This window comes from Paenibacillus profundus (genome assembly GCF_021369635.1).
Taxonomy (GTDB): Bacteria; Bacillota; Bacilli; order Paenibacillales; family Paenibacillaceae; genus Paenibacillus_B; species Paenibacillus_B profundus.
The window spans coordinates 54,636-112,306 of record NZ_JAJNBZ010000013.1; the positions used below are offsets into that span (position 1 = coordinate 54,636).

Annotated in this window: 48 protein-coding genes (1 of these 48 only partly in view); 14 read left to right on the forward strand and 34 right to left on the reverse strand. The window is 51.6% G+C overall.

Annotated elements, in window-relative coordinates; genetic code table 11:
- Nucleotides 1-115 precede the first annotated feature (115 nt).
- Nucleotides 116-1,483: a polysaccharide deacetylase gene (locus LQV63_RS16265; RefSeq protein ID WP_233697519.1), complete on the reverse strand. Its 1,368-nt coding sequence runs from the start codon at nucleotides 1,481-1,483 to the stop codon at nucleotides 116-118.
- 243 nt (nucleotides 1,484-1,726) lie between these two features.
- Nucleotides 1,727-2,680: a helix-turn-helix transcriptional regulator gene (locus tag LQV63_RS16270; protein ID WP_233697520.1), complete on the reverse strand. Its 954-nt coding sequence runs from the start codon at nucleotides 2,678-2,680 to the stop codon at nucleotides 1,727-1,729.
- A gap of 327 nt (nucleotides 2,681-3,007) precedes the next feature.
- Between LQV63_RS16270 and modA the strand changes: the two genes are divergently transcribed.
- From modA to LQV63_RS16295, 5 genes are all read left to right on the forward strand, one after another.
- Entirely contained in the window at nucleotides 3,008-3,856 is an 849-nt protein-coding gene (gene modA / locus LQV63_RS16275) for a molybdate ABC transporter substrate-binding protein (RefSeq protein WP_233697521.1), read from the forward strand.
- Between the two features lie 26 nt (nucleotides 3,857-3,882).
- Entirely contained in the window at nucleotides 3,883-4,557 is a 675-nt protein-coding gene (gene modB / locus LQV63_RS16280; protein ID WP_233697522.1) for a molybdate ABC transporter permease subunit, read from the forward strand.
- Between the two features lie 190 nt (nucleotides 4,558-4,747).
- Nucleotides 4,748-5,524 carry an ABC transporter permease gene (locus LQV63_RS16285; protein WP_019421308.1) on the forward strand — a complete coding sequence of 259 codons (777 nt, stop codon included), beginning with the start codon at nucleotides 4,748-4,750 and terminating at the stop codon, nucleotides 5,522-5,524.
- The gene (locus LQV63_RS16290; protein WP_019421309.1) at nucleotides 5,521-6,312 is read left to right on the forward strand and encodes an ABC transporter permease; all 792 of its coding nucleotides are present in this window, start codon (nucleotides 5,521-5,523) and stop codon (nucleotides 6,310-6,312) included. Before LQV63_RS16285 ends, LQV63_RS16290 begins: the two co-directional genes overlap by 4 nt.
- A gap of 85 nt (nucleotides 6,313-6,397) precedes the next feature.
- The gene (locus tag LQV63_RS16295; protein ID WP_233697523.1) at nucleotides 6,398-7,366 is read left to right on the forward strand and encodes an ABC transporter ATP-binding protein; all 969 of its coding nucleotides are present in this window, start codon (nucleotides 6,398-6,400) and stop codon (nucleotides 7,364-7,366) included.
- A 94-nt stretch (nucleotides 7,367-7,460) separates the two neighbouring features.
- Here LQV63_RS16295 and LQV63_RS16300 read toward each other — a convergent pair whose 3' ends face one another.
- From LQV63_RS16300 to LQV63_RS16360, 13 genes are all read right to left on the reverse strand, one after another.
- Entirely contained in the window at nucleotides 7,461-8,762 is a 1,302-nt protein-coding gene (locus LQV63_RS16300; RefSeq protein WP_233697524.1) for a pyrimidine-nucleoside phosphorylase, read from the reverse strand.
- 112 nt (nucleotides 8,763-8,874) lie between these two features.
- Nucleotides 8,875-9,582: a purine-nucleoside phosphorylase gene (gene deoD / locus LQV63_RS16305; RefSeq protein WP_233697525.1), complete on the reverse strand. Its 708-nt coding sequence runs from the start codon at nucleotides 9,580-9,582 to the stop codon at nucleotides 8,875-8,877.
- A 21-nt stretch (nucleotides 9,583-9,603) separates the two neighbouring features.
- Nucleotides 9,604-10,785, reverse strand: coding sequence for a phosphopentomutase (deoB, locus tag LQV63_RS16310; protein ID WP_233697526.1), 1,182 nt, complete (start codon nucleotides 10,783-10,785; stop codon nucleotides 9,604-9,606).
- Between the two features lie 26 nt (nucleotides 10,786-10,811).
- Complete coding sequence (locus LQV63_RS16315; protein WP_019421314.1) at nucleotides 10,812-11,990, reverse strand: NupC/NupG family nucleoside CNT transporter; 1,179 nt, start codon at nucleotides 11,988-11,990, stop codon at nucleotides 10,812-10,814.
- A gap of 116 nt (nucleotides 11,991-12,106) precedes the next feature.
- Entirely contained in the window at nucleotides 12,107-12,502 is a 396-nt protein-coding gene (locus LQV63_RS16320; protein WP_233697527.1) for a cytidine deaminase, read from the reverse strand.
- A 72-nt stretch (nucleotides 12,503-12,574) separates the two neighbouring features.
- Nucleotides 12,575-13,240 (reverse strand): deoxyribose-phosphate aldolase, encoded by a 666-nt coding sequence (gene deoC, locus LQV63_RS16325; RefSeq protein WP_233697528.1) that lies wholly within the window; start codon nucleotides 13,238-13,240, stop codon nucleotides 12,575-12,577.
- Between the two features lie 453 nt (nucleotides 13,241-13,693).
- Nucleotides 13,694-14,629, reverse strand: coding sequence for a sugar-binding transcriptional regulator (locus LQV63_RS16330; protein WP_233697529.1), 936 nt, complete (start codon nucleotides 14,627-14,629; stop codon nucleotides 13,694-13,696).
- Between the two features lie 191 nt (nucleotides 14,630-14,820).
- On the reverse strand, nucleotides 14,821-17,379 hold the full coding sequence (locus LQV63_RS16335; protein WP_233697530.1) for a LuxR C-terminal-related transcriptional regulator: 2,559 nt from the start codon (nucleotides 17,377-17,379) through the stop codon (nucleotides 14,821-14,823).
- 542 nt (nucleotides 17,380-17,921) lie between these two features.
- A complete protein-coding gene (locus LQV63_RS16340) occupies nucleotides 17,922-19,100 on the reverse strand; it encodes an ABC transporter permease (protein WP_407672930.1) in 1,179 nt (392 codons plus the stop codon).
- Entirely contained in the window at nucleotides 19,042-19,812 is a 771-nt protein-coding gene (locus LQV63_RS16345; protein WP_019421320.1) for an ABC transporter ATP-binding protein, read from the reverse strand. Before LQV63_RS16345 ends, LQV63_RS16340 begins: the two co-directional genes overlap by 59 nt.
- Nucleotides 19,809-21,296, reverse strand: coding sequence for an efflux RND transporter periplasmic adaptor subunit (locus LQV63_RS16350; protein ID WP_233697531.1), 1,488 nt, complete (start codon nucleotides 21,294-21,296; stop codon nucleotides 19,809-19,811). The genes LQV63_RS16345 and LQV63_RS16350 overlap by 4 nt, the downstream gene beginning before the upstream one ends.
- Nucleotides 21,297-21,644: 348 nt before the next feature.
- Nucleotides 21,645-22,208 (reverse strand): hypothetical protein, encoded by a 564-nt coding sequence (locus LQV63_RS16355; RefSeq protein ID WP_233697532.1) that lies wholly within the window; start codon nucleotides 22,206-22,208, stop codon nucleotides 21,645-21,647.
- Between the two features lie 619 nt (nucleotides 22,209-22,827).
- Entirely contained in the window at nucleotides 22,828-23,322 is a 495-nt protein-coding gene (locus LQV63_RS16360; RefSeq protein ID WP_233697533.1) for a hypothetical protein, read from the reverse strand.
- 87 nt (nucleotides 23,323-23,409) lie between these two features.
- Between LQV63_RS16360 and LQV63_RS16365 the strand changes: the two genes are divergently transcribed.
- On the forward strand, nucleotides 23,410-23,763 hold the full coding sequence (locus tag LQV63_RS16365; protein ID WP_233697534.1) for a hypothetical protein: 354 nt from the start codon (nucleotides 23,410-23,412) through the stop codon (nucleotides 23,761-23,763).
- 97 nt (nucleotides 23,764-23,860) lie between these two features.
- On the opposite strand, the gene LQV63_RS16370 is transcribed toward LQV63_RS16365, so the two are convergent.
- From LQV63_RS16370 to LQV63_RS16395, 6 genes are all read right to left on the reverse strand, one after another.
- Nucleotides 23,861-25,789, reverse strand: a complete 1,929-nt coding sequence (locus LQV63_RS16370; RefSeq protein WP_233697535.1) for an AraC family transcriptional regulator — start codon at nucleotides 25,787-25,789, stop codon at nucleotides 23,861-23,863.
- 186 nt (nucleotides 25,790-25,975) lie between these two features.
- Nucleotides 25,976-26,455, reverse strand: coding sequence for a thioredoxin-dependent thiol peroxidase (bcp, locus tag LQV63_RS16375; RefSeq protein WP_019421326.1), 480 nt, complete (start codon nucleotides 26,453-26,455; stop codon nucleotides 25,976-25,978).
- A 102-nt stretch (nucleotides 26,456-26,557) separates the two neighbouring features.
- A complete protein-coding gene (locus LQV63_RS16380) occupies nucleotides 26,558-28,954 on the reverse strand; it encodes a S8 family serine peptidase (RefSeq protein WP_233697579.1) in 2,397 nt (798 codons plus the stop codon).
- Between the two features lie 279 nt (nucleotides 28,955-29,233).
- Complete coding sequence (locus tag LQV63_RS16385) at nucleotides 29,234-30,019, reverse strand: ABC transporter permease (protein ID WP_233697536.1); 786 nt, start codon at nucleotides 30,017-30,019, stop codon at nucleotides 29,234-29,236.
- A 9-nt stretch (nucleotides 30,020-30,028) separates the two neighbouring features.
- The gene (locus LQV63_RS16390) at nucleotides 30,029-30,823 is read right to left on the reverse strand and encodes an ABC transporter permease (protein ID WP_019421329.1); all 795 of its coding nucleotides are present in this window, start codon (nucleotides 30,821-30,823) and stop codon (nucleotides 30,029-30,031) included.
- Complete coding sequence (locus LQV63_RS16395; RefSeq protein WP_233697537.1) at nucleotides 30,816-31,907, reverse strand: ABC transporter ATP-binding protein; 1,092 nt, start codon at nucleotides 31,905-31,907, stop codon at nucleotides 30,816-30,818. Before LQV63_RS16395 ends, LQV63_RS16390 begins: the two co-directional genes overlap by 8 nt.
- A gap of 232 nt (nucleotides 31,908-32,139) precedes the next feature.
- On the opposite strand from LQV63_RS16395, the gene LQV63_RS16400 reads away from it, so the two are divergent.
- Nucleotides 32,140-33,141 (forward strand): LCP family protein, encoded by a 1,002-nt coding sequence (locus tag LQV63_RS16400; RefSeq protein ID WP_019421331.1) that lies wholly within the window; start codon nucleotides 32,140-32,142, stop codon nucleotides 33,139-33,141.
- Entirely contained in the window at nucleotides 33,138-34,457 is a 1,320-nt protein-coding gene (locus LQV63_RS16405) for a glutamate-1-semialdehyde 2,1-aminomutase (RefSeq protein WP_019421332.1), read from the forward strand. The genes LQV63_RS16400 and LQV63_RS16405 overlap by 4 nt, the downstream gene beginning before the upstream one ends.
- 148 nt (nucleotides 34,458-34,605) lie before the next feature.
- Here the strand turns inward: LQV63_RS16405 and LQV63_RS16410 are convergent, their stop codons facing one another.
- On the reverse strand, nucleotides 34,606-37,389 hold the full coding sequence (locus tag LQV63_RS16410; RefSeq protein WP_233697538.1) for an endo-beta-N-acetylglucosaminidase: 2,784 nt from the start codon (nucleotides 37,387-37,389) through the stop codon (nucleotides 34,606-34,608).
- 1,028 nt (nucleotides 37,390-38,417) lie between these two features.
- Here LQV63_RS16410 and LQV63_RS16415 point away from each other — a divergent pair.
- The gene (locus LQV63_RS16415) at nucleotides 38,418-38,942 is read left to right on the forward strand and encodes a ferritin-like domain-containing protein (RefSeq protein ID WP_233697539.1); all 525 of its coding nucleotides are present in this window, start codon (nucleotides 38,418-38,420) and stop codon (nucleotides 38,940-38,942) included.
- Nucleotides 38,943-39,428: 486 nt separating this feature from the next.
- Here LQV63_RS16415 and LQV63_RS16420 read toward each other — a convergent pair whose 3' ends face one another.
- From LQV63_RS16420 to LQV63_RS16450, 7 genes are all read right to left on the reverse strand, one after another.
- A complete protein-coding gene (locus tag LQV63_RS16420; RefSeq protein ID WP_019421335.1) occupies nucleotides 39,429-40,880 on the reverse strand; it encodes a PTS transporter subunit EIIC in 1,452 nt (483 codons plus the stop codon).
- A 248-nt stretch (nucleotides 40,881-41,128) separates the two neighbouring features.
- A complete protein-coding gene (locus tag LQV63_RS16425) occupies nucleotides 41,129-41,983 on the reverse strand; it encodes a PRD domain-containing protein (RefSeq protein ID WP_019421336.1) in 855 nt (284 codons plus the stop codon).
- Between the two features lie 257 nt (nucleotides 41,984-42,240).
- A complete protein-coding gene (gene ptsP / locus LQV63_RS16430; RefSeq protein ID WP_233697540.1) occupies nucleotides 42,241-43,980 on the reverse strand; it encodes a phosphoenolpyruvate--protein phosphotransferase in 1,740 nt (579 codons plus the stop codon).
- Nucleotides 43,981-44,075: 95 nt separating this feature from the next.
- Complete coding sequence (locus LQV63_RS16435) at nucleotides 44,076-44,336, reverse strand: HPr family phosphocarrier protein (protein WP_019421338.1); 261 nt, start codon at nucleotides 44,334-44,336, stop codon at nucleotides 44,076-44,078.
- Nucleotides 44,337-44,403: 67 nt separating this feature from the next.
- The gene (locus LQV63_RS16440; RefSeq protein ID WP_233697541.1) at nucleotides 44,404-44,886 is read right to left on the reverse strand and encodes a PTS sugar transporter subunit IIA; all 483 of its coding nucleotides are present in this window, start codon (nucleotides 44,884-44,886) and stop codon (nucleotides 44,404-44,406) included.
- 538 nt (nucleotides 44,887-45,424) lie between these two features.
- Complete coding sequence (locus LQV63_RS16445; protein WP_233697542.1) at nucleotides 45,425-46,210, reverse strand: DeoR/GlpR family DNA-binding transcription regulator; 786 nt, start codon at nucleotides 46,208-46,210, stop codon at nucleotides 45,425-45,427.
- Nucleotides 46,211-46,403: 193 nt separating this feature from the next.
- On the reverse strand, nucleotides 46,404-47,459 hold the full coding sequence (locus LQV63_RS16450) for an SIS domain-containing protein (protein ID WP_233697543.1): 1,056 nt from the start codon (nucleotides 47,457-47,459) through the stop codon (nucleotides 46,404-46,406).
- Nucleotides 47,460-47,548: 89 nt separating this feature from the next.
- Between LQV63_RS16450 and LQV63_RS16455 the strand changes: the two genes are divergently transcribed.
- Nucleotides 47,549-48,418 (forward strand): class II fructose-bisphosphate aldolase, encoded by an 870-nt coding sequence (locus LQV63_RS16455; RefSeq protein ID WP_019421342.1) that lies wholly within the window; start codon nucleotides 47,549-47,551, stop codon nucleotides 48,416-48,418.
- 37 nt (nucleotides 48,419-48,455) lie between these two features.
- Entirely contained in the window at nucleotides 48,456-49,388 is a 933-nt protein-coding gene (gene pfkB, locus LQV63_RS16460) for a 1-phosphofructokinase (RefSeq protein WP_233697544.1), read from the forward strand.
- Between the two features lie 75 nt (nucleotides 49,389-49,463).
- Here the strand turns inward: pfkB and LQV63_RS16465 are convergent, their stop codons facing one another.
- The 5 genes from LQV63_RS16465 to bioD all read right to left on the reverse strand — a co-directional run bounded on the left by LQV63_RS16465 (nucleotide 49,464) and on the right by bioD (nucleotide 54,582).
- Complete coding sequence (locus tag LQV63_RS16465; protein ID WP_233697545.1) at nucleotides 49,464-50,501, reverse strand: methyltransferase; 1,038 nt, start codon at nucleotides 50,499-50,501, stop codon at nucleotides 49,464-49,466.
- Nucleotides 50,440-51,396, reverse strand: a complete 957-nt coding sequence (locus tag LQV63_RS16470) for an alpha/beta fold hydrolase (protein ID WP_233697546.1) — start codon at nucleotides 51,394-51,396, stop codon at nucleotides 50,440-50,442. The genes LQV63_RS16465 and LQV63_RS16470 overlap by 62 nt, the downstream gene beginning before the upstream one ends.
- A gap of 154 nt (nucleotides 51,397-51,550) precedes the next feature.
- The gene (locus tag LQV63_RS16475) at nucleotides 51,551-52,744 is read right to left on the reverse strand and encodes an aminotransferase class I/II-fold pyridoxal phosphate-dependent enzyme (protein ID WP_233697547.1); all 1,194 of its coding nucleotides are present in this window, start codon (nucleotides 52,742-52,744) and stop codon (nucleotides 51,551-51,553) included.
- Between the two features lie 35 nt (nucleotides 52,745-52,779).
- Nucleotides 52,780-53,784: a biotin synthase BioB gene (gene bioB, locus LQV63_RS16480; RefSeq protein WP_325175891.1), complete on the reverse strand. Its 1,005-nt coding sequence runs from the start codon at nucleotides 53,782-53,784 to the stop codon at nucleotides 52,780-52,782.
- Between the two features lie 24 nt (nucleotides 53,785-53,808).
- Nucleotides 53,809-54,582 carry a dethiobiotin synthase gene (bioD, locus tag LQV63_RS16485; protein WP_233697548.1) on the reverse strand — a complete coding sequence of 258 codons (774 nt, stop codon included), beginning with the start codon at nucleotides 54,580-54,582 and terminating at the stop codon, nucleotides 53,809-53,811.
- Nucleotides 54,583-54,908: 326 nt separating this feature from the next.
- Between bioD and LQV63_RS16490 the strand changes: the two genes are divergently transcribed.
- From LQV63_RS16490 to LQV63_RS16500, 3 genes are all read left to right on the forward strand, one after another.
- Nucleotides 54,909-56,447, forward strand: a complete 1,539-nt coding sequence (locus LQV63_RS16490) for a multicopper oxidase family protein (protein ID WP_233697549.1) — start codon at nucleotides 54,909-54,911, stop codon at nucleotides 56,445-56,447.
- Nucleotides 56,448-56,937: 490 nt separating this feature from the next.
- Entirely contained in the window at nucleotides 56,938-57,516 is a 579-nt protein-coding gene (locus LQV63_RS16495; RefSeq protein WP_019421350.1) for a TetR/AcrR family transcriptional regulator, read from the forward strand.
- A gap of 29 nt (nucleotides 57,517-57,545) precedes the next feature.
- Nucleotides 57,546-57,671, forward strand: partial view of an MFS transporter gene (locus LQV63_RS16500; RefSeq protein ID WP_233697550.1) — the start only. The gene runs 1,077 nt beyond the window's last position; only the first 126 of its 1,203 coding nucleotides appear in the window; the start codon lies at nucleotides 57,546-57,548; its stop codon lies off the right edge, out of view.

Sequence of the window (57,671 nt, forward strand, 5' to 3'; positions counted from 1 at the left end):
ATCTCGGCTTCGAAACTCGGACTCATGTGGAAACTCCGGTACTCACGTAGGTTTCCCATACGCTCCGTTCCTCCTTTCTCACTTTCATCCCATTTTCTCGGTTCTGAATAGATGCCTAAGCCGCGGCTGGCTTCTCGGGTTGAACCGGCTCCAGCTCATAATGAAACATTTTGACTTGGAATGCATCCAGCATCACCCGCAGCGGCACCCACGTCATTTTATTCTGCGAGACAAGATCAGCCTCATGTATTTGAATCGTCCCGTCTGGCATCGTCTGCGACAGCTGCCCCTGCTTCAAATCAAACTCAACGGCCGTCTGATTCCATTCGACGTTCACGCGGTCCGACTCCACATTCCAATTGACCGTCCCGTTCAGCTTCTCAACGAGCATGCGCAGCGGCACATACGTCTTATCTTCATAGCTCATGAACTGATCTGGCTCCAAGCGGATTTGACCTTGATCCGTCTCCACGGTGAACGTCATTGGATCCTTTGCCGCCACTAGAGTCTCGATAGGCTTAACGTTGTCTTGAATCCACGCAGTGCTCACCGGCGAACGCTTCCACCGCGCCGTGGAGCCAACGTGGAATTGAACTGGCTTCACTTCCGGCGACAGCACGTCGAAGGTGTAGCCTTTTGATTTGTAAAATGCAATGATGTCCGGCAGCGCCTTGACCGTCTCGTCATGCCCAACCCCATCATGCATCAGCACGACTGTCTCTGGCAGAAGCGCTCCCTTTTTGATTGCTTGCACGATTTCTCGGGCTGGTACGCCGCGGCGCTTCGAATCCGCACTGTCTACATGCCAATCGTAGACCAAGTACCCCGCTTTATCCATTAACTCAAAGTACTGCTTGTCGAAATTCATAATCGTGCCGCCCGGCGCTCGCACCAGTACCGGCTCGTAGCCTATGATTTTCTCTACGATTTGGCCTGTACGCTTGATTTGGTTCCAGAAATTGCGGAAATCGCTGTATAACGTCTTATACTCATGATTATAGCTATGATTGCCAATCGCATGCCCTTCCTTTACGATACGTTCCACCAGCTTGGGATTGCGCTCCGCCTGCTGTCCCAGCACGAAGAAGGTGCCCTTTATGTTTTCCTTGTCCAAAATATCGAGAACATCTGAGGTATGTATGCTCGGTCCGTCATCAAACGTCAAATAGATTACCTTTTCATGTTTCTTGGCCGGCGCTGCCGCTAGCGCTGTTTTACCGCCGCTCGGTAATACTGCAGCTTCTTCAGAAGGCTTGTCCGCCTTCGCCGTCCATTCCACGTTCACCGTTCCGGCGCTCTGTGCCGCGGTTTGCTTTATATCCGATGCCGCGCGTTCTTCCATCATCATTCGCTGTGAGGAAGCGTAAGCGACTTGTTCCATTTGGGATTTCCATCCAAAGGCTGTCCAGGTTCCTGCCAGGACGAGCAGCGCACATAGCGCCGCCAAAATGCGAAGCTCCATCTTACGATTGCGTTCGTTCATGTTCTTGCTCCTCCTCTTTTTCCATTCACACTATAATAATGGTATGATAATTGCTTCATTCAATCCAATGATGAGAGACTTCAGAGCTTAGTTCATAAGCCGTATTGCTAGATTATATGAACGGTACCCGAAAAAATGACTGGCAACTCATAGATTATGCCAGATAACGCATTCACACGCAGAAGACCCGATCGGATTCCGCCGGGTCTATCGTATTTTGGAGAGAACATCTCCATCCCTATTCTATGCTTCCATGCGGATCTCTCCGGTCCGGCTTGTATCATAGCCTCGAATCGCCATCAATTCTTCCCGATATGCAGCAGAACGGAGCACTTGCAGCAGAATGTCGATCCACGGCATATGCTCGGGCTGCTTCAGAACGACGAGATCAACCTGTTCCTGCATGAGTGGCACAAAATCAATACCGACTGCATAGGCAACCTTCTCAATGCCAACCCCGACATCCGCTTGTCCGCTCCCGACCTGTCCTGCGACCGCTAAATGCGTCGTCTCCTCGTTTCCATATCCGTGCAGTACTTCTCTCTTCAAGCCGTTGATCCGCAGCTGCTCATCCAGCAGCACGCGCGCGCCGGATCCCCGCTCCCGGTTCACCAGCATAATGTCTGGCTTGGCCACATCGGTCCATGAAGCAATCCCCTTCGGATTGCCGGGTTGGACATATAATCCCGCCGAACGTGCGGCCACATGAATGACCATATAGGGAAGACCGACTAATAATTTGCGTATATAAGGAAGATTGTACTCCCCCGTATCGCCGTCGAACAGATGCGTACTCACGATATGAGCATCGCCGTGAAAGAGCGCGATCAAGCCTTCCATGCTGCCGACGAACGAACGCAGCGGGCGAATCGATTTATTCTCTCGCTCCAAATGTTTGGACAATAATTCAAGACATGCATCATGTCCGGTAATGACAAGTTGAGATGACGGCAAGGGAGCCGCCGCCCTATGGCTGATGAGCCGCGATTCTGACAGTGCTTCTCCGTAATAAGCCGTTGCTTCGTAACGTTGCCCGCGCTGCTTGTATGCTTCCAGCTCAACGCCGTCGACCCGCATTTGCTTGCCGACGCGGTATGCGCGAAGTTCGCCTTTTTTGATCAAATCATAAACGGTCAACTTGGATACTTTGAGCATTTGTGCGATCTCATGGACCGTATAGGACATGGAATGGGGCATTCCGAACCTCCTTGGTATGCGCTTTCTTCGATCATACGATCGGATCGGCCACTTGACAAGGCAGGCCGTGATCGCCTTGTCACAAAAATGTTAGACATCACCACTTATAACTTGTTATAACTATTTATAATGAAACATAAAGTTATGCTGCGTTTGGAAATGAATGATTGCACAACAAACTGGTTTCACCGATTTTGCACTTTGCTATTATAAACGAATATGTTTGCAGGCTGATTTAGGCAAAATAAAGGTGAGCTTATCCCATTCCTTAGACAGGGGAATTGTGTATTCATCCAACTGAACGGTACATACAGGGAGGAATTAACGATGTTGAAGAAGAAGCGCCTGCAACCATACCGAATGAAAACGCACCTTGGAATGATGCTCATCCTCATGCTGTCCCTCGTCGCTCTCTTGGGGGGCGGCTGCAGCGCCAACACAGGAGTTGGAGCCAATGGGAACACGGACACGCAACCGCCCGAGGTCCAATTGACCGTCTCCGCGGCCGCCAGTCTGCAGGATGCGCTGGCAGAACTGAAGCAATCCTATGAGAAAGACCATCCGAATGTAAAGGTCCTAATTAACTTCGGTGCTTCTGGCACACTGCAGAAGCAGATTGAACAGGGCGCACCGACAGATTTATTCATCTCCGCGGGCAAGAAGCAAATGGACGAGTTGCTGCAAAACGGCTTGATCGATGACAAGTGGCAGCGCCCCTTGCTGAAGAACGATCTCGTCGTCATCGTACCGAACAATCAAGTAGCGGAGTGGACGGGATTGGAGCCGCTCGGCACGGAGCAAGTAAAGCGGATCGCTATTGGAGCGCCAGAGAGCGTGCCCGCTGGAAGCTATGCGCAAGAAGTGCTGAAAAAAACGAAGTTATGGGAGCCGTTGGCCGACAAATTCGTCTTAACGAAGGATGTGCGCCAAGTGCTCTCCTACGTGGAAACGGGGAATGTCGATGCCGGGTTCGTCTATCGTACGGATGCGATTACCGCCAATAAAGCGCTCATCGCCTATACGGTCGACTCCTCTATGCATAAGCCGATCGTCTACCCGATGGGTATCGTAAAGGCTACATCTCATCCGACAGAAGCGCAGGAATGGTATCAATACTTGTCTGGCGAGGAAGCAAGTCACATTTTTGAGCGCTATGGCTTCCATCTTGCCGATTAGTTGTCCACACGAAAGGAGGAGGAAAGGTGTCGTTCTGGAGTCCAGTACTACTCTCTCTGCAAATTACGATCGTATCAAGCCTCATCGTAATGGGGCTTGGCATCACCGTTGCTTGGTTATTGAAAAACCGCAGCTTTCGCGGCAAGACGCTGCTCGAAACGGCCTTTATGCTTCCGCTCGTCCTCCCTCCTACCGTGGTGGGCTTCATCCTGCTCGTTCTTCTCGGCAGACGGAGCCGCTTAGGCGAATGGGCTGAGGCGTGGCTCGGCCACCCGCTCGTCTTTCACTGGTCGGGCGGTGTCATCGCAGCCGTCGTCGTCTCTTTCCCGCTCGTCTATCAATCGCTCAAGGTCGGCTTCGCCTCGGTCGATACCGAGCTGGAACAGGCGGGACGGGTAGAAGGAGCCGGCGAATGGCAAGTATTCCGCCATATCACGCTTCCACTCGCCTCGCGTTCCATCGTGACCGCCTACATCCTCGGCTTTGCGCGCGGGCTCGGTGAATTCGGCGCGACGCTGATGGTTGCCGGCAATATTCCGGGCGTCACGCAGACCGTGCCGACCGCCATTTATTTTGCCGTGGACGCTGGCAATACGACGCTCGCTTGGGCATGGTCCGGCTGTATGATCGCCATCTCCTTCCTCCTCCTCTTTGTCGCCAATCAAGGGCAGAGGGACGCCGGCACTCGCAGTACGCGGTGACGACAGTCGGCCATTGCTGTATATAACAGTTCCATATTCCTTAGTATTGTGTTTTTCTCATCCCGCAAAAAATAACTATTGCGTTTCCTGCTCAAAGTTTGGTATTATATTCCTCGCTCTCTCTACGCGCATTTCACCCTGCATCGAAGTGTCGGCTTGCCGCAATTCATGATGATGACGGAGGTGTTGAATGCTTTTTTTAACGTTGGCCCGCAAAATGTATCTCAGCAACTTGCAGTACCGCAGTGCACATCTCGTGCACAACATCGCAAGCGCTCTGTTCGGCCTCATTTACGTATCGGTCTGGACAGGCATCGGCGAAGGCCGTTCGCTTGGCGAATACGGATTGAATGGCATAATCAGCTATGTCGCGTTCAATCAGGCGAGCTTATGGATCGCCGCCTTTCTCAACAACGGACTCGGCATGGAGCAGTCCGTGCGAACCGGGCAGATTGCCCTCGATCTCGTCCGTCCCGTTCATCTGTTCTATCAGCTCATGAGCAAGGAATGGGGGCAGATTGCCTACCAGTTCGTGTACAAGTTTCTTCCGATTTACGCGCTTTATTTCTTCGTATTGCCGCTTCACGTCCCCTCATCCGTTATCACTTACGTGTGGACCGCTGTAGCTTTGACGCTTGCCGCGTACATTTCCATCTGCTTGAACTATATCATCGGGGCCGCCGCGCTGTGGACGACCGAATCCCGCTGGCTGTACTGGGTCAACTATGCGTTCAGCATGCTGTTGTCCGGCTTTCTCATCCCGATTGAATGGCTCCCGCCGTGGCTCGCCGCGATTAGCCGCGCGTCGTTCTATCCATTTCTGCATTATGTGCCGACTCGAATTTACTTGGGGATGGAATCTCCATCTGCGCTCGCCGGGTCGCTCTTTTGGTGCGCTCTATTCACTGTCGTATGTCTCGCCGTTACCGGGATGATGCGGCGCAAAGTGGAGGTGCAGGGCGGATGAAATGGATTCACATGTACGCTCTTCTCGTACGCGCAAGCATCCGCAGCCGGATGCAATATAAGTTCAACTTCTGGTTCTCGAGCATCATGGCTGCGATTATTAATGTCGTCGAATTTCTTATGCTGGCGGTCATACTGCTTAAGTTCGGCCATATCAAAGGCTGGAGCTTGGCGGAAGCCGGATATTTGTATGCCGTGCTGTCTTTGTCCAAGGCACTGTACCGGATGTTCGCCTCCGATGTGCATCATTTGGAAAAGTATCTGGTCACCGGCAGCCTGGACAGCCTGCTGCTGCGTCCCGTCCCGGTTCTGCTCGCGCTTATGTCGCAAAATTTCTCGATCAAGTTCGGCGAGCTCATTCAAGGCATCGCCATTCTTGCCTTTAGCATGGGAACCATGATGCAGACCGGCCAGATCACCTGGACCGCACTGCCCCTCACCGTCATCGTCATCCTGTCGGGATCGGTGCTGCTGTTCGCCATTGGCTTGCTTACGGCAACGGCTGGATTCTGGATTACCCGGATTGAAGAGCTGCAGAACATTACCGAAGATGCGGCACGGACGGCGGCGCAGTATCCGATGAGCATTTATCCGAAATGGCTGCAGGGATTGCTTATTAGCGTCATTCCGGTCGGGTTCGCCAATTATATGCCTTCGTTGTACATTCTGCGGCACGAAGCCGGGATCTGGCTGGTCGGCTTATCCATTCTGGTCGCGCTGGCGTTGTTCACAATCGCCTTGCGGGCATGGAAGATTGGACTCGCGCGATACCAGAGCACGGGCAGTTGACCGGTTGTTCGGCCAATGGAAACAAGATGACACACACACAACCAAGACGATGAGGGCCGCCAACGCGGCAGGAGGAGATACTTCCATGATTACTGTAACTGAATTGCATAAACAGTTCCGTCGAGCGGCGCCGAAGGAAGGGCCGTTCAAAGGGCTGCGTTCCCTGTTCTCCCGAGACTATCAGGTGAAGGAAGCAGTATGCGGCATCAGCTTCCAGATTGAACCCGGCGAATTCGTCGGTTACATCGGCCCGAACGGCGCCGGAAAATCGACGACGATCAAAATGCTGTCCGGCATTCTCCATCCAACCTCGGGGGAAGTGCGAATCTTCGACCGCAGTCCGCACCAGGAGCGCCGGCTGGTGACGAAGCGGCTTGGCGTCCTATTCGGACAGCGGACACAGCTGTGGTGGGATCTGCCGACCCGCGATTCCTACGACATTCTTGCCGCCATGTACGGGATGGATGCGGCGAAGAAGCGAACACGGCTCGGGCAGCTGCGGGAGCTGCTTGCTCTGGACGAATTCCTCGACACCCCTGTCCGGCAGTTGTCGCTCGGGCAACGGATGCGGGCCGACATCGCCGCAGCACTTCTGCACGATCCAGACATTCTATTCCTGGATGAGCCGACCATCGGGCTGGACGTCATTGCGAAGCGGAACATTCGCCAGTTTCTTAAAGATATCAACCTCAATCTGGGTAAAACGATTATGCTGACGACACACGATATGGACGACATCGAGCAGTTGTGCAGCCGGGTCATCGTCATTAACCACGGCCGCCTCGGCTTCGACGGCACGATTGACGATCTCCGCCGGAGGATTGGCCTCCCTACTATTATCCGCGTCACGTACAACAAGGCGGAAAGCATGGAGCATGAGGTTCCTGCTCCGCTTCGTTGCCACAGCCGTGCCGGACGCACGCTGACCGTCGAATGCAACCGCGAGCAATTAAGCGCCATGGAAGCGCTGCGGCTGTTGGAGCAATTCGGAGAGCTAGAGGACGTTCATATGGAGGAGCCTAATTTCGAGGATATTATTCATCGGGTGTATTGAGATAGAAAAAGAGCCGGGGAGAAGCAGGAAAACATGCCCTGACTCTCGCTCGGCTCCTTTATTAAAGCTTCGGCCTAAGCAACAACCGTTCCGTCTATTCCGTCACAATGTCATGTATCAGTACAGGCGTCTCCGCATGGCTGCCAATGCGGATGTTCGCGTAAATCTTCTCGATAACATCGTCCACGCTTTCCCGATTCGCATGAATGGTCACCAGTGACTCTCCGGCTTTGACCTTGTCTCCGATTTTCTTGTTCAGCATCAATCCTACAGCCAGATCGATTTCGGATTCCTTGGTAGCGCGTCCCGCTCCGAGAAGCATGGCTGCGGTTCCGATTTCATCTGCCACGATTTCGGCGACCATGCCGTCTTCCTTCGCAGGCACTTCTATGATATAGGCTGCTTTTGGCAATTTGTCCGGGTCATCTACTACGGAAGAATCTCCGCCCTGATTGGCAATAAACTCTTTGAATTTCTCCAGCGCTTTACCGTTATGGATGACTTCTTTCAGCTTTTCTTCGGCTTCTTCCAGTGAATCTGCTTTGCCGGCGAGATAGACCATCTGTCTTCCGAGCGCGAAGCACAGCTCCTCCAGATCCTTCGGCCCGTGACCTCGGAGCGTATCAATGGCCTCTTTCACTTCCAAGGAATTGCCGATCGCGCTGCCGAGCGGCTGACTCATGTCGGATATGACTGCCATCGTCTTGCGTCCGACTTTGTTGCCGATGCTGACCATGGCATGGGCCAGCTCTTTGGCATCTTCAGCGGTTTTCATGAACGCGCCTGCGCCGGTCTTCACATCCAGCACGATGGCATCGGATCCTGCCGCGATTTTTTTGCTCATGATCGAGCTCGCAATAAGTGTAATCGAATTTACGGTTGCCGTAACGTCGCGCAATGCATACAGCTTTTTGTCGGCTGGCGTGAGATTGCCAGTTTGTCCGATAACAGCGATTTTATGCTCATTTACCAAGTTCACGAATTCGTCTTTGCTGATCTCTACGTGGAATCCTTCAATGGCTTCCAATTTATCAATCGTCCCGCCGGTATGGCCGAGCCCGCGTCCGGACATCTTCGCCACCGGAATATCCAAAGCAGCTACAAGCGGAGCCAATACCAGAGTGGTCGTATCGCCTACGCCTCCGGTGGAGTGCTTATCTACCTTGATGCCTTGTATCGCCGACAGGTCGATAGTGTCTCCGGAATGAACCATGGCCATGGTCAAATCGGCCCGTTCACGCTCGTTCATATCCTGAAAATAGATGGCCATTGCCAAGGCGCTGACTTGATAATCCGGAATGTCGCCTTTTGTATATCCATCAATAATGAAATTGATTTCTTCAGTTGTCAGTTCCTTGCCGTCCCGCTTCTTCGCAATCAAATCCACCATTCTCATCGTCTTTTCTCCTCACTGTATGCATTGAAGTCATTTTGCAAAAGCATATTTTGCAAAATGCTGGTTGGACAAATCCCATCTTGGGATGCTTCGTGATCAAAAGGGGAACCTCTTAAAGGGAAATCGCGGTCTCAAGAGCTACCTCCATCATATCGCCAAAGGTTGTTTGTCGCTCCGCTGCCGTCGTTTCCTCCCCGGTAAGCAAATGATCGCTCACAGTCAAAATGGTCAACGCGTTTACACTGTATTTGGCGGCAAGCGTATACAAGGCAGTCGTTTCCATCTCTACACCAAGCACGCCGTAATCCATCAGCTTCTGTACGACGGACTTATCGTCGCGGTAGAACATATCCGAGCTGAAAATGTTGCCGACATGCAGCTTCAACCCTTTGGATATCCCGCGTTCATATGCCGCTAGCAGCAGCGGAAAGCTGGCAATCGGCGAGTAATCATACCCATTGAAAACATGGCGGTTCATGCTGGAATCCGTACAGGAAGCCTGGGCGAGAACCACATCACGCACCTGAACATGCTTCTGCATGGCGCCGCACGTTCCTACGCGAATCAAGTTTTTGACGCCGTATTCGTTAATCAGCTCATTCACGTAAATGCTTGTCGTGGGAATCCCCATCCCAGTACCTTGAACCGATACGCGCTTCCCTTGATATGTTCCCGTAAAACCGAGCATACCGCGAACGTCATTGTAGCAGGCAACCTCCTCCAAGTAAGTTTCAGCGATATACTTTGCCCGCAGCGGATCACCCGGCAGCAAAATCGTGTCGGCTATGTCGCCTTGCTTCGCTCCAATGTGCACACTCATGATCGATTCCTCCAAGTAGGTTTATTGCAAATTCGTCAAAAAGCTGGTGCCATGCTCTGGCATAGCGACCCCAAAATTGTCGGCTATCGTGGCGCCGATATCGGCGAACGTTCCACGAAGCGGCAGCTCTGTCCCCTCCGCCACAATGCGCGGGGAATAGGCTAACATCGGCACATATTCCCGAGTGTGGTCCGTGCCCTTATACGTCGGATCGTTGCCATGATCGGCGGTGATGATCAAGAGATCATGCTCCGTCATTTTGGCGTATACTTCCGGCAAACGCGCATCGAATTCCTCCAACGCTTGACCATACCCGTGCGCATCTCGCCGATGGCCATACAGCGCATCGAAGTCGACAAGATTCAGAAAGCTGAGACCGGTGAACGGCTCATCGAGCGCTTCAATCAGCTTATCCATCCCGTCCATATTGGAAACGGTTCTTACCGCTTTTGTAATCCCTTCGCCATCAAAAATATCGGAGATTTTCCCCAAAGCGATGACATCATAGCCTTTATCCTTCAGCTCATTCATTGTCGTGCGTCCAAACGGCTTAAGCGCATAATCATGGCGATTGGGCGTCCGGGTGAACTTTCCGGGTTCGCCTACAAATGGACGGGCAATAATCCGGCCGAGCATATAAGGATCATCCAGCGTTATTTCCCGGCAGAATGTACAGATATCATACAGCTCATTCAAGGACACGACCTGCTCGTGAGCCGCGATTTGCAGCACCGAATCGGCAGAAGTGTAGATGATAAGAGCACCGGTCCTCATATGCTCTTCCCCGAGCTCTTCGATGATTTCAGTGCCGCTGGCCGCCTTGTTGCCGATGACCTTGCGGCCTGTCTTCGCTTCTATCCGTTGAATGAGCTCATCCGGGAATCCGTCCGGGAACACACGGAACGGCGTATCGATATACAGCCCCATCATTTCCCAATGACCGGTCATGGTATCTTTTCCGCTGGAGGCTTCCTGCATTTTACAATAGTAAGCAAGCGGTTGGTCTGCTTCAGGCACGCCTTGGATGTTGCGGATGTTGGACAAGCCCAGTCTTGCCATATTCGGCATGTTCAGCCCCCCGCGTTCGCGCGCGATATGGCCAAGCGTGTCAGCGCCGATATCATCGAATTGGGCGGCATCCGGGGCCTCTCCAATGCCTACCGAGTCCATCACAATGAGGTGAATGCGTTTAAATGAATCCATGTCTTCTCCTCTCCTTCCTCATTTTATTATAGGAACAAACCGGCAATCGTTGCAGACAATACGCTGACCAGCGTGGCGCCATACAGCAATCTGAGACCGAAGCGGGCAACCACGTTGCCTTGCTTCTCATGCAATCCTTTCACGGCGCCGGAAATAATGCCAATGGACGAGAAGTTGGCGAACGAGACTAGGAAAACGGATACAATACCCGTCGCCCGCTCAGACAGAACGGCTTGCTTGGACAGATCCAGCATCGCCACGAATTCGTTGGCTACCATCTTCGTCGCCATAATGCTGCCTGCATCTACCGCTTCTTTCCAAGGCACGCCCATCAAAAACGCAAACGGCGCAAAAATATATCCCAGCAGTTGTTGGAATGTAATGCCGAACAATCCGTCAAACAGGCCGTTGACCAGCGCGATCAACGCTACAAAACCAATCAGCATCGCAGCCACCGTAATGGCTACCTTGAAGCCGTCCATAATGTATTCGCCAAGCATTTCGAAGAAGGACTGCTTGTGTTCCTCCTGAACCTCCAATATGTCTTCTTCTTTCGACACTTTGTAAGGGTTAAGGACGGAAGCAATGATGAACCCGCCGAACAGGTTCAGCACGAGCGCCGTGACGACATATTTGGGACTGATCATCAGCATGTACGCGCCGACGATCGACATCGACACGGTAGACATCGCAGAAGCGCACAAAGTATACAAACGATGCTCCGGCAGCAAGCCAATTTGCTTCTTCACGGAAATGAATACTTCAGATTGCCCCAAGATCGCGGATGCCACCGCATTGTACGATTCCAGCTTGCCCATGCCGTTCACCTTGCTCAACACTAGTCCAATATATTTAATGATAAACGGCAAAATCTTCGTGTATTGCAAAATGCCTATCAGCGCGGAAATGAATATGATCGGCAGCAGCACCATCAAGAAAAACGGAGCCTGCCCTTCGTTCGCGATACCGCCGAAGACAAAGTTCACTCCATCTGCCGCATAGGCGAGCAACGACTCAAACACGGAAGAAAACCCCTTGATTAGAAGCTCGCCCACACTCGTATTCAACAAAATGAATGCCAATATCACTTGCAGAATAACCATTTGCACCAGCGGACGATAGCGAATATTGCGTTTATCGTTGCTGGCGGCGTATGTGAGCCCGAAAACGATCAATACGCCCAAAATAGCGATTACATATTTCATTCGTACTTCCCCCCATGCTTGAGCATGTGCAGATTAAATTGACTTGCGAAAAACTTGCGCAGGCAACATATTAAACGCTTACATTTGAATTAAAAAAAGAAATCTTGTTGATTCTATTAATCAGTGTCCATATCTCCCGCCTGAAAAGCTCCCGGCAGCAAGCGCTCCATCGTCCATTCCTCGGTGTTGCCATGAAGATTGGTTAAATATATTTTCGTCTGACTATCGCAGAATTCGGCCAGCACCTGCCGGCAAGCGCCGCATGGAGATACCGGACCTTCCGTATCCGCCGCCACGGCAATGGCTTCAATCTTGCTCTCTCCCTCGGAGACGGCCTTGAAGATCGCGGTTCGTTCGGCACAATTGGTTAAGCCGTAGGACGCGTTCTCCACGTTGCAGCCACGGTACACTTTTCCTCCTGCCAGCACTGCGGCGCCGACCTGAAAGCGGGAATAAGGGGAATAGGCGTGCTTGCGCGCTTCAATCGCTTCTTGAATCAACTGTTCTTTCATGCGACATATCCTCCTCTTGTAGGGGTGTTTCAAAAGTCCCTAACGGACTTCTGAAACACGCTCTTATATAGATTAATAAGAAGATGACGACTGATCGCCCTCCATGATGTGAACGCCGGAACTGGCACCGATGCGCGTTGCTCCCGCTTCAATCATGCCGTTCATGTCTTCCAAGCTCCGGACTCCTCCGGAAGCTTTGACACCTGCACGTTGACCGACGGTGCGGCGCATCAAAGCAACATCTTCGCGAGTCGCTCCGCCTGTAGAGAAGCCGGTAGATGTCTTGACAAAGTCAGCGCCCGCTTTTACAGCTAATTCACAAGCGCGCACCTTCTCCTCATCGGTGAGCAGGCAAGCTTCAATAATGACTTTTACGAGCGCTTTGCCTGAAGCCGCTTCCACAATTGCCTTAATGTCCTTCTCAACCAGTTCGTAATCCTGTGCTTTCAAAGCGCCAATGTTAATAACCATGTCCACTTCGTCTGCCCCATTGGCAATCGCGTCTTTCGTCTCATAAGCCTTGACTGCGGTAGTGGCGGCACCCAGCGGAAAACCGATAACGGTACATACGTTGACCTGCGTGCCTGCTAGCTGCTCTGCCGAGTAAGCCACCCATGCCGGGTTGACACAGACCGAAGCGAACTGATATTGCTTCGCTTCTTCCGTAAGCTTGGCGATGTCCTCTTTCGTGGCGTCCGCCCGCAGAAGCGTATGATCAATAATTCCTGCTATGCTCATGCTCTACACTCCTTACCTACTCTATTTTCATACCTGTTTATGGTGCACTATATTGATTTCATGCACATCATAACACAGGTATTGAACATATGTAAATGGTAGTTTGAAATTTTGTTCAAGGTCGAATAAAGAGGAGATACTCACTCCATTCGGCGCTTCCGATCACTCTCCACTTCGGTCAGTAACAATGGTTCCCGCATTTCCATACGCTAGACTATTTTATCTAATTGGTGAATATTACTGCATTTTCTGAGAAGAACGGTTACGGAATGCATATCACCGACAGCCCACCTGCGGAGAGATGCCTTTCTGAATGAGAGGGAGAGTGGAGAGAAGCACATGGCAGCGTATCGTTATTTCTGGAAACAAAAAACCCCTTAGATATAGCTCGTCACTGAGAGGCTGATCTCAATGTCTATTCTAAGGGGTGCAATCCCTGCTGCGGCAGGGTGATTATTTTAACAACGCTTGCGCGGTGAATTGATCAGTCACTAATATATTGGCATATTTGCCGATCAGGGCGGCCCTGATCGATTCGATTTTCCGTTGCCCTCCGGCAACAAGAATCGATTTTTCCTTATCGCGCAGCTCCGCAAGGTCGATGCCTACCGTACGATTATTGATTTCTTCACTGCATATGTTCCCTTTCTCGTCAAAGAAACGGGAGCATATATCGCCTGCACCACTGCTTTGGAGCAGTTTTTGCTCTTCTTTGCTGAAGTAGCCGAGCCGGAACAGAAGGGCATCGTCTTTAACCGTTCCTACGGTGAAGACAGCAATATTCGCCTGTTTACCCAGTTGAATAATACGATGAATATGCCGGTCTTGCTCCACCATCTGTTTGAGAGCGATGCTGTCGAATATGACGGGCAGCGGCAAATAACGGGCAATGGTTTGGAACGCCGCGGCGAATAAATTCACCGTTTCAGCCGCGTACGTATTGACGTGGGAGTGACTTACGCCGCCCTTTAATTGAACGACCTCCACGCCTCGCACCTGCTTTTGCTGCAGCTGAAGCGCCACTGCATGCATCGTCCTCCCCCAGGTTACGCCGATAATATCCGCATCCTGAACCGTTTCATGCAAATAATCAGCCGCTTTCTTGCTGATATGCTTCTGAATTTCTTGATACTCGTTCAAAGGCGAATAGCACACAAGGACAGTATCCAAATTATACTTTTGCTTAACCTGCTCACCCAAAGCATCCAAATCTTCAAGTGGATCGACTATGTTGATACGCACATAGCCCTGTTCTTTGGCATGCTGCAATAATCGGGACACGGTCGGACGGGAGACACCGAGCCTTGTCGCAATTTCTAATTGACTATAATCAGAAAGGTAATAAAGTCTTGCCGCTTCAATGCTTAACCGCTGTTTCTCGTTATCCATGTTACAACCCACTTTTATTAGATGATTCATTCCATAAGTTCATGTTCAAAAAACAGTATGAAAAATGCATGTCTAATTATACACTATAGGTGACTTTTTACATAACGGCGTTGCAAATAAGTTCGACAGGCCGACTAAACAGAGGAATTTTCTCTCCATGGTTTATCCAATGAATTCTAAGGGGTGCATTGTCATAATAAGTGCAGTTCTTTTCCGCGATGCACCGCCTCGAAGCGGCTCTTCACATTCATCTTGCGGTAAATATTGTTAATATGGGTTTTGATCGTAGCCACACTCACGGTTAGCTCGGCGGCAATCTCTTTGTTCGTCAGTTCACTCTCGATCAGCTGCAGCACTTTCAATTCCTGACCTGTCAACAGGCTGCTCTTCAGCGTTTCGTCATCTCCATGCTCTTGCCGGAGGCACCCTATTAATTTTTTGACATATTCCAACCTGACACGGAACTTCTCTCCGCGCAAAAAACTTGTTTGCCGCATCCGCACGTACGCGGCCAGCAGCTCAAGCATCGGAGCCCCTTCATCCGTGAACGAGCGAATATAGCCTTCTTCTTCGGCAATTTCAAGCGCTTCCCCTAATTTATGCATCGCCGGCTGAACATTGCCTGCACAATAATATGCAACACTGTGCAGCGCCAACGTCCGCACTACATCACCTTGACGGCTGTGCTGTCTTGCCAGCTGATTCAGCTTCTCCAAGAGGAGAATGGCCTCTTCATATCGCCCCGACGCTACCCGCGTTTGTGCCAATACATAATATTCATAGATTTGGTTAAGGGAAAATTCATCTTCTAATTGATCTATCCCGCTTTCTTGAATCCATGCTTCCGCCTGCTTGATATCTCCTTGCGCCAAGGCGAGCCGCGCCAATTCGACCGATATTCGCTGAACTGCCTGCCCATGCTCCTGGACGGTATAACGGTTCTTAAGCTGCAGCATAATTTCCAACGCCTGCGGGGCAGCTTCTCTCACCTGCAGAATCCGCGCCATCGTAAAGGCGGCATAGAGAGCAACCGGCACCGATTCCGCTTTTGTCTTGAGCGCTAGCGCCGCCCAATGCTCTGCTTCGTCCAGACGGTTCCATTCATACAGCAGGTGACTGTAATTTTCATAGGATACGGCTGCAAAGGCGCTATGTTGCTTCTTCTCCCATACTTCAATAGAACGCAATATGATTTGTTCCGCCACACGCAAGCTTCCGATATGGGCAATCAAATTGTTATCTACTAAACCCAAGTCCAATTGATGAGTAATAAGATGCAGGATACCGCTGTTGCTCTCGGGAACCTCGTCGACACATTGCTCGAAATAGCGCAGCACCGCTGTAAAATCTCTTTGATGATGCGCCAGCATCATGCGAATTAACGATAGAGCGCTGCTTCTAAGCCGATGCTCTGCTTCGGATTCCACATTCCTGGCCTGCTGCAGAGAAGCCTCCATTACCTCGATTCGCTCTTCCGCTTCTGATAACCGGCCGTTGTACAACAGCAAGCATATGCAGAATAAATCGAGCTGTGGCGTCCGATTCAAAATTCGCGGCGGTATGGCAGAAAGCCACCGCAGCATCGTCTCCAGCTTCGATTGCGCAATCTGATCCCGAAGCCCCTCGATCATCCGCAAGGCATCTTCATACTGCTCGCCGAGCAAATAATGTTCTACTGCCTCCTCGGCCAGACCGTGCTCTTCCAGCCATTTCCCCGCTAGCGCATATAGCCTCGTTGCCTGTCCGGGAAATCGCTTCTTCAGCTGCGCCTGCAAAAAGTCTTGAAACAAATAATGATAGCGATACCACCCCCGTTCATCATCCAGCGGGATAACAAACAGGTGAGAGCGTTCCAGTTCCTCCAGCTCCGTCTGTCCTCCTGCTTGTCCGGTAATCGCTTCGCATAGCGGCCCGGACATCCGGCTGCATATCGATGTATACAGCAAAAACTTTTTCGTGCGCTCCGGCTGATTGTCCAACACCTCCATGAGCAAAAACTCAGCCACATCGCGGTGTTGTCCAGAAAAATGACGAATAAACTCCTTATATTCCCGTTTCTCCCTCAAGGAAAGGGCAGCGAGTTGCATGCAGCCGATCCATCCTTCCGTCCGGGCGACCAGCATGTCCGCCTCGCGTCGGGCCAGCGGCAAGCTTAAACAATGTTGAAAGAAAGCCGCTCCCTCATCACCGGTAAAGCGCAGCTCTTGCATGCCAACCTTGTGCAATTCTCCTCGCAATCGAAGCTGGGGCAGTCGTAAAGGCGGTTCGTTACGACTTCCGATGTAAATATGAATATATTCTGGTAAATGCCGCAATAGATACGACATCGAACGGTGGATCTGCTCATTTTCGATGACATGGTAATCATCAAGCACAATAACGAATGGGGCTGGCAGCTGAGTCAAAACGCGAATGACTTCTCCCATCCAGATGTGGGGATTGCGCGGATTGATCCGCGATGTCATTGCTTCCGCTTGGATACCGGACTCTTGATGCGCAGCGCCGACCGCCGCCATTATATATGACCAGAAACTTACCCAATCGTTCTCCTGCCGATCAAGCGTCACCCATGCCGCATGCTCATGACGGCTTGCCCAAGCGCCAAGCAGCGTCGATTTGCCGAACCCGGCCGGAGCCGTAACTACGGTCAATTTACAGTTCAAGCCCTCATCGAGAAGCTGCAGCAAGCGCTCACGCTCAACCAGCGGCAGCCTTGAACGCGGTGGATGTATTTTCGTGGATATCATCATCGTCGGTATCCCCTTTCCCATTTCCATTATCATTGTAGAGCAATAATGGAAAAAATTAAATAAATTTGGCGGGGGAATGCTGACAATGTCTCCTATTGGTTAGTCTGAGGTTGAGTCGAAGCAAGCATTTGCGGGGCTTCTAACCATGGCCCTGGTTAAGTCGGTGTAAGCGCCATTGGAAAATATACAGTCAAATGTACGGACTCAGCGGCTAAACGGCATGTAGACTGTAATTTGTCCAATGGATCGGGCTGTTTCTCAGCCATAGATGCGGATAGAGTGCCAAACCACTGGATGAAATCCAATGTAATCGACTTTAATGAGATGCACCCGGCTCATTGATTGGACGAAATCCAATGGATGAGACAAGTAGAGACACCCCAACCTTCCACGTTGACATGTATGGCACAAAAAGTTGCATCCATAAGTAAAAAAGACAGCCATGTCATCCATGTCGGATGAGCCGGCTGCCTTTTCATATGGGCCTGACAGATAGACCAACCATATAATGGCCAACAGCACAGCACTGCCAGTCCCTTTCTTCAATCGTGCCGCAAAGCGTCTACCGGCTTCAAGGAAGCGGCTTTGTTAGCCGGAAAAATACCGAACAAAATGCCGATTGCCGCCGAAAACACAAAAGAGTAACTAATAATGTTCGCCTTGATTTCAGTTGCCATTTCAAAATAATGAGTCATGGCATAACAAGCGGCATAAGCCAGACCGATTCCGGCCAATCCGCCCATTCCGCTAATAATGATCGCCTCGATCAGAAATTGAACTAATATGTCCCGTTTCTTGGCGCCCAGAGATTTGCGAATGCCGATTTCACGCGTGCGTTCGGTTACCGACACGAGCATGATGTTCATAATCCCGATTCCGCCGATGACAAGCGAAATACAGGCAACGCCCGCCATCATCATCGACATCGTCTTGGATATGGAGCTCATCGTATCCTTGACATCCTGTTGATTAAAAACGTTGAAGCTGTCCGTATTGCCGCGGAACAATTCCGCCAGCTTCGCTTCAATCTGGCTTACGACCGCAGCCATCTTATCCTCCTCGGCCACCTTAACGCTGATGGAACGGATGCCTGCCGATTGGAACAGCCGCTGCGCCGTCGTAATCGGAATCAGCACCTTATCGTCGTTCGAGCCGCCAAGCGAGCTTCCCTTCGGCTCCAGCAGTCCCACGACCTTGAACCGGACGCCGTTAAGCAGCACTGTCTTCCCCGTCGGGTCCTCGGAGCCGAACAAGTCGGCAGCCGTATTGACGCCTAGCAGCGCCACTCTGGAATAGTTCGACACATCCAGCGGGACGATATAGCGGCCGCTCTGATGCTTGAAATCTTTGACCGTCTCATAGTCCGGCGTAATTCCTTCAACAGACACCGAGGCGGATTCCGTCGTGCCGTATTTTACGGCTGCATTCCCGGAGACAATCGGAGCCACTCCTTCGATATCCTCGATTCCGTCGGCCAAGTGAACCGCATCATCCAAGGATAATGTCGTCACGCTTCCGCGGCCCATTATGTTTACCGACAACATATTCGTGCCCAAGCTCTGCAACGATTTCTCCACTTCATTGGAAGAGCCTTGTCCCATTGCCACAAGCGAGATTACCGTGGCGACTCCGATCAAAATCCCTAGCATGGAAAGGAAGGTTCTAAGCTTGTTGGCCAGAATGCTGTGCCATGACATTCTGAACCCTTGCGACAGCTTCACGCCCGTCCCCCCTTTCCTCGGTCAAGATGCCGTCATTCATGAATACGACTCTTTTGGCCCGCGCGGCTACTTCCAAGTCGTGGGTGATTAACACAATCGTATGCCCGGCGCTATTCAACTCCTCAATTAGTCCCAACACTTCCTTGCCGGTCCTCGTATCCAATGCGCCGGTCGGTTCATCCGCAAGCAGAATCGGCGGATGAGTGGCCAGTGCCCGAGCTATCGCAACCCGCTGCTGCTGTCCCCCTGAAAGCTCGCTCGGCCGATGGCCCATTCTGCCGTCCAAACCTACCTGCTGCAGCGCCTTGACTGCCGCTTCACGGCGCTCCTTGTTCGACAATCCCCGGTAAATGAGCGGCAGCTCCACATTTTCAATAGCGCTCAGCTTCGGAAGAAGGTGAAAGCTTTGAAAGATGAAGCCGATTTTCCGATTGCGAACTTCCGCCAGCTTGTTATCGCTTAATCCGCTCACTTCCATACCGTCCAGCGTATAGCTCCCAGAGCTCGGCGTATCCAGACAGCCGATGACATTCATCAGCGTCGACTTGCCTGAGCCGGACGGACCGATAATCGCCACAAAATCGCCTTGGCGAATCTCCAGATTGACCCCGCGAAGAATGGTCACTTCCTCTGAACCCATTCTGTATGCTTTCCTCACGTCCCGGATCGAGATCAGGACATCACCACTGCCGGATGCTGCATGCTCTCTCATCGGCGGCTGCCTCCGCCGCCATTAGGAAACCCGCCACCCGAGAAGCTGCCGCCGCCCATGACGCCGCCTCCCATGCCTCTTATCTGCTGTCTTTGCTCGGTCGACCCGCCTGCCTTTCCTTGCGGCGCGGCAAGGATTACAGAGTCGCCTTCACTCAGGCCGGAAATGATTTCGGCATAGGAGTCATTGCTGATGCCGACGGTCACTTCTCTCAGCGTTCCGCCAGAAGCCTGGCCCATTCGTCGGATCGCGCCGTCATTCTCCTGCCCGGCTGCAGCTCCATTGCCTGCGCTGCTTCCAGCCGCCCTATTGCTGGAATTGCCTCGGGTACCGCTTCTATTGCTGCTTCCTGTATTGCCTCCTGCTGCATCTCCACCTCCAGTCCCGGCGGCGGCACGGCCATCCATGCTGCCAGCGTCGCTTCCAGCGCCATCCGCCAGACCGCTTCCAGCCCTGCTGCCGCCTTCCCGCTCGGATTCTCTCCATGCCGGCTCGGCTTGAGCGCCATCCGGCGCATCGCCCGCTCGTTCCAACGGCAGCTCTCCGGCGTTAGGCGCTGCGGCGGATGCCCCTCCGCCGCCAGGCACTCGGACGAAATGCTTGCCGCCCATGGCGACGACCGCCTCTACCGGGACAAGAACAACGTCCTGCTTCGCATTCGTAACAATTTCCGCTTGGCCGGACATGCCGGAGAGAACGCCTGCGGCATTGGATAAGCCAATCTTTACCTCATAGGTCGCAACGCCGTTGGAGCTCTTGCCTTCATTGGCAATCGTATTGATTTTTCCTGTAAACACGTTGTCCGGGAATGCGTTCAGCGTCACTTCCGCCGTCTGTCCCGCCTTGACTTTCGGCACATCGAGTTCATCCGCCGACATGGTGAACTCCAGATTGGTATAATCGACGATAACCGCCACGACGGTGTTCTCGTTCACATCGCCTCCGACTTCAATCTCGCTCGCCGTGACCGTGCCCGCAACCGGGGCGGCAACGTCATGGTTCTCCGCTTCTTCCTTCCGCAAGCTGGCGATCGTTGATTCATTTTGTTCTATCTCTAGCGTTAACGATTCTATATTAATTCTAATAGAGTCCCTGCTTTCCTCCGCCGCTTCTTTATACTGCTTCTGAAGCTGCTCCATCTGCAATTGCTGTTTCTTTAGGGAGAGCTCGGTTTGCTTGATCTTCTCGGAATTGTCCGTTTTTTTGAACTCAACGATCGTCTGTCCTTTCTTCACCTTGTCTCCGACCTTGAAGTTAATTTTGCTGACTGTCCCTTTATAAGCCGCTTTCACATTGCTCTCTTGTGCAACTTCGACCATTCCAGAACCTGACACTTTCGTTTCTATGCTCCCTCTGGTCGCCTGTACCGTTCGAGTTGGCACGGGGTCCGCCGACGATTGCTCCGTCTGCTGCCGGGTAAAATAGAATCCTGCAGCCGCCCCTGCTGCAATGACGATTCCCAATATGTACATCCACTTCTTCATCGCGTCAAGTCCACCTTTACCGGTTCTACAGAACAGCCCGCGACATGTCTGAGCCGTTCATTGTCCCCATCATACTCATCCTAGCTGAATGGTTCCTTAAAGGTAACTGAGCGCAAACTGAGCGTTAGCTGAATAAATGCTGAAAACGTAAGGCCGTTCGGATACCGTTTGCTTTCCTTTGCACGATGGCATATCATATAAATAACTAATATAAGTGTCATTTAGGAGAAATAATTCTTATTTGGGGCTGAATCAATATAGAGGATCTAACGCGGGAATTGAATCATCCTGCCTAACATAGAAAAGTAATAGACCTCACCGCGTGAGGTCTATATGTACGAATCGATTTTATTCAAAGCAACTGGAATATACAGCCCCTACGCCGAAAATTCCTATTAGAGCGTCTACAACTTCCTTTCCGGCAGTTTTGGCGGCATCCTGCACACCCATTTTTATAGCCTCCATGGTGCCTATGCCCATTCCTTTGGCAACTTTGTAGGTTTCCAGCACTTTATTCACAAATTTCACAGTACCGCCGCCTACTTTAATAGCCTCTTTTATTTTCAAAAGTTTTGCCGGTGCAGCAATAAGCCCTATTAGAGCTAATCCTACTGCAGAAATGCAGCCTATAGCCCCACTTGTTTCAAACTCGGAGATTCGAAATTCAGTATTCGTATTCAACCATTCAATGATAGCATCAGGACCACTGTTAATAACACTGTCGGGCATTCTTTCAATTGCAGCGAGAACCCTTTCAGCTTGAACAAAGTTCGGATCGGCCAGCAAACTTTCTCCGCTGACAGGCGTACTTGCATGACTGGCAGTTGCACTTGCCACACTTCCTAAAGAAAAAACGGTGACAGCGATAGCGGTGACAAGTGACAGTGCCTTGACTCCAAAACGTTTGAACATTGTACCAGCATCCTTCCTATTAAGGAAATTTTATACACTTATAATGTTATCACGGTGTATAATATTGTCAACATTGGATTTTAGGGATAGGAGTGGTTTATGTTGAGAAAATCGCATATATCTTACACTATAATCGCCACCGTTGTGCTCGCTGTCATTCTAGCAGTTAATATTTTCATTCAAGTTTTTATCGATGATCAGATGCTTAAGAATATCGCCTTTTCATGTATAATTCTTTATTTCTGCATACTTGTATTCATATTAAAGTTAAGAGACGATAGAACGCAGAAAGACAGCGTGGAAAAAGTGACGAAAGTTCACATTGCACACGTTGTCATTTTAGGGATTAATTTTTTCATTCAAATTTTTGCCGGAGATAATACGATTAAGGATATTTCTATGGCGTGCACATTTTTCTATTTCTCCATATTTGCAATCCTTTATCTGGTTAAGAGGAAATAAGCAGCTTAAAAATGAAGACTAGCATAAAACGATCCAAAGATTACATTGAGAGTAGAATAGTTATAGAGTCGCTGAGACGGGGATTAATGAATTGATTCGGCCTGATGAGGAAAAAAAATAGACCTCACCGCGTGAGGTCTATATGTATGAGTCCATTTTATTCAAAGCAAGCGGAGTAGATAGCTCCCACACCGAAAAATCCTATTATAGCTTCTACAACTTCCTTTCCGGCAGTTTTGGCAGCATCCTGCACACCCATTTTTATAGCCTCCATGGTGCCTATGCCCATTCCTTTGGCAACTTTGTAGGTTTCCAGCACTTTATCTTTATTCACAAATTTCACAGTACCGCCGGCTGCTTTCATGGCATCTTTTATTTTCGCAAGCTTTGCAGGCGCATAAACGAGAGATGCCAAGGCTACTACTACTGCAGACACGCACCCAATAGCCCCACTTGTTTCAAACTCGGAGATTTGAAACTCCGTATTCGTATTCAACCACTCAATGATCGCATCAGGACCGCTGTTAATGACGCTGTCAGGCATTCTTTCAATTGCATCGAGAACTCTTTCCGCTTGAACAAAGTTCGGATCGGCCAGCGAACTTTCTCCGCCAACAGGCGTACTTACATGACTGGCAGCTGCACTTGCCACACTTCCTAATGAAAAAACGGTGACAGCAATTGCGGTGACAAGCGACAGTGTCTTGACTCCAAAACGTATTGATTTTCAGGAACAGGAGTGGTTTTGTTGAAAAAACTAACAATACATTACATCATCCTCGCCGTCATCGTAGCAATTGCTGTTTTTACTCATTTTTTTATTCCCAATCAGATCATTAAGGATATTGCTCTTTCGTGCGCAATTATATATTTCTGGATTTTGGTGCTCACATTAAAAATAATAGACGGGAGAAAGCAAACAGAGAGCGTAGAAAAATCAACAGAAGTTTACACTGGGTACGCAGTCGTTTTAGGATTTAATTTTTTCATTCAAATTTTTGCCGATGATAAGACAATGAAGAATACTTCTTTGGCGTTCGCATTTGTCTATTTCACCATATTTGCCATCATTTATTTAGTTAAAAGAAAATAAAAAGCAGAAAGGCGATGAATAGAACCTATTGGCGGCTCATTGGGAAATGTTCTTTATCACTCGCAGTGAAAATACCGGGAAGATTAACGGTCTGGAGCTACTCCCCGGCTAACCATGCGGCGAGCTCCTCCATTTGTGACAAAGTCGCAATCGGATCAAAATACCACGATTTCTCACTCTTCCAAATATATACACGATCGTTTTTGACCGCATCCAACGTTCCCCAGATCGGATCGGACTTCAAGTCCCCGTACGTATGCTTGTCTGAAGTGAAAATAATATAGTCGCCTACAAATTCATGAATGACTTCCATCGATACTTCCACCGACTGCTGCTCCATTATTTCCGCCGCGTGTTTGACGGGAAGCTTACGACCGAGAGCCTGGTAGACGGCTTGTCCGCCGCGGCCGAAGTTGTCGCCAAACACGCCTACCATTTTGCCCCAGTCTTCCATGATAGAAAATGTCGCCTCTGCCGGCACGACCTTGTCCAGCTTCGCCCGTGCGTCCGCAATCCGTTTGTCATAATCAGCCAGCCAAGCCTCCGCTTCCCGTTCTTTTCCCAGCACTTTGCCGAAGTAGGCTACTTCCTCATGCGCCGTTTTCAGATTGCCGAACGGAACGAGAATTGTCGGCGCGATTTTGCTGAATGAATCGTATGCCGGCTCATTGCCCGTAACGATCAGATCGGGCTGCAGCGCCACGATTTTCTCAAGCGAGATGGCTTCATATTCCCCGATATTTTCTACTCCTTCGAGCTTATTGGAATAATAGGGATTTTTTAAGTTTTTCTCCGGGGTGCCGATCGGCTTCACGTTTAATGCGATGAAGCTGCCAAGGTAGAGATCGACGACGATACGCTGAGGCTTGTCCGGAATCTTGATGTCTCCCTTTATCGTCGATATGGTCCTGGTCTTGTCCGCCGTTCCCGCCTGCGATTCCTGTCCCGGTGCTGCTTGAACGCCTCCCGTAACATTCCCGGAGGTTGTCGAAGCTCCCGAGCAAGCGCTCAAAAACAAGCTCAGACAGAACAGGATGGCGGCTAACATCTTTGTGCTTTTAAGCATGGGTATATCTCCCTCTCTGTAACATTGATAACGATTATTATTATCATTGTTACTATAATACCCCAGCTTTCTGCCGCCAATGGATGTTCTGCGCCATCTCAATGGACGATTTGCATTTTTATCGACCGTGCCAAGTCGGTTTCTGAATTGAATGGGCGATGTTCCCGTATGTTTTTTAAAAATCCGGCTGAAATAATACTTGTCCGGATACCCGACGCGTATAGCTATCTCTTCCAGAGTCGCATCCGAAGCAAGCAGCAGCTCCTTAGCTTCTTTTATTCTGATTTGCGTCAAATATTGGATCGGGCTGTAATTGATCTCGCTCTTGAATAACTTGCCCAAATGACCGACACTGCAATTGAGTTTGTCCGCCAAGGAGTCCAATGTAATGAGTTCTTCATAATGATCTTGCATATATCGTACGGCTTGAGATACAGGACCCGTTTCAACTATGTGCCCCCCTTCTCTCTGAAGCTGCTGCAGCAGCTCATACACACATTGATAAAACAGGGCTTTGACATGAAAATGCTCCAACTCGCCCGCCATTCGCCATTTTCGATCCATTTCTTCTATTTTTTCTAAAAAAGATAACGGGGAGTACGGCACAATTTTGTACTGAAGCTGAAACGGACGTATTCGGTTCATCAACTCCAGAATCTCTTGCCTGCAAGGAAGGGGAATAACAGCCTTGTACAAGATTAAATAATATTCAAACTCCTCTTTTGTTGTGTAAATGTCCAAACATGTACCTTTGCCGCCGTGCAGCAAATGAAATCGCTTGGTGTGATACGACACGCCGTCCAACTGCACGTGAGCGCCGCCGCGTGCCGCAAATAAAAAAAAGCTGGCCGGAAGGTTATAGAATTGCAGCTCCTCGCCGGCCTTCATGTTTGTGTGCCGGATATCCATCAGCCTGACCGAGGCGTGGTTCCAAAGCACAATATGTTCACTCAGGTTCATAACCTGCTCAACTCCTCATGGACCTTTGCGGTTGTCCGTTGCGCAGCCAAAAATATCGTTCCCGCCAGGCATTCGCTTTCCGCAAACCGATTGCCACTTATTATAAATGATAACCACTCTCAATACCACAGAAAAAGCGGCCCAAAGTCTCCAGACCTTGAGCCGCTCCACCTATTCATTATTCGGTTATCCCAGTATGCGCACAGCCTCAAGCACCTCTGTCGTGTGCTCTTTCACCTTTACGTTGCGCCATTCCTTGGCCAGCTTGCCCTCCTCATCGATAAGGAAGGTCGAACGCACGATACCGTAATATTCCCGGCCGTACAGCTTCTTCAGCTGCCATACGCCGAACAGTTCGGCCACCTTGTGCTCCGTATCGGAGAGCAGTGTGAACGGAAGGCTGTGCTTCTCAATGAATTTAGCATGAGATTTCAGATCGTCTGGGCTAATGCCGAGCACTACGGCGTTATGTGTTGCAAAATCCCCGTGGTAATCGCGGAAATCGCATGATTCCTGCGTGCAGCCCGGTGTCATATCCTTCGGGTAGAAGTAAAGGACGACTTTCTTGCCGCGGTAATCGCTTAAGCGGACGTCCTGCCCGCCGGAAGCCGGCAACGTAAAATCAGGTACGATTTGTCCGACTTGCGCTTGAACGGATTGCGTCATCAGTATACACCTCTTTCGGATGGCCATCGCCACCGCTTTGCTGCCTCTAGCTTATCATTTGCCGCATCCATTTTCAAAAAGGGACGTCCGCTGTCCATCAGCTTATTGCTGCACGCGGGACCACAATGCCGGCACGTTAGGCGGCTCCCAGCTTACCAACGATGTATGTGCTGTTATGCATTTGTATATGCTGCCTTGATATGACACCAGATCGTTCAACTTGTATGCGTATCTCGCCTCCCACGGCTCGAATTCGGCAGGCAGCTTCGCGGTCACCGATTGGCTCGGCGGAGACGCCTTACCCTGTTCGCTAACAGCCTTCACCGTAAACGTATAGGTCTGCTCAGGGATAAGTCCTGTCACGGTATAGTTCGTTGTTCCGCTAGTCCCGACCTTTTCCTCTTGGTTGTACACCTCGTACTTAATGCCTTGACCAGTCCCGTTCAGATCGGTCCATGACAGGCTGACCGTGTTGTAAGTCAGCGCCGTTACGGTCAATTGCTCAGGCGCCTTCAGCTCCACGGGCGCTGGTTCATCCGGACCTTCGCCGACTATCTTGGCTTCGTTCCCCGATACGACCAGAGCAAACGGCTGCGACGCTTGCGGCACGTTATACCCCTTGATCGTCACAGTATATTCACCGGTTGCCGCAGTGGACACATACACATTTTCGACATTATTCACATGGTCATAGTTGGAGCATGTAGAGCTTGCCGTGTTCTGTACAAAGCAGTTGCCTTTAAATACTTCGCCATTCGGAGTCTTTACTTCAAGATCGAGGTCATTAACCAGTTGCTTGCCGGCTTGAACAGCTCCTTGATAATCGCTCCAGACCAGAGAGATTTTCAACGGTTTGCCGGCTGAGGTTTTAACGCGATACGATGTGGAGTCACCTGTCTTCAAGCCCGTCTTGTTATCGACGAAGTCTCCTTGTCTGCCGTCCGTCGGAGAGAGCGAATTGACCAAGTTCACGCGGCCCCATCCCGTCTCTCTGCTCATCCAGCCGTAGCCTACATCATCCGCTCCGTTAATGAGCGTAGCTTTGATGAGTGCCGACGATGGAGTCACATTCTTCTTGTCGATATAAAATTGGCGGACGATGGCTGCCGATCCGGCAACGGCCGGAGTTGCCATGGAAGTGCCCGACAGGCTCGTGTAGTATTGGTTCGGATTAGGCTGTCTTGATGAAGCTGAGGAACGAGTCGAAATAATGTTGGAGCCGGTTACGACGAGATCCGGCTTTATCCGGCCGTCAATGGCATAACCTCTGCTGGAGGTAGGGGCGATTTGATTCGGATTGCTTTTCAGCAGATTGCCGACCGTAATCGTGTTTTTGGCATTGCCTGGCGATGAAACCGTGTTGTTCGAGCTTCCATCGTTCCCGGCTGCGAACAATACAGTAAAGTCCTTATTGCCAAACGTATATTCGTCAACGCGGGAGGAGTTGGCATTGTACGAATAGTTGAAGCGGGCTCCCCAGGAGTTCGTATGAATGGATGCGCCCTGCTGCTTCGCCGTGCCGAACAATTCCCGCACATCGCCAGGGCATATCGAGTCGCCGCCGCAACCGATGGCTTGGAAGAGCAGCTTCGCGCCGTGCGCGGTTCCTCTATACTTGCCGTCAGACATCGCTCCGTTGCCGAGAACCGTGCCGGCCACGTGAGTGCCATGCCCATTCGTGTCGGACCATGTCCCGGTCGACGGATTAGGGGCAGGCGTAGCATGCAGCTGACCTTCGAAATCTTTATGCAGCGTGCTTAGATTCCCTGAATCCAGACCACTGTCGGCCACGCTGACAACTTGACCTTTGCCGGTCAGCCCGCGGCTCCAAACGCCGGTTGGCGTAGACGCGCCGATTTGATTGGTTACGAAATCGTTGTATACCTCTTCTTTCGGCTTCGGTTCGACGAATGTCACGTCCGGATGTCGAAGCACTTGGGGAATCTGCTCATCGCTTAGCACGGCTTCGATGTAGCCTTCGTGCACGATGGCGGATTCAGCCGCTTGCTGTTGCAGCAATTCGGCCACGCTGGATTCGCTTCCTCTAAATACCGAGATAATGTAGGTGTCTGGCTGGATGTGCTGAGAAGAAAGAATGGTGCCGTCCTTCCATTCGGCTTGATATGGAGTGACGCTGTAAATGAGTTCGTGTGCGGCGAGGCTGCCGGCTTGCTGTGGGTTCATACGTACCAGATAGGCGAAATCGGGAAGGTAATCTCCGATTTCCGCTCCATTCTGGAGCAGTAGCTGCTTGGATGATTCTGTAATGACATCATTGAATTGAACAACGAACAATTGACGTTCCGCTTCCCCTTCCTCCTGCATAAGCCCGTCGTTCCATGAGCCTTCATGCAGGTTCACGCTGCCTGTTCTCAGATGCAGCACAGGATCAGGCTGCCCGCCCAACGGGGGACTCTCGTACGCCCCAGCCGCCGGACTCATCAGACTGAGCGCCATAGCAAGCGACATCACCAGAGAGAGCACTTTTTTGTTTTTCATCTTCACCAAATTCATTCCTCCTCTTTTCAATTGGCATACTCTCGCATATGCGAGTAATACTGACAACATCACCTCCGTATTTGACTATTACATTTTCACACAATCCGCAAAATTAGGAGAAATCAAGATTAGCAGATTGAAGGATTGAACAAAAATGTATATCAATATAATATAAAGGAAAATAATACATTTCAACAGTTTTCTTTGCTAGAATAGAAAAAGCTTTCTTCGCCATTTTACGAAGAAAGCTTGGTGTTTTTTTCCAACCCTTATTAAAGCCTACGATCCCGCTCCACGGTAGCGTTTTACGCCCACATTCCACATCGTGAGGCCAATCGCAAGGAACAGCAAGCCGATAATCGGCGTGAGAAGCGCCAACTGTGTCATCCCTTTGCCTGTCATGAAATAAGAGGCTGGAATGACACCGACGAAAGCGAAAGGCAATATCCATGTCAGCAATACTTGAATGAAGCGGTTGTATATCGTGAGCGGATACCGCCCGTAGATCTGAATGTTCCAGATAAGCGGCAATATGCCGGTCGGCGCATCAGAATAGAACGAGATGGAAGTGAGCGCCGCATAAATGCCAAAGTAGATGAGCACAGACCCAGCCAATAACAGCAGCAACACCAGCAGTTCTACCAAGCCGAAGTCGAGCCCGAGCTGCGTCCAGCATATGCCCATAATGAGCGCGCCCACGACGGAACCGATGAGTGCTGGCGGGTCTACATTTTCGAGCAATATTTGAAACAGGTTATACGCTGGCCGCGTCAAAATGCGGTCCATCTCCCCTTTTACAATATATCGTTCACTGAAGCTCCACAGATTGAAAAAGCAGCTGAATATGCCGTACGGAATCATGAAATAGCCGTAGACGAACACCATCTCGTCACGCGTCCAGCCCGCGAGCGTCGGTGTATGCATGAAGACGATGAAGATGAAGATCAGATTCGTCGCTTGGAACAGCAGATCCGACACAACTTCCACCCAGAAGTCCGCACGGTAGGTTAGACGCGTCTTCATATAGTTTTTCAAATATTCGCCGATGAGTCCGATATAATACATCTTCTGCCGTTACCCCCCTTGCACGAACAACCGCTGTCTTGCGGCGCGCCACATGATGACGATCGGAATAATTAGAATGACGAACCAGAGCAATTGGATGCCGACGACGGTGAGAATCTGGCTATCCTCAATCCGGCCGGTGAAGACAGAGCTCGGCAAATACGTAATTGCTTGAAACGGCAGCCATTGGTTCAGCAGCATAAGCCACCCCGGAAAAAACGATATCGGCACAATGACGCCAGAGAACAGGTCGACCACGACCCGCTTCATCCGAATCATGCCCTCGTTATTTTCCACGAAGAACGCCGTCAATCCGGTAATGATGTTCAACTGCGAATTAATAAGAAAGCTCATGAACAGCATAAAGGCAAACACAAGCCACAGCTTCGGTTCGCGCGGGAGCTGCACCGGGAACAGCAAGCAGGCGATGACCATGCCCGGAGCCATAAACAAGAGCAGCCGGAACAGCCCTTCTCCAAAGCCCTGCATCATCTTCACGACAATATAGTTATAAGGCCGGATGAACTGTATCGCTACGCTGCCATCGCGTATCTCATTGGCAATCTCCCGATCGAGGTTATTGAAATAAAAGGCGCGCGCCATCCAAGAGACGGCGATATACGTCGTCATCTGATCCGCGGTAAAGCCCGCAATGGTCCCCTGTCCTCCATAAATGGCTTGCCATGTAAAATAGTACACTCCGATGCTTAACGTATAGATTAAAATGCCGGAATAATAGTTGACGCGGTACGCGAGCATCATTAGAAATCGAATGCGTATCAGCTCTAAATATGCGCTAGCCATGGGTCACCGCTTCCTTCTCCTTCTCGCTCTCTTCCCGGGCGGCGGCAGCCTCGGAAGTATCGCCTGCCATTGGGTCTTCCGGCAGCTCAGCGCTCCCCGTACGGTATATTTCCCGCACGATGTCGTCGGTGTTCGTCTCGATAATCTTCAAATCCGAGATGGAGGCGCCGCCCACGACTTGCCCGATTACCTCGGACACATTCGTGGCAAACGGTACGAACACGCTCGCTTCATACGGCGATTCCATCGTCCAATTAACGTCCAAGCCCGATGTGAGCGCTTCTGTATCCCCTGACCGCATTGGCTTCGCAAATTGAAATCGAACCTCGCGCCCTTTGCCCCATGTGGACTTGAGCGTGTCCAAGCTGCCGTCATAAATGATGCGTCCATCATCCAGCATAACGACACGCGTACAGAGCGCCTCGATATCTTGCAAATCATGCGTCGTCAACAAGATGGTCGTGCCGTGCTCTTTATTGAGCGTTTGGAGAAAATCCCGGATCTCTGTCTTGACGACGATATCCAAGCCGATGGTCGGCTCATCCAAAAACAACACAGACGGCTGATGCAGCAAGGAGGCGACCAGCTCGCAGCGCATGCGCTGACCGAGGCTTAATTTGCGCACCGGACGATTCAAGAGCTCCTGCAGCTGCAGCCGTTCCACCAGCTCATCCAAGCGCCGCTTGAAGTCTGTTTCTGACACGCGGTACACCTTGCGCAGGAGCCGGAACGATTCGATGACGCCAATATCCCACCAGAGCTGGCTGCGTTGTCCGAAGACGACACCGATGCCGCGCACGAACTTCTCCCGCTCTGCATACGGAATATACCCGTTTACATGGAGCTCGCCTGCGGTCGGCACCAGAATGCCGGTCAGCATCTTGATTGTGGTTGATTTCCCCGCTCCGTTCTCCCCGATATATCCGCATATTTCTCCTTGCGGAATCGTGAACGAAATATCTTTGACGGCCATCACCTCGCTATATTCCCTTTTAAATAAATCAAGCAAAGCGCCCTTCAGCCCTTCGCGGTTTTTTTGCACGTGAAACGTTTTGCGCAAATCCCTTACTTCTATGGCATTCATTGCTGTATGGTTCACCCTTTCGTAGATTTGCGTAGTTAGCGATGACTGCTTTAGTCTCGCACTTGGACGCGAATTGATTCAACATCATAAAGATTTTATAATTGGATAGACAAGATGCGGGTCATTATCCATAACATTTAATATAGCACGTACGACGACTTGAATGAATGCGCCGGAGCTGACATCATGAACTTCGCTTCTTTCACCGCCGGATGAGGAGAGGACGATACATATGTGGAAAAAGTATTGGAAGCACGCACTAACCGTGATGACCGTCATTATTGTCGGCAGTGTCGGATACTACACTTGGGCCATGTACGACAGCTTGGGCAACCTGCAGAAGAAGCCGGAAGAGTCCCGTTTTACACCTGTTGTCAGCAAGCTTCCCGACCGGAAAGCGGTAGAGCCTCCGAAATGGGAGGGGAGGGAGCGCGTCAATATTTTGCTCCTCGGCGGCGATTCGCGAGGCATGGACAAGGACGAAGTTCCGCGTTCGGATTCCATCCTGCTCGCCTCGTTCGATCCGCAATCGAAACGGGCAAATCTATTCTCTATATTGCGCGACACATATGTGGATATTCCTGGATTCGGCAAAGATCGCATCAATGCAGCGCTGACGTACGGGGGCCCCGAGCTTGCCATGAAGACGGCGAGCGAATTTACCGGACTTGACGTCCAATATTATGTATATACGGATTTCCAAGGCTTCATCAAGCTCATCGACGCCATGGGCGGGGTTGAATTCGAAGTGGAGAAGAACATGAAGTATACCAGCAAGGCGGATAAGCATCAATACGATATCGACTTGAAAAAGGGCAAGCAGCTGCTGAACGGAGAAACCGCGCTTATGTACGTCCGGTTCAGATACGACGCCATGTCCGACTTTGCCCGTACAAAGCGGCAGCGCGAGCTGTTAACCGCTGTCGCGGACAAATTGAAATCGGCCTGGTCCATTATTCAGCTCCCTCACCTAATTAATGAGGTCGCCCCCTACGTGGAAACGAACCTGACGGCGGATGACATTATTAAGCTGGCCTCCTTAGGCTATGACAGCTCCATCGGGCCAAGCCACCAGCTTCCGGCGATGGATAATGTCGCTGACGCGACAATTAACAATTCCGCCGTGCTGCAAGTCATTGATAATGATAAGCTGAAGCAGTACATTCAAGACGCCTTGGAAAATAAAGCATCCGCATCCGAAGATATCAAGAACAAAGGAGATTCGTCTACATGACTACGAACCGAAATCGTTCCGAACAACTATATGAAGAAGCGCTTGAGCATATCGTCGGCGGGGTGAACAGCCCTTCCCGATCGTTCAAAGCGGTCGGCGGCGGCTCGCCTGTATTTATGGAGCGCGCGCAAGGCGCTCACTTCTGGGATGTCGACGGCAATAAGTATATCGACTATTTGGCCGCTTACGGCCCGATCATTACCGGTCACGCGCATCCGCACGTAACCGAAGCCATTGTGCGTGCCGCACAGAATGGCACGCTGTACGGCACGCCTACCGAGCTAGAAATCAAGCTCGCGCGGATGCTGAAGGAAGCGGTGCCTTCTATGGACAAAGTCCGCTTCGTCAACTCTGGCACCGAGGCCGTCATGACGACGATTCGCGTCGCCCGCGCCTACACGAAGCGCACGAAGGTAATCAAATTTGCCGGCTGCTACCACGGCCATTCCGATCTCGTGCTCGTGGCCGCTGGTTCCGGCCCGTCCACCTTGGGCATTCCCGACAGCGCCGGCATTCCGAAGAGCATCGCGAGTGAAGTCATCACCGTACCGTTCAACGACCTCGACAGCCTGAAGGCAGCGCTGGAGCACTGGGGCGATGACGTAGCTGCTGTTATGGTCGAGCCGATCGTGGGCAACTTCGGCATGGTCATGCCGCAGGCAGGCTTCCTCGAAGGGCTGTGCAAGCTGGCCCGCGAGTATGGCGCGCTCGTCATCTATGACGAAGTCATCAGCGCGTTCCGCTTCCATTACGGATCGACGCAGACGTACCGCGTCTTCCCTGACTTTGCTGCCATCGAGCCAGACCTGACGGCCATGGGCAAAATTATCGGCGGCGGCCTCCCTATCGGGGCCTACGGCGGACGGAAGCACATCATGGAACAGGTCGCGCCGCTCGGACCAGCATACCAGGCGGGCACGATGGCCGGCAACCCGGCCTCCATCTCCGCCGGCATCGCTTGTCTCGAAGTGCTGCGCGAGGAGGGCGTGTACGAACGGATGGAAGAGTTGTCCATCCGCTTGACGGCAGGCATCCAGGAAGGTGCCGACCGTTACGGCGTGCCGCTCACCATCAACCGGATCCGCGGCTCGTTCTCGACGCATTTCTGCGATCATCCGGTGACGAATTACGCGGAAGCGCAAGAGACGGACAGCGAAGCGTTCGCTGCCTTCTTCCGCCACATGCTCGATCAAGGCATCTGCCTTGCGCCTTCGAAGTATGAGGCATGGTTCCTGACGACGGAGCATACCGCCGAAGACATCGAGCGCACGATCGAGGCAGCGCACGAATCGTTCCGCCGCATGGCTAACTCATAAAGCACAACCTGTCCATCCATTTCACGCAAAGACGCCGGAGCTGCCATGCAGCCCGGCGTCTTTCGGTATACAGCATACGTTATTTTTGTAAGACAGCATGCGTTCCAATACCACTGCCGCTTTGCCCTATTGCCGACGTCTGTACCGGCTACTTCAAGCCATGCACCTCGAAGCCATAAATGCGCGCAGCCGTATCGCCTCCTTGGGTTGGTTTATCGACGATCAGCTTCGCATAGCGCGCCTTCGTCAGGCTGATTGCATGCTTGCTGACGCCAAGCGTATTGTCCTTCACCTCGACGGCATCGCTCCAATTTACCCCGTCCAGGCTCAGCTGAATCCGGAATGCGCGCGAGTTGAACGCCTCGCCTTCACCGCCCGCCTGCGCGTGCTTCACGACGAATTCGCTCACTTGGTGGACGGCTCCCAAATCGACCGTCATCCAATGCGGTCCGTCTCCTACCGCGCACCATTTCGTGCGGTCATTGCCGTCGACGGCAAACGGTGGTGCTTCGTTCGAATTGACGAAGCTGCTCGCATCCGTCTTCTTGTTCAGCGCCAAATCGGCGATGCCGCCGGCCGCATCCTTGGTAACGGTAATGAGCTGCTTCGTGAGCGAATCTTCGCCCTCGCTGTTCTTCGCCGTCAACGTCACCTCATATACGCCTTCCTTGTCGTAACGAACTGCCGGATTCCGCTCCGAACTCGATTCCGGTTGGCCGCCCGGGAAGCTCCACAGCCAGCTCTCTGTCACCTCGGACGATTTATCCGTGAACTTCACGGTATCGCCTGGCGCAATCAACGTCTTATCTGCTTCGAAATCGGCGGTAGGCTGCGGGTAACCCGGCCACTCGAAGGAGACTGATGCGCGTTCGCCTTGTTCATAATGACGGTTAATCGGCACGACTTCCAGCGTCGTCGCCGTTTCCTTATCGATGCGCTTCATTTCCGGAACATAAAAAACGTTGTTGGCCGTCGCGCCCGCCAGCTCGCTGACTCCGTCCGGATTCACGCGGTACACTTGATAGTACAGCACCTCTTCCCCCAGCGCTTCCCATTTGAGGCGGGCATCGCCATAGATGCTGTCGCGGAAATCGGCTTCCGTCACTACAAGACCATTCACCGCGCCAAGTTGAGGTGCACTCGCATACGTCTTACGGATGGACAGTTCGCCGATATTCACCTGCAAGCTGTCAATCGGTTCCGGCGAATCGAATTTCAGTGAAATGCCCGCAATGTTGCGGTCCGCATACGTCGCCAGCGTCACGGTCGAACGCACCCACTTGTTCTTGTATACGGTGTCGGTGACGCTCGTTCCGTCCGCCAGTTCGATGGTTGCCGGATCCAGGTACACATATTGCTCTGGCGCATCATCGAAGGATACTCCGATCTGGACTCTGGCATTCTCGTCATTGGCTTTATATGTAGCCGATACGACCGTCGTCGGCTCGACCCGGACGTTCGTCTTGTACAGCTTGACGTGTGTAGCCGAATCCGGCCGGAGGTCACCCGCCACCTTCAACGAGCTGCCGCCGTAGTAAGCGTTCTCATAATCAAAGGACGGCTGCAACGCCTGTCCCGTCCCTTCGGACTCTGCAATCCAGCGCCAAGACGGCAGGATGTCCTGCAGGCTTCGGTTGCTCCAATCCCGGCTGCGGACTACTTCCCCGTTCACGGCGAATAGATGCCCGTTCCCCATATTGAAATGAGTGATGAATTCAGGACCGGTAATGACGCTCTTGTCTACGAAATAGTTGGCCGCTCCACGCCACGTTCTCGGCTTCGTTGCATCCCCGGCTCCCGGACGCGGCGGCGTCGCTGCCGGATTATGCTCATAGCCTGACCAGAACGTCGTCTCTTTTTCCATGTACTCTTCATGGGTCTTCGAGCTGTTCCAAGCCCAATCCGGGCGATAAATGCCCAAGGAAGTCGTTGCCTTACCATCTCCCGGGAACAAAGCAGGCATGTTGAACGTTCCATTGTATCCATTTGCTTCTACATCAATGCCCGCATAGAGGTCGTAAGGACTCCGGTTCAAGCTTTGGGCGACAGAAGGAGAATTTTGGAACGCATAACCGGAATACTGCCAGCGGAAGTCAAGGAACATCGTGTCGGACACGCGCTCGCTGCCGTCTTGGAAAAACATTTTGTTGTTGTCCGTCAGCGCCCCCTGCCAGGATATGGGCCCTCGATTGATCATCGAATCGTACCAAATGATCTCCATGCCCGGTTGCTTGTGCTGCTGCAAATATTTCAAAAACTGCTGCATCAATTGCGCGTCTTGCGGCGTGGCACCTTGCGTTTCTTGGTTGATGAACCAGCCGTCGAAGCCGTAATATGATGCCGCTTCTATTAATTTGTCCGCCGTCGGGAACGAGCCGTCCTCACGCTGCTGCAGCATGTCGCGCAGCCATTGGAGCTTGCCGCCGTGTTCTCTTTGCGGGAAAAATACGGTTCCGTAAACGGGCACGCCATTCTTGTGGGCGGCATCGATCACATCCGCGCTTGGCGGCACGATCAGGCCCTCGCCCGCAGAGCCGCCCCACATGATGAGACTATCCACATACTGCCAATAACCAAATGTAAATGTATTGAATTTTTCAGAGCCTTGCGAAGGCACCCCGCTCGTATTCGGGTACATGGATGCGAGCGCCATCAATTTCGGGTCCTCCAGCGCGTTTGGATTTACTTTATAACCCTTCACACGCTCCTGTACAAGCTTAACGCTGCCCTTGTTGAAGGCGGCATCCCGGTCCGTTGACGGAGACCACTCTAAGAGCGTGTTCGGATACCAATAGGAAGAATGCGGCTGCGCGGCTTCCGCTTGACCGGCAAACCCCATCAAGGAGCCCGCCAGCATCGCCGTGCTGATGAATACGGCAAGGCTGCGTTTCATTCGTTGTTTGGACATAACCGTCGGTTGCAATCGTTTCATTCGATACCTCTTCCTCTCTCCCAAATAATAAATAACCATATCCGGATGCATGAGCCGATTAAAAATGTTAGCGCTTACAATTTGTTATGCAGATTTATTGTATCCCCTATATTATCCAGTGGAAAGGATGGTTTTTCCTATTTTACGAGATATCTTTAATTGATCCACCAAATCTTTAATATTTACCCTGAAAATTGGCTGCGCTCCGCTTTCGTTCAGCCCGAACGGTGCAGATTGAATTGGGAAATGAAGATTCCATTGGAAATAGTACAGTCTTCTCCCCTCAAACAAGCAGTATTCGATGATTCTGCTGGAAACTGTCCAATCAAATCGTCCTTTTTAGTCTTTTAGAGCCAAATTGATCCGGTCCTATTGGATCATTTCCAGTGAAATGACACCCAGTCACGCTTCATGCTAAAAAGCATTGGACGAAATCCAATGGATGCAGCTTGGTATCCTTGCCAAGTCGAATCGATATAGCCGTCATCACACTTATCAACGCTCAATTTTCGAGATATTAGGCAGTAATAATAAAGCAATCATCAGGTATGTCCCTAATTAACCTAACTACACACTGATGTAGTTCATTGCGCTCAGAGTAACTATATGAATGAACTAAAGATAGCTCACATTTCTAGCCAATCACGATACGCTGCCACGTACTTTTCTCCACTCTCCCTCTCGTTCAGAAGGGGCATCTCTCTGTGCTGTCCAGCGTGACGCAAGACGTTAGAAGGGAACTCTCAAATGTATGATTGCAGTTGGAGATGCTCCCTCCCACTATTACATCAACCGTTCAATCACACCATAGAGCGTCTGGACGATGCTGGAATCGTTGTTACTGACTGAAGGGGAGAGTGAACGGAAACGCCGAACGGAGAGTGTAACGCCTCTCCAAAAATTTACTCTGAATGAAACAAGTGGCTCTTAACTGGTTATTTCCGTCATAATTATAGAAGTCAGGTACCCTTCTAGGCGGACACACATATGATATTGCAAGATCGAATCCATATCGAGGAGGACTTAACATGCTTCCTTTATTCTGCATGAGCCCCCCATATGCCCCATATCGCGCAAATGCCCCTGTTCCAAGCACCGAATGCTTAACTAACCCGCTTCAGCCGCCGCTCGATGCTTACGACACCAACCTGAATACGGCCCTCCCGCTCATTGCGAGCTCCATTCAAGGGGAACGCGATGACGAGCTGTTCTATGATGATTTAATCCGGCTCGCCCCTTCCCAGGCGGACAAGGACATTATCGCGTCCATTCGCAACGACGAGCGGAGGCATCGCCAATGGTTCCGCTATATCTACTATTGCTTGACCGGGCAACAAGTCCCTGAAGCCATAGATGAATCCTATCAGCCGACAGCCTCGTATCTCGAAGGGCTGGAAAAGGCTCTCTTCGGTGAGCTCAGCGCAGTTGAAAAATACCGGCGCATTTATTTCACGGTTGGGCCGGAACCGTTCCGCAACATCATTTTTGAAATATTGACTGACGAGTTGAAGCACGCCAGCAAATACAATTTCTTATACGCGAAAAATAAATAGCGCAATCCTTTTAATCTATTCTCTAATCCCCTCTGACCCAACATCGCCGTAACATCTCTGTTTCGTTTATTTTTCACCCGGATGCTTACTTTTGCTCACCCTCCCCATTCGTCAGAATGCTTCTCTTTTTGGCAAAGGGCATCCTTTCAATTCCAATCAACTGTAATTTGTGCAATATATATGCCCCATTTACATGCAACCTATTGCGTTATGGTATAACTACTCCGTTGTGATGTACACCTGTTTAACTACTGTGTTCTGATGCAGCTTATTGCGCTTTGATTTGCTTGACTGTCTGCTGATTCAAGAAATCACATATGGTCGAGATGCATGTGCGAGGACCGAATGTACATTTTGTGCGGCATAACGTTAATGAGCGGCAAGCGGGCCTACTCCCTACTAAACGGCAACCGGACATATCCCCCTACAACAGAACGGCTCCGCATCTTAAAGACGCGGAGCCGTTGCCATTACAGCAATATTAGGTTATAGCTTCTTGATTTCTTCCTTCAAGAGCTCGGACTGCGTACCGAACACCACCTGCACGTTGCCTTTGCCGAGCTTCATAATCCCGGCGGCGCCGAGCGCCTTCAAGCCCGCCTCGTTGACCACGGTGTCGTCCTTCAGCGTCAAGCGCAAGCGCGTAATACATGCTTCGTTCGTAATAATGTTATCTTTGCCGCCGATAAGTCCGACGACTTTTTCCGCCTTCTCACGCAGGCTGGAGTTGGCGTTGACCGTGTTATCCGCGTCTCCTTCTGTCTCCAGCTCATCCTCGCGTCCCGGCGTCTTCAGATTCAGCTTCACAATCAGGAAGCGGAACAAGAAATAGTAAACCACAAAGTAGGCGAGTCCGATTGGAATCAGAAGCAATGGCTTCGTCGCCAATGGGAAGTTCAGCGCATAGTCGATAAAGCCTGCTGAGAACCCAAACCCGTGCTTAATGCCAAGCGTTGCCGTTACGAATCCAGACACCCCCGCCAATATCGCATGGACAACGAACAGTACGGGAGCAACGAACATAAATGCGAATTCGATCGGCTCCGTAATCCCAGTTAGGAACGACGCGATAGCCGTACCGATGAAGATGGAAGCAACCATTTTGCGATTCTCCGGCTTCGCCGCATGAATAATGGCGAGAGCCGCACCTGGTAATGCGAACATCATGATTGGGAAAAACCCAGTCATGAACAACCCTGACGTCGGGTCGCCATGGAAGAATCGGGCAATGTCGCCCTGCCATACTTGTCCGGCAGCGTCGGTAAAGGAGCCGATTTGGAACCATGCAATTGCATTCAACACGTGGTGCAGACCGAATGGAATGAGTAGCCGGTTCGCTACCATGAAGATGCCGGAGCCGACCGCTCCGAGTTCAACAATCCAGTTGCCGAAGGAATCGAGCGCCTGTTGAACCGGTCCCCATACAATCCCGAACGGAATCGCCACTAAAATCATAACCGCTGAGGTGACAATCGGCACAAATCGTTTGCCGCCGAAAAAGCCAAGCCAATCCGGCACTTTAATATCATGATATTTGTTGTACAGGAACGCAGCGATACCACCGGCCAATATACCGCCGATGACGCCCATGTCGAGCTTCATGTCATCCGGAATGAACGCGAACGCTGCCGGAATTTTGGACAATACTTTAAGTAAAATAATATGCGCTATGACGGCCGCCAATACGGCCACCGCGTCTGAAGCAAATCCGATGGCTACCCCGATGGCGAATATAAGAGCCAAGTTATCAAATATAGCGGAGCCGCCTGCATCCAGGAACGGGGCAATATATTGGTTCAGGAACCCGCCGACCGTGTCTCCCATATGGAAGTCTTTCACATAGTCAATTGCACCGAAGCGAAGCAAAATAGCTGCCGCCGGCAACGTTGCAACCGGGAGCATCAATGCCCGACCAATTCTTTGCAAAAAGGCTAGCATGAGTTGTTCTCCTCCTTAATTGGTTAAGTAAAGTATGGATAAAAGGCCAAAGTTTTATTCTTCTGCCTGTCATCACCGCAACAACGCAAAAAGACATGAGCTTGCGATGAGACACCACCCGATATCGCGGATGCTATCCCTTGGCAAGCTCATGCCTAGTCGTACTAGTAACACGCCTGTTATGAAGGTTGTTATAGAGGTTGTTCGAAAAGTCCTCTTTTGAACACGCACTTATAGGTAATAGATAATTACTCGTCTTTGTTAAACAATCGGTACAGATGCATAGCGATGTATGCTGTCTCGTCCTCCGACACTTCCGTCTCTAGCTTCCGTGCCATTAACGCGGCACATTCCTGCGCCACCTCGAACTCATAAGGCACCATGTCCTTCAGCTTGTCCCGGAACGGATTGCGGGAATGCTCCCCTTGGCGGATTCGCTCAATGGCGAAGCGGAGATGCGTAATGAGCCGAAGGTAGTCTATGCTGTCTTTCGGGATGTCGCCCCCTCGTCGTTCTTCGATCAGCGCAACCAGATCCTTTAGTAGATGATTGAACTGGACCATATTCCCGACAGGAACATGTGCGACAGCCGACTGAATGTGTATCGTCAAGAATCCGATTTCATCTTCTGGCACAGTCACACCGAATGTCCGGTCAATAAGCCCGGCCGCCTGAGCAGCAAGCTCATATTCCTTCGGATTCAAGGTGCGAAGCTCCCACAAAAACGGATTTTCAATCGCAATGTCATGGCGCAACCGGTATAGCGCATATTCAATGTGGCTCGGCAATGCGAGGTGAATATGCTCGTTCAAATCCGGCGTAAGCGCTTCAGACACCATGGAAATGATCTGCTCGGATACGGTAATGACTTCCGGATCAATCTGTTCCAAGAGCATCTGATACTGCGACAGATGCTGCTGACTCTCTAAAGCAAATGTCTTCTCAATGCGGGTGTCACTCGGAACAAGCTCTCCTCCAGGTTTAGCTCCGAATCCGAGTCCCTTTCCCATGAGAATGGTTTCTTTGTTCGTCAACACATCGTTCGCCAATACGACATTGTTGCTTAATGACCGTATAATCTCAAAGCGACGCTTGCTTGACAACGTGAATCTCCTTTCTCATGAAATTGCGGAGATAAATCATTGAATGGAAACGTTTTCGCATTAACGCGTTCAACTGTAAAATCATTGTAGTTGAAACCGCAATCATTGTCAACATAAAAAGAGAATTATGTCTAAATTTAGAATAATAATAAACTTTTTGTCAAATTAGTGTCGAACCATCAACGTCAATTGCAGCGCCGAAAAAGGGGTATCCCCTCTCTCGGCCTACATTTATTAACTTATAACGTGTATAAATGTTAAATGGATAGTTCTTGAACCGCCGCTACCCGTTTCACCACCAGGTATTGAATCTCCTCAGCTGTTTCCAGCGCTAGCGCTTCTTCGGCCAATTGTTTCATCTCATCCCGGTTCAAACGGGAGAGCAGCACGCGAACTGACAGCACGGAACTTGCGCTCATGCTGAATTCATCGAGTCCCAGTCCGAGCAGAATCGGCACCGCCTTCAGGTTGCCTGCCATTTCGCCGCACATCCCGGCCCACTTGCCTTCTTGGTGCGCCGCATCGATAACCATGCGAATCAGGCGCAGCACCGCCGGATTAAACGGCTGTGTCAGGTGAGACACCTGCTCGTTCATACGGTCCGCCGCCATCGTATATTGAACGAGATCGTTCGTGCCAATTGAGAAGAAATCAACTTCCTTAGCCAGCTGATCGGCGATAATCGCAGCCGCAGGCACCTCAATCATCATGCCGACTTCCATCCCTTTGTTATAGGCGATGCCTTCCTCATCCAGCTCCGCTTTCGTTTCTGCCAAGATAGCATTCGCTTCGCGCAGCTCGGTTATCGTAGATATCATCGGATACATCAATTTGACGTTGCCGTGCGCGCTAGCACGCAAAATCGCACGCAGTTGCGTCTTGAACAGATCTTTGCGGTCCAAGCAGAGACGAATGGCGCGATAGCCAAGGAACGGGTTCATTTCTTTTGGAAGCTCCAAGTATGGCAATTCTTTGTCGCCGCCGATATCCAGCGTACGGATAACAACAGGCTTATCAGACCCGATCGTTTCGCATACCGTGACATAAGAATTGTATTGCTCTTCTTCCGACGGGAAGCTGTCACGGCCCATGTACAAAAATTCCGTACGGTATAGGCCGACACCTTCCGCCCCATTGTTCCGGGCACCCAACGCATCCTGCGGATTGCCGATGTTCGCCACCAGTTCCACTTCATGGCCATCTGCCGTTACGGAAGGCTTATCCTTGTACAGCTTCATCTCTTCTTGACGCTTCTCGAACTTCTGTTTTTTCTCTCGATACAAGCTCAACGTGTCCTCGTCCGGATTGATCAAGATAATGCCGCTCGATCCATCCAACATGATCATGTCTCCGGTCTCGACGCTTTCCGTTGCATGCTGCAAGCCAACGACCGCCGGAATTTCCATTGAGCGGGCCATAATGGCAGAGTGCGATGTGCGTCCGCCGATGTTGGTCGCGAATCCGGCCACCTTGCTGCGATCCAGCTGCGCCGTATCGGATGGGGTCAAGTCATGTGCGAACAAGACCACCGCCTCATCAAAGTCACTTAGCTGTGCCGACTTCTTGCCAGACAACAAGCCGAGCACACGCTGGCTCACATCGCGGAAGTCTGCCGCGCGCTCACGCATATATTCACTGTCCATGCTCGTAAAGATATCCACAAGCTGCTGCGTCACTTCTTGAAGCGCAAATTCCGCATTCACCGCTTCTTGACGGACCTTCTCCTTCGCCTGACCGACAAATTCTTCATCCTGCAAGACAAGAATATGCGTAGCGAAGATTTCCGCATGATGTTCCCCCAACTTCGCTGCCGTGTTCTCTTTGATCTGCTCCAGCTCGTCCATCGCCTGCTGCACAGCATTCTGAAAACGCTCCACCTCGGCTTCAACGGCGTCCGTTCCAATGTCCTTGCGCTCCACCGCAGTGGCTTGCTCCTGCATGACGAATGCCTTTCCGATAGCGTATCCTGATGCTGCCGCGATTCCTTGAAGTAGCATGACGGTTTCTCCACTCCTTTTGTTGATGCTTATTTCAAATCCACAGTATGCCTGCCAGCCCTTCTTCTGAAGGGCTTTTCTTTATCCGTAATGAATTAGTCGAGAACCGATTCAATAACTGTGCCTACTGCATCGATCGCTTCCGCAGCTTGATCGCCTTCCGCAGATACGGTAATGATGTCCCCTGCCTTCATGCCAAGCGTTAAGACGCCAGTGATGCTTTTCGCGCTAACTTTGCGGCCGTTGAACTCCAACGAGATTTGCGCATTTGCAAATTCCGCCGCTTTTTTCATAATCGCACCTGCCGGACGCGCATGAATCCCTTGCGGGTTTTTGATTGTAAATTGCTTTTCCATTATTCATGACCTCTTTCCATCAAAGTTTACTGGTGTTTTTACTTACGATATGTTTTACGATTCCGTCTTATTTCAGGACAATTTCCATCAGTTCATTCGAATTCGCCGTCACGCTGCCTGTGTTCGCTTTAAGCTCGGCGACAACATCACCGTTGGCCACAATAACAGGTGTGATGACCGGCAGACCCGCTTCTTTAATTTGGGAGATATCGAACTCGATCAGCGTTTGACCCTTTTTCACTTTATCGCCTGTTTTGACATGAGGCTTGAACGGTTTGCCCTGCAGCGATACCGTGTTCACGCCGATATGAATAAGCAATTCAAGTCCAGATTCATGACCGAGCACCAAGGAATGGTACGTATCAATCAGATGGATGACCTGTCCGTCAAAGGGGGCGATAAGCACTCCTTGCTCTGGTTCGATGGCGATGCCGTCACCGATAATTTTTTGTGCGAAAGCCGGGTCAGGAACTTGCTCCAATGCTACCGCTTTACCTGTAATAGGCGCTGTAATGGAGATCGTTTTCTTTTTCTTTCCAAATCCAAACATATAAATTTCCTCCTTGTATGAACCGTTATCCTATGGCAATCCGTTACTGTCAGTGTTCTGTATTTCTGTTCTTCCAGCGGGATAAATCAGCCGACGATCATGTGCAACAAATACGTGTTGCTGTTAAAAAAAAGCAAAAAGGCATGCGCTGAAGCATGCAGTTCACCCAGTGAACAGCCGCTTAGCTCATGCCTAGTCGTACTAGTAACACGCTGACTTGCAGTGTAAAATTCACCACTCATTGTATCATGATGGATATTGTGTGTGCAAGCGAGCCGGGCGATTGGGTAAAATTAGACATATTCGCCATCAGTACATTGGCAAATGAGTTATGCGGTATCCATAAGATGTGCGTTCTGGTTGTAAATCATACCGCCGCATCATGCTCATACCGTCTTATTCTCTCTATACCCGATTCATTCCTGGCTGCACCACATTACACCCAGAGAAAACATTTTATTACATACCATACGTGACACGGAGGAAAGCCGTTGCAGATTCCTTTAATCTAAATAAGTAATACGTTGGTTGGGCCGTTCTACAGGTTGGCGTAGTGGCACAACACTCCCGCTCGATCCAGTTCCTCCGCCATATCAGCAGGGAGAAGCCGGTCCGTGATACATGCCGTCAGCTCATTGACAGGAGCTACGGAGAACAATGAAGCTTTGCCGACCTTCGTATAATCGAACACCGCGATCGTCTGCTGTGCTTGGCGCATCAGCATGCGGGCAGTCTGTGCTTCCAGCTCGGAATACGTCGTAATGCCTTTGGTTGTAGAGAAGCCGTCGATGCCCATGAACAACTTTTCAATATTCAAATGCTCAATCGTGCGCTCTGCGAGCGGTCCGCATAGTTCAAAGCTGTTGCTTCGCATTACGCCGCCAATGACGACAACCTGGATGCCTTCACAATCTGACAGCTCCATCGCAATATTCACCGCATTGGTCACAACGGTAATCCCTTGGCGCTGCTTCAGCAGCTTCGCGATGAGAAACGTCGTCGTTCCGCCGGTCAAGCAAATGCTGTCACCCTCCTCGATAAAGTCAAGGGCGCGTTCTGCGATCGCTTCCTTCTCCAGCCATAGCAGTTGGCGCTTCTCTACGAAAGGAACTTCCCGTACGGAACCAGCACCTTCAAAAATCGCGCCCCCGATCGTGCGAATCAGCTCGCCTTTCCGCTCCAATAAGTCCAAATCCCGGCGAGCGGTCGCTTCCGAGCATTCAAAACGATCGATCATCTCCGCTATCGTAATGCGTCCATTCTGTTTTAACACTTGCAAAATTTGCTGTCGGCGCTGCTCGCCTTTGGATAACGATTCACTCATACGATTCACTCCATCCGTTGCTGGTTGTTGCGTTGCGGGTTGTTACTAGGTAAAAAAGGGCTTAAACCCATGATGAATGCGGTCCAAAAGCGGTATGCCGGCAAAGCAAGAGCTGCTAGCCGGAGACAGAACCTCCGTTAGCAGCGCCAGTTACGAACTTCCTACATGCGATTCACGCAAATAGACACGCTTATTATATAGATACAAATTGGGTCAAGTTCCGTGGATCGTCCGGGTTAAGGCCCCGGTTCACCGCCGTATAATAACCGTTGTATTGAATAAATGGCAAATACAATACCGCACGTGCTTCATCGCAGACATCCGCAGCACCAAGCTCGACCACCTTGTCGGCAAATTGCGTATCTTCACCGGCTTGTGCGGTTACGATGACGACCGTAGCGCCATATTGCTTCATTTCTTGAGCTACCTTCAGCTCATAGGAGCGTGCTTGTTCGGACAGCAGCAACACGATTTGCGTTTCTGGATCGACAATCGACTTCGGTCCGTGGCGGAATTCTAGCGTGCCGTATGCTTCCGTCCACGTATAGGTCATTTCTTTCAGCTTCAAGCACGCTTCCAGCGCAAGACCGTACAACGCGCCCATTCCTAAATAAATCGTTTTATTAAAAGAATTTCCGTTCACCCACGCTTCTGCCGTTTCATCCGACATTGTAACGGACGCAGCGTCGGATTGCAATACAGCTTCCAACTCCTTGTATGCTTTCTCCTGTCCTGCGCCAAGAGCAATCGCCGCCTGCATCATGAAGGTCATGCTGCTGAGCGACTTCGTCATGACCGTGCTCTTCTCCGCACCGCGCGGCGATACAAGACAATCCGTCATATTTGCCATCTTGCTTGACGGATGACAAGTGATGCCGCACGTGGTCCAATGCGGCAGTTCCTTCACTGATTCTAACGCAAGGATGACTTCGTGAGACTCGCCCGAACGCGAAACTCCGACCAAGAGCGTCTTCTTCGATGCCGCCACGGTCTGTTCACGGAACAAGAACAAGTCGGAGGACGGATGCGCCACCGCACTGCGTCCCGTCCATTTCCGATACGTCGCCGCCATCGTCATCGCTTGGTACCAAGAGGAACCGGAGCCGATGAAGACAACTTCCTCATATTTATCGCTTCCTATATATTTCCCGATCCAATCCTGTTGTTGCTGCAATTGTGTCCATGCTTCTTGCAGAGCTGCAGCCTGATCACTAATTTCGCGATACGTATGCGTATTCTGGTTTGACATTCCACAAAATCCTCCTTTATAATCAACTTAATGAAATTATAAGTCATTATTTTGATTGTTTCAATCATAATATGCAGGAGGCTATGCAAATGGGACATCTTATCAGCTCTACATCTATGCTGCAAGCGGCTCGCGAACAAGGCTTTGGCATTACCGCTTTCAACGTTCACACCTTGGAAATGCTGCAGGCAGTCGTTGAAGCCGCAGAAGAAACGCAAACTCCCCTCATTTTGCAAACGACGGTGGGTACGGTGAAGCACTTAGGGCCGGAATACATCGTATCTGCCGCCCAAACCGCAGCCAAGCTCTCTTCGGTTCCTATCGCACTTCATCTAGACCATTGCACTGATTATGATCTCATTGTAAAATGTATCCGCGCTGGCTATACATCCGTCATGATCGATGCGTCGATGCATCCATATGAAGAAAATATTAGCCGCACGAAGGAAGTTGTGAAAGTGGCTACAGCCGCAGGCGTCAACATCGAAGCCGAGCTTGGCAAAGTCGGCGGCGTGGAAGACGATATCGTCGTCGAAGAAGAAGATGCGCGACTTGCCGTTCCTGAAGAATGCGCTGCGTTCGTCGAGGCGACCGGCGTCCCTACGCTTGCTCCAGCAATCGGCACCGCGCACGGTATTTATAAAGGTGAACCGAAAATTGCGTTCGAGCGACTGGAACGAATTTATGCAGATGTGAGCGTTCCACTCGTTCTGCACGGCGGCTCTGGCATTCCGGAAGAACAAGTGAAGCGCTGCGTGAAATATGGCATGGCAAAAATGAACGTTGCCACAGAGCTGCGCATTGCCTTCTCCGATGCGATTAAAGCCGTATTTGCAGGGAATCCTGACGAGAACGATCCACGTAAATATATGGTGCCTGCGAAAGAGGCAGTAAAAGCACTAGCTAAGAGCAAGATGGAAATGGCCGGCTGTATCGGCAAGGCGAACGCGGTTCGCTAACCGCTGCAACAGCCCGCTTCATGTTGGAGGAACGTATATGATTACAACAGTAACCTTGAATGCGGCGATCGATAAGACATACATCATCCCCGGATTCAACCTTAATTCCTTGCACCGGGCGGAGCAAATGAATGCGACTGCCGGAGGCAAAGGCATCAATGTGGCTCGCGTCATCCGCACGCTCGGTGAAGACGTGATCGCAACAGGGTTCGTCGCTGGCTTCAATGGGATGGCGATCTCAGAGAAGCTGCGCCAGGAAGGAATTCCGTCCGATTTCATCACGGTGGAGGGCGAATCGCGCCTCTGCTTGAATGTGATCGACCCGGAAGGAGGCACCCAGACGGAGCTGTTGGAAGCCGGCCCTTCCATTCCGGCAGAAGCGATAGAGTCGATGAAGGAGAGGATAGCGAAGCTCGCTTCGCACTCCTCACATGTCGTCTTCTCCGGCAGTCTGCCCAAAGGATGCCAGCTTGGGCTCTATGCCGAGCTTATCACCATCGCCCGCGGGGCCGGCGCTATCCCGGTGCTGGATACGAGCGGTGAGGCGCTGGTGGAAGGCATTGCTGCACGTCCTTATCTTATCAAGCCGAACGAGCATGAAGTCGTGAAGCTGACGGACGGCAACGCGGAAGAGGAAGACGACATCAAATCCGCTCTGCTCCGGCTAGCGAAGCAGGGCATCGCGAATGTCGTCGTCTCACTCGGTGAGCGCGGGGCGCTGTCCGCTATGGATAAGCAGTTATTCCGCGTGAGCATTCCGCGCATCGACGCCGTCAACGCCGTCGGCAGTGGAGATTCCATGGTCGCCGGTCTGGTCGTCGCGGACAAACGCGCTTTACCGGCGGAAGAACGGCTGAAGCTGGGGGCCGCCTGCGGCACGGCCAATGCGCTCATGCCATCCGCTGGCATGGTGCGACTTGAGGATGTCGAGGCGTTGAAGCAACAAATTCAAGTGGAAACACTTCTATAACAGCAACCCTGCCCTATATATACGGCCGCCCGCATCCTGTATGCCCAGACAGGTGCGGGCGGCCGTTTGATTTCGTTATGTTTGCAGCTCAACGATGCCGTAGGCAACCTCGTAGGTGAGCGGAATGCGCCCATCGGGAAGCCGATAACGGTCGTGGTAGCACTTTACCATTTTCCGATAGAGCGTACGGTTCAACGCGCCGGCGGCAGCACTGCTTGCGACGGCGTTGCCCGCTCCGACGCGGCGGACTTGCTGCAGCATCGCCGGCACATCCGGGAAAGCATAGCGGTAGCTAGCCTCTTCCCATGTGACAGAAGGCGGCAACGCTTTATAGGACGACAGAGCTGCAGGAGCCGCTGAAGATACCGCAGCAGTTATGCATGATAGATTGTCTGTAGGAGCCGCCGTATCAGCAGCCCGTTCGTCGGCCTCAGATACGGCGGCTCCTACAGGCGCGCTCAGCCACCCAAGCCAATCCTCCCGCGCCGGGTATGCCAGTCCGCGTGGAACCGCCGGCAAGCCGAGCGCCGATTCGGCTTCTCCGAAGGACTCGTGCAGCTCGTACAGCGTCCCCGGCATAAACGTAGCGAAGGCCAGCACTCCGCCCGGAGCAAGCAGGCGAAGCAGCCCGCCTACCGTCTCCGCCGGACGGTTGAACCATTGAAAGGCGGCGCTGGAGACGATAAGGTCGTAAGCTTGAGCGCGATCACGGCTTCCCCTCTGTCCGCCCTGCTCCTGCACCCACGCCTCCGCATCGGCGATGACGGGATCGAGGCGCCGTGCGGCTGTACCGAATTGCTCCAGCTTCGTGCAAGCCGCCCTAACCATTTGCGGCGACATATCGACAAGGGTCGCGGATGCCTCTGGAAATAACCGAAGCAGTTCAAGCGTCAGCAGTCCCGTACCGCAGCCGATATCTGCAATCCGGGAGACTGGTCCGGAATAGCTCATCGAAATGCGCTGTGCCAGTTCGTGCGCCATCACGCGCTGCACCTCGGCATAGCTGTCATACTCGTGCGCATGCTTGTCGAAGCGGCGCTGCACAAGCGATTTATTCACGTTCGCGCCCAGAAATGGACGCGGAGTCTCTGTTGAATCCGATGTCGTTGTCATACCACGACGTCAACTCCTTTCGCCAGCGAGCCGGTTGCGTAAGAAACGGCACATGCCCGGCCTGCGGCAGCACCGCAAAGCGGGCAGCGTTCCGCTGTCCGTTCAGCGCCTGTGCCCGCTTCACCGCACCAAGCGGGCACACGGTGTCGTCCGCCCCGTGCAGCCATAGCAGGCGCGGCCCCGCCGGTGCCGCCGTCACCCGCGCCCACGCCGCGGCAAGGTCTGCCTGCTGCAGGTAGGCAAGACCGGCTTCAAGCCCTTCCGGCGTGAATGCATGCACGCCAGACTCAGGCGACGCGGGTTGAGCCGCTGCCATGGGCGCAGGCGCAGAGCACGCCGTTCGCGCACGGTACTGCGCAAGCACCCGCCGCAGCCCGGCGTCATCGCGCTCGGCCGCGGAAGGGAGACATTCCGCGAACGCGCGGAGCGTCTCCTCGGGCGCATGCGCCAAGCGGCGGCGCATGCGCGCTACGACACGGTCGGGCCAACCGGCCTGCCCCGTGTCGTCAATGAAGCGCAGCGTCGTCCCACAGAAGACGATGCTGCGCACAGCTGGCATGGCGGGGGAAGATGGCCCCGCCATCCAGGCGGCAAGCGCCTCGAGGAGCAGCATTCCGCCCATCGACCAGCCGATCGCATGCCACTCCCCTTCCGGCTCCAGCCGGAAGGGCAGGCTCACCGCTTCGCGGAGCTCCTCTATCGTGCGGCAGGAGGCATACGACACATAGCGATGGTCTAATGCGGGCAGCTCAGCGGCTAAATGCCGCCACGTCTCGGGTGACATCCCCCAGCCGTGCACCCATAACAGCTTCGGGCGCTTCGCCTTCGCAGCGGAAGCGTCTCCGCCTCCATTCGCTGCCGTTGTACCGTTCATCCCTATCTGTTTGGACATCATTTTCATATCTTCCTATCTCCATCATTAACAACCTCGCGTCATACTTACTATCATCCATGGCTGCTCTATCTTCTTCCATTTCCGACTGCCTATTATCGTAAATGCGGCACCAGCGAAGCTGGCATGTCTGTCTCTACACTAAGAAGCGTTGAGCCTAGATATTTCGCGCCAAGCGTGCGACCGTATCCGCCACCCACAGCAAATCCTCGTCGCGATGCATCGGCGTCGGCGCAAAACGGATGCGCGCCGATCCTTCCGGCACCGTCGGCGGCCGAATCGCTACACCCGCGATGCCCGTCTCTGCCAGAGCGGCGCTCATCGCAACCGCGAGCTCATCCGTGCCTAGCATGATCGGCACGATATGGCTCGCGCCCTCGCCGATGTCCAGTCCGCCGGCACGCAGCCGCGCGCGGAACAGCGCCGCCTTGCGCATGAGCTCGGACCGCGCTTCATCTGCAGCGCGCACCTCGCTGAGCCGGGCACGAATGAGGGCTGCCATAAGCGGCGGCAGCCCGGTATTATATATGAACGTGCGCGCCCGATTCACCAAATAGCGGATGACGATGTCATCCGCTGCAATATAGGCCCCGACGGCTCCAAACGCCTTCCCGTACGTGCCCATAATAACGTCCACGCGCTCATGCAAGCCAAGCTCATGGCACATCCCGCGCCCTTCCGGCCCATACACGCCGCCGCTGTGAGCCTCATCGACCATCAGCATGGCATCATAGCGCTCCTTCAGCGTCACCAGATCAGTCAGCGGCGCCTCCGTTCCATCCATGCTGAATACGGAATCAGTGACGATGAGCTTTCGCGGCGCCCGTCCCGCTCCACTGGTTACGCCGACGCTCCACTTCTTCAGTTGATCCTCCAGGCGGTTCAAATCCCGATGCGGGTAGCGCACATGATGCGCGCGGCTCAACACGATGCCGTCGACGATGCTCGCATGATTCAGGCGATCGCTAAAGACGGCGTCTTGACGGCCCACAAGCGCGGAAATGACACCCGCATTTGCCATATAGCCGCTCGTAAAGACAAGGCACGCTTCCCTTTGCTTGAATTCCGCCATCTCCCGCTCCAGCGTGGCATGGTGCGGATCGTGACCAACGATGAGCCGTGAAGCTCCAGAACCTATTCGAACTCCAGGTTCACCCATTGATTCTGTCTCCGTGCGTAATGCCTCCCACCCCTGTTCAGTAATCCAAGGAGCGAGACCTAAATAATGATTGGACGCCAAATTCAAGAGCCGTCTGCCGTCGCGCTCGATCCATCCGTTCTCCAGCCAGATGGCGGTCGACAAGCGGCGCAGCCGCCCCATTCGCTCCCTCTCATCCAATTCCTCTTTCATCCACGCCCATCGTTCCGAATTATTGATAACGCTATTTACAGCGCACATTGTTCAATCTCAAATCCTAAATCCTCGATCATTTTATGATCCGCCGTCGCTTCCTGCCCTTCGGTCGTCAAGTAGTCCCCGACGAACACCGAATTCGCCGCATAAAGCGCAAGCGGCTGCAGCATGCCCAGATTCACTTCACGTCCGCCGGATGCGCGAATCTCCTTCGACGGGCAGATGAAGCGGAACATCGCAATTGCTTTCAAGCAGCGGCGCGGGTCCAAATCGTTCAAATGCGCAAGCGGCGTCCCCGGAATCGAATTCAAAAAGTTAATAGGAATCGAGTCCGCGTCCAGCTCATGCAAGGAGAACGCGACATCGACGAGCTGTTCGTCCGTCTCGCCCATCCCCATTATGACGCCAGAGCACGGCGACATCCCGGCATGCTTCGCCGTCTCCACCGTATGTACGCGGTCCGCATACGTATGCGTGGACGTAATATGAGAATAATGGCCTTCGCTCGTATTAAGATTGTGGTTGTAGCGGTCAACACCGGCCTGCTTCAACCGATTCGCTTGCTCCTGCGACAGGATGCCCAAGCAGGCGCAGATCTTCATTGGCATCGTCGATTTAATCTCCTCCACTGCAGCCACGACCTGATCCAGCTCACGTGACGTCGGTCCGCGCCCACTGGCAACGATGCAATACGTACCCGCCTGCATCTCCATCGCTTTCTTCGCACCATCCACAAGGATATCCTTCTCAAGCAGTGTGTACTTCTCAATTGGAGCGTCGGATACGCTGGACTGCGAGCAATATCCACAGTCCTCAGGACAGTATCCGCTCTTTGCGTTAATAATCAGGTTCAACTTCACCTTATTGCCAAAATAGTGCCGGCGCACGCGGTACGCCGCGTCCATAATCGCGAGCAGCTCATCATCATCTGCGCGCAGCACACTCAGAGCCTCTTCCCGGGTGAGAGCCTCTCCCTGAATCGCCTTTCTGGCCAAATTACGCCAATCTGTCTCCACTATTATCATTGTGTCGCTCATCCTCATCGCTCCTTCTTCTCATCTTTATTCGCGTTCATGCAGCCATTGCGTAAACCGGGTCATCCTAGTAAACGAAGCTAGCCACTGTTCCTGCCACATCGCCCATGCTGACGATTCGGTCGCCCGGGCGCGATCTGGCTGCGGAAGCCAAGGCACATGTCCCAGTACAGGAACATCCGCCATCGTCTCAATCATGCGGGCGTTCTCCTCTGCTTCCTTCACTTCTGCCATCGTCGGAGGACCACTAAACGCTATGGCGATGTCTGTATTTCCCCGTTCGCGTGCGTAATGCACCGCCGTAACCGTATGACTAACCGTCCCCAGACCCGGCGAAGATACGATCAACAGTGGCACCCTGAGTTCATGTGCCATATCCGCCATCGTATGCCGCTGCGAGAATGGTACGGCGATTCCCCCTGCGCCCTCAATCAACAGAAATGCCTGTTGTTCCAACCGCTTACGCCCTTCCTCCAGCAAAGCCGTAAACGAAAATGCAATATCTGCACGTTCAAATGCCATCCAGGGCGCCAGCGGATCGCGCAGCGTCCAAGTCGCCAGCATTTCCTCGGGGAGCTCGGTCATCCCGCTTCCCATTCGCAAGCGATAACTGTCCGCTTCCGGGTCTCCCATAATCACACCGCTTTGCACCGGCTTCCATAGCTGTAGCTTCCGCTTCCGAATTTGATGTAAATAAGCCGCAATCCCCGCAGTGACAACTGTCTTGCCAACGCCCGTTCCCGTTGAGGAAACGAACAATCCTTTGCTATCCCCTGACCCTCGTTGCATTTGCGGTTTCATGTTGGGCACCTCTTCTTTGTAAACCTATGTATAGAAATATAGAGTTGACATTACATTCATCCATTTTACCGGAATGGCGGAATCAGCACAAGAGTTTGTTAACCAAATTAATACATGAAAGGTAAACATACATGAACTGCCTCTACATAAAATCCACACACATCTTTGGTACGCTGTTCTTCCAGCGATTCTTTAGCCCGCTTCCCTATACTGCAGCTGTTGGATGTTGGATCATACCTTTTTCGACCCTTGATAGGTTTGCGATATAACGAAAATGCCCTCATGTACTAAAATGTCAAATGTCTATCATCAAGGAGGAACCAAATATGCGTCATTTTCAACCATCTCATCGTCTCCGCCCGCTTCTAACAATCTCGGTTGCAACCGTGCTGCTCTTGGCCTTATTGTCAGGCTGTTCCCGGCAGCCAGACGGAGCGGAGACGCGGTTCAACGCTTCGTCTGACGCGGGCGCGGCAGAGAATAACAGTACGCCGTCCGGCTCGAACGATCAGGAGCAATCAGCCCTACCCGCCAGCACCGCAGATGACTTCGGTGTTTTTGAATTGACCTCAATTCGCCCGCAGCCAGGAAATAAACCGATCACACTGACAATACAACAGGCGCGGCACAATTTCGGAGACGGACGCGAAGCAGACATTTGGGGCTATAACGGACAAGTTCCCGGGCCGCCGCTCGTATTTGCGGAGGGGGATCGCGTCACCGTGGACGTAAACAATCAGTTGGATGTCGGTACCAACATCCACTGGCACGGCTTGAAGGTTCCGATTCGGCAGGACGGTCCCGGCATCGACATGCAGCCCGGCAACCGGCATGAGTATGAGTTCACAATCCGGCAGACCGGAACATACTGGTATCACTCGCACTACCGTCCGGTCGAAGAACAGGTCGAGCAAGGTTTGTACGCTCCTCTCGTTATTAAGACAGCGGCAGATCTGAAGTATGACCGTGATATCGTGCTTGTATTGGATGATTGGATGTTAGAAGAGAGACAAGCTTCGGGGAAGATGAAGATCGATGAATTCGACACGATAAATGGCAAGACCGGCTCTGCCATTCCTGCGTTAACCTTAAAGGAAGGGGAGCTCGTGAAGCTGCGGTTCGTCAATGCTTCAACCGTCAACTCGCAGAAGCTGAACCTGCCGGGACATACATTTCGTGTGACTCATTTGGACGGAGCGGCGCTGGCGGAGCCGTTTGAATCCGATACGATCCTTATCAGTCCCGGAGAACGTGTCGACGCCGAGCTGCTGGGCAGCTATAGCGCTGGCAGCTTCGAGCTGACCAACGGCCGGGGCCGCGGCATGCGTCTGCCGATCATATATAACGGACAACGGAACGAAGTAACAGCATCACCGTTCCTTGCACCTGCGCCCCGTCCGCTGCTGACGGAAGCGCCTCAGTCGCCTGACTTTACGGTACGCCTGAATTCGGGCATGATGAGCGGCAATCTAGAAAGCGACGGGAAGATGAATCAAGGTATGACGAATGGAGGAGCGATGAGGGGAGGCATGATGAACCATCGCATGTCGTGGCTGATTAACGGGCAAGCCTTTCCCGATACAGAGCCCCTTCGCATCGAGACTGGCCGCACTTATACAATGCGAATCTATAACGATGACCATCATATGGCGCATCCCATGCATCTGCATGGCACACACTTTCAAGTGCTCTCCTTCAACGGCGAAGCGCCGGCGCGGGAGTTGTTCAAGGATACCGTCAATGTCCCTCTGGCCGAGTATGTAGACATTGCATTCCGCTTCGATGAAGCAGGAGAATGGATGTTTCACTGCCATATTTTGAATCACGAGGACGGCGGCATGATGACATCCGTCATCGCCGAGTAAAACGGATTGGGCCCGCACAACTTTAACTTGATTCAAAAAAGGAGCTGCCTCATTTTGAGATAGCCCCTTTGTACTTGAAAAGCCCAGGAAGCTTGGTATTATCCCCTCTATGTGTATATGTTCTTGTCTCTTCCGACAATTCTGATCTGTGGTTTCAGAAATTCAATTTTTTAATCAGTGCTAGTGACGTACTGCATTGCGTTCGCAATGCAGTAACCGTCCAAGTGTATTTCTTGGAGTATACCGCTTTCCTTTTTTGAGCCTCCGTTTTCAACGTACAATTCTATTTTTTCACCGCTGCTTTAAGATTCACCCCCTATCACTCTATACAACGAACCATCCACACAAAAATGTGACAGTAAAACAAAAATAAAAAGGATGCAACATAAAAATAATTTGTTTAGATATCTAAATCTATTTTCCGCTTGCTTATATTTATTTCATTTGCTAATATAACTGACGAACGTTCGTTAAATCGGAGGTGGTTTTATTGAAAAGCAATGGCATTAAGGAGGCCGCTCTAAAATATTTCACAATTCATGGTTATGAAGGAGCATCCCTTTCTCTAATCGCTGAAGAAGTCGGCATGAAAAAACAATCCATTTACGCCCATTTTAAAGGAAAGGATGATCTTTTTCTGCAAGTTTTACGTGATGCGAAAGAGACGGAGCTATCTTCAAAGCTTCAATATTTCAGCAACATTGATTCAAAAAATCCCGAAAAAGATTTATACGGATTTCTGCAATTGGTAATCGATCTATTCCAAAAAAATGAGCAGTTAAAATTTTGGCTGCGTATGTCTTTTTTTCCACCGGCACATCTCGCAAAAGCAATCGAAAAGGAAGTAATCGATATCGAGGAGAAGGTGCAGTCGATACTGGAAAGTAAATTTCAGGCTTGGATCGATGCTGAAGCAATAGTCGGAGATGCAGCAAAAACGCCGACCCTCGCCTTCTTAGGAGTAGTCGATTCCATTATGCTGGAGCTTGTATACGGCAATGATGAGAAACGGCTGAAGGATAAATTAGCAGCCTCTTGGACCGTATTCTGGAGAGGTATTTCACATTAATGATTCTTACAGAAAGAAAGTGTTGATACATGAAGAAAACAATAAAAGAACAAAAGACGGTATTACTTATTCTTTTAAGCAATATATTCATTGCCTTTCTAGGAATTGGTCTCATCATCCCCGTTATGCCGTCTTTTATGAATATTATGCATTTA

What these genes read in the sequence shown, in the direction of transcription:
- LQV63_RS16265 (WP_233697519.1), bottom strand. Translation starts at nt 1,483, where the DNA reads ATGAACGAACGCAATCGTAAGATGGAGCTTCGCATTTTGGCGGCGCTA.
- LQV63_RS16270 (WP_233697520.1), bottom strand. Translation starts at nt 2,680, where the DNA reads ATGCCCCATTCCATGTCCTATACGGTCCATGAGATCGCACAAATGCTC.
- modA (WP_233697521.1), top strand. Translation starts at nt 3,008, where the DNA reads ATGTTGAAGAAGAAGCGCCTGCAACCATACCGAATGAAAACGCACCTT.
- LQV63_RS16285 (WP_019421308.1), top strand. Translation starts at nt 4,748, where the DNA reads ATGCTTTTTTTAACGTTGGCCCGCAAAATGTATCTCAGCAACTTGCAG.
- LQV63_RS16290 (WP_019421309.1), top strand. Translation starts at nt 5,521, where the DNA reads ATGAAATGGATTCACATGTACGCTCTTCTCGTACGCGCAAGCATCCGC.
- LQV63_RS16295 (WP_233697523.1), top strand. Translation starts at nt 6,398, where the DNA reads ATGATTACTGTAACTGAATTGCATAAACAGTTCCGTCGAGCGGCGCCG.
- LQV63_RS16300 (WP_233697524.1), bottom strand. Translation starts at nt 8,762, where the DNA reads ATGAGAATGGTGGATTTGATTGCGAAGAAGCGGGACGGCAAGGAACTG.
- deoD (WP_233697525.1), bottom strand. Translation starts at nt 9,582, where the DNA reads ATGAGTGTGCACATTGGAGCGAAGCAAGGCGACATAGCCGACACGATT.
- deoB (WP_233697526.1), bottom strand. Translation starts at nt 10,785, where the DNA reads ATGGATTCATTTAAACGCATTCACCTCATTGTGATGGACTCGGTAGGC.
- LQV63_RS16315 (WP_019421314.1), bottom strand. Translation starts at nt 11,990, where the DNA reads ATGAAATATGTAATCGCTATTTTGGGCGTATTGATCGTTTTCGGGCTC.
- LQV63_RS16320 (WP_233697527.1), bottom strand. Translation starts at nt 12,502, where the DNA reads ATGAAAGAACAGTTGATTCAAGAAGCGATTGAAGCGCGCAAGCACGCC.
- deoC (WP_233697528.1), bottom strand. Translation starts at nt 13,240, where the DNA reads ATGAGCATAGCAGGAATTATTGATCATACGCTTCTGCGGGCGGACGCC.
- LQV63_RS16330 (WP_233697529.1), bottom strand. Translation starts at nt 14,629, where the DNA reads ATGGATAACGAGAAACAGCGGTTAAGCATTGAAGCGGCAAGACTTTAT.
- LQV63_RS16335 (WP_233697530.1), bottom strand. Translation starts at nt 17,379, where the DNA reads ATGATGATATCCACGAAAATACATCCACCGCGTTCAAGGCTGCCGCTG.
- LQV63_RS16345 (WP_019421320.1), bottom strand. Translation starts at nt 19,812, where the DNA reads ATGAGAGAGCATGCAGCATCCGGCAGTGGTGATGTCCTGATCTCGATC.
- LQV63_RS16350 (WP_233697531.1), bottom strand. Translation starts at nt 21,296, where the DNA reads ATGAAGAAGTGGATGTACATATTGGGAATCGTCATTGCAGCAGGGGCG.
- LQV63_RS16355 (WP_233697532.1), bottom strand. Translation starts at nt 22,208, where the DNA reads ATGTTCAAACGTTTTGGAGTCAAGGCACTGTCACTTGTCACCGCTATC.
- LQV63_RS16370 (WP_233697535.1), bottom strand. Translation starts at nt 25,789, where the DNA reads ATGAACCTGAGTGAACATATTGTGCTTTGGAACCACGCCTCGGTCAGG.
- bcp (WP_019421326.1), bottom strand. Translation starts at nt 26,455, where the DNA reads ATGACGCAATCCGTTCAAGCGCAAGTCGGACAAATCGTACCTGATTTT.
- LQV63_RS16380 (WP_233697579.1), bottom strand. Translation starts at nt 28,954, where the DNA reads ATGAAAAACAAAAAAGTGCTCTCTCTGGTGATGTCGCTTGCTATGGCG.
- LQV63_RS16385 (WP_233697536.1), bottom strand. Translation starts at nt 30,019, where the DNA reads ATGTATTATATCGGACTCATCGGCGAATATTTGAAAAACTATATGAAG.
- LQV63_RS16390 (WP_019421329.1), bottom strand. Translation starts at nt 30,823, where the DNA reads ATGGCTAGCGCATATTTAGAGCTGATACGCATTCGATTTCTAATGATG.
- LQV63_RS16395 (WP_233697537.1), bottom strand. Translation starts at nt 31,907, where the DNA reads ATGAATGCCATAGAAGTAAGGGATTTGCGCAAAACGTTTCACGTGCAA.
- LQV63_RS16400 (WP_019421331.1), top strand. Translation starts at nt 32,140, where the DNA reads ATGTGGAAAAAGTATTGGAAGCACGCACTAACCGTGATGACCGTCATT.
- LQV63_RS16405 (WP_019421332.1), top strand. Translation starts at nt 33,138, where the DNA reads ATGACTACGAACCGAAATCGTTCCGAACAACTATATGAAGAAGCGCTT.
- LQV63_RS16410 (WP_233697538.1), bottom strand. Translation starts at nt 37,389, where the DNA reads ATGAAACGATTGCAACCGACGGTTATGTCCAAACAACGAATGAAACGC.
- LQV63_RS16415 (WP_233697539.1), top strand. Translation starts at nt 38,418, where the DNA reads ATGCTTCCTTTATTCTGCATGAGCCCCCCATATGCCCCATATCGCGCA.
- LQV63_RS16420 (WP_019421335.1), bottom strand. Translation starts at nt 40,880, where the DNA reads ATGCTAGCCTTTTTGCAAAGAATTGGTCGGGCATTGATGCTCCCGGTT.
- ptsP (WP_233697540.1), bottom strand. Translation starts at nt 43,980, where the DNA reads ATGCTACTTCAAGGAATCGCGGCAGCATCAGGATACGCTATCGGAAAG.
- LQV63_RS16435 (WP_019421338.1), bottom strand. Translation starts at nt 44,336, where the DNA reads ATGGAAAAGCAATTTACAATCAAAAACCCGCAAGGGATTCATGCGCGT.
- LQV63_RS16440 (WP_233697541.1), bottom strand. Translation starts at nt 44,886, where the DNA reads ATGTTTGGATTTGGAAAGAAAAAGAAAACGATCTCCATTACAGCGCCT.
- LQV63_RS16445 (WP_233697542.1), bottom strand. Translation starts at nt 46,210, where the DNA reads ATGAGTGAATCGTTATCCAAAGGCGAGCAGCGCCGACAGCAAATTTTG.
- LQV63_RS16450 (WP_233697543.1), bottom strand. Translation starts at nt 47,459, where the DNA reads ATGTCAAACCAGAATACGCATACGTATCGCGAAATTAGTGATCAGGCT.
- LQV63_RS16455 (WP_019421342.1), top strand. Translation starts at nt 47,549, where the DNA reads ATGGGACATCTTATCAGCTCTACATCTATGCTGCAAGCGGCTCGCGAA.
- pfkB (WP_233697544.1), top strand. Translation starts at nt 48,456, where the DNA reads ATGATTACAACAGTAACCTTGAATGCGGCGATCGATAAGACATACATC.
- LQV63_RS16465 (WP_233697545.1), bottom strand. Translation starts at nt 50,501, where the DNA reads ATGACAACGACATCGGATTCAACAGAGACTCCGCGTCCATTTCTGGGC.
- LQV63_RS16470 (WP_233697546.1), bottom strand. Translation starts at nt 51,396, where the DNA reads ATGATGTCCAAACAGATAGGGATGAACGGTACAACGGCAGCGAATGGA.
- LQV63_RS16475 (WP_233697547.1), bottom strand. Translation starts at nt 52,744, where the DNA reads ATGAAAGAGGAATTGGATGAGAGGGAGCGAATGGGGCGGCTGCGCCGC.
- bioB (WP_325175891.1), bottom strand. Translation starts at nt 53,784, where the DNA reads ATGAGCGACACAATGATAATAGTGGAGACAGATTGGCGTAATTTGGCC.
- bioD (WP_233697548.1), bottom strand. Translation starts at nt 54,582, where the DNA reads ATGAAACCGCAAATGCAACGAGGGTCAGGGGATAGCAAAGGATTGTTC.
- LQV63_RS16490 (WP_233697549.1), top strand. Translation starts at nt 54,909, where the DNA reads ATGCGTCATTTTCAACCATCTCATCGTCTCCGCCCGCTTCTAACAATC.